Raw genomic sequence first — 52,143 nt, 5'->3', positions numbered from 1 at the left:
CCATGAAGCGTTTAGCTACCTGGCGGATGGAGGTGTTACCTGCCTGATAGGCTGCTACAACTCTTTGCCGCAAATCCAAAGAATGAGTCGGCATTCCTTTCTCTCCTTCCTCTTGAATACCTGTGCCCTATTTTAAATTAAAAGGCTGTATCAGTAGTTGCGGTAAAAATGGGATCCCCGAAGGAGGAGTGTGCGGATGTGGGTTAGGGCTGCTCTGCGCCGTGCTGCGCAACTGATGGCAGCGTTACTGATGGCAGCGTTAATGTTTTGCCTAGTGCTCTCAGTTTCTCTGAAAGGGTGCGGATCAGGGGGAGGATCGTTGCTCCCGCTTTCTCCTTTACCCACCCCGACAGCCACGCCCACCGCAACACCGACAGCGACACCGACTGCAACACCCACACCGACTCCCACGCCCACCGCAACACCGACAGCGACGCCGACTGCAACACCCACGCCGACGCCGACACCTCCTTTAGGAGCCTGTGATCCGAACGCCAACGTGACCCCGATTGGCACTGTCCAAGGCACTGGCTTCGCTTCGCCGCTGGTAGACCAAACTGTTACCGTTTCCGGGATCGTGGTGGGAGACTTTGAGAACGAAGGAGTAGCCAACCAAACCTATCTTCAGGGCTACTACCTGCAGGATGATGGCGACGGCAACCCGGCCACTTCCGATGGCATCTTCGTTTTCAGCGGTACGGCCAACAACGTCAGCCTGGGGGATAGGGTACAGGTGACGGGGAGAGTGGCCGAGTTTCGCCAGCAAACTCAGATCTCCAACGTTACCAACTTCACTATCTGCAGCTCCAACAATCCCCTGCCATCTCCGGTTCAGATCGCTCTGCCGCTAACTCCCGAGCAGCGGGAAGCTCTGGAGGGCATGCTGGTTACCTTCGGCAACCAGCCCCTGTTTGTAACCGACTCTTTCCTGCTGGGACGCCACGGGGAGCTGAGTGTAGCCACAGAGCGGTTGTTCACCCCCACGCAAATTGCGGATCCCAGCCAAGCGGCCGCCCTCCAGGAAGAGAACAACCGCAAACGGATCCGCATCGATGACCGGCTGCTCACCCAAAACCCGGATCCGGTTATCTATCCCACTCCTGGCGGTCTCAGCGCTGCCAACACGGTGCGGGGCGGGGATCGCGTCAGCAACATCGTTGGGATCATGACTCAGTTACAGGGCCGGAACGTCGCTGGCGACGTGGATGCCACCATCGACTACCGCATCCACCCCAACGATCCCAGCAACTTGCCGACGTTTCAGTCCGTCAACCCTCGCCCGCAAACTCCACCCGCGGTAGGCGGATCCCTGAAGGTGGCCAGCTTCAATCTGTTCAACTACTTCAACACCTTCGGCAACATTTGCTTCCCCAACAATTCCGAGTGTCGAGGGGCCAGGAACGCCGCAGAGTTCACCCGCCAGCGGGACAAGATCATCGAGGCGATTCGCCGCATGGACGCCGATATTGTGGGCCTGAACGAGCTGGAAAACGACGGCTATGGCCCGAACAGCTCCATCCAAGATTTGGTGAACGGTCTCAACCAGGTCATGGGGCCGGGAACCTACGCTTTTGTGGATGTAGGGGTAGCCAACCTAGGCGGTGATGCCATTACCAATGGTTTCATCTATAAGCCGGCTACGGTTGAAATTGCGCCTGGCACCAACCCCGCCTTTCTGGATACCGGGGAACTCACCCAAGATCCCTCGCTTCGTCGCCACCGCCCTCCCTTGGCCGTCACCTTCCGGCAGAAGAGCAACAACGCCATCTTCACGGTGGTGGTCAACCACTTGAAGTCGAAGGGATCCCCCTGTGATCCTGTCGACAACGATCCCTTCCAGGGCAATTGCAACGGCAACCGCAGGCGGGCTGCCCAGGAAATCCTGAACTGGTTGTCCACCAACCCCACCGGCTCCACCGATCCGGATGTGCTGATTATCGGGGATCTCAACGCCTACGCCAAGGAAGACCCGATCAAAGTCTTGGAGGAGGGCGGATTTACCAACCTCAACGGCCCCAACAGCTATTCCTTCAGCTTCCAAGGTCAGTGGGGATCCCTGGATCACGCCTTGGCCAACGCCAGCTTGAGGCCGCAAGTGACCGGGTCGGCCAAGTGGCACATCAACGCCGACGAGCCAGTGAGCCTGGACTACACCACGAGCTTCAAGAGCGCCTCACAGCAGAGCCTCTTTTACGCCCCGGATCCCTTCCGTTCTTCCGATCACGACCCGGTGATTGTCGGCTTGAACCTGACGCCGACGCCAACGTCAACCCCGACGCCAACACCCACACCGACCCCAACGCCAACCCCGACCCCGACACCCACGCCGACCCCAACGCCCACGCCAACTCCAACACCAACACCTCCTCCAGTTAACCTGCCTCTAACCGAAGACTTTGACAACTGCAACCCCGCTCCCGCTGGCTGGCAGATTGTGGATGTGGATGGCGACACCACCCGCTCTTGGCGCTGCGTCAATTCCTATGCCGAGGCCAACGCCTTCGGCGGCCAGCAACCGGGTGATGATTGGCTGATTACTCCGCCTCTGAACCTGGCTTCGGCCAACAACCCGGTTCTGACCTTCCGCAATCAGAGTTCCTTTACCGATAGCGGCGTTCCTTTTCCGCAACTAAGCGTTCTTTACTCCACCGATTACAACGGTGCGGGCACTCCGGCGGCGGTGCAGGCAGCCACTTGGACGGCCCTGACGATTCCCAATCCCTCTACAGGCCAATTTGTGGATTCTGGAAACATTTCTCTATCTGGGATCCAACCTCCTGGCCGTGTTTACATTGCCTTCCGCTATCGGTCTTCTGGCACAACTTCTGGCAGAGCCACTCGCTGGCGGGTGGATACGGTTAGGATTGCCGGGAATTAGGACTGGGATCCAAGTGCCAAACTGACTTCGATGGGCAGGAGCTGGGGGAGCGGCTTTGCTTCTCCAGCTTTCTTTTGCTCGCTTTTTTCCCTGAAAAGGGAGCCATATCAGGATTGGGGTAGGGTGGCGGCGTCCTTGTCTCAATCGAGACGACCTGGGATCCCCGCCTGAGCGCAGACCTGGCCCTGGCGATCGAACAGGGTTACCTGCACCGGCAGGGATCGAGCGGCATACTTTTGCACATAGGCTGTCGCCCGCTGGCGGATTTGTCGGGAAAGCTCCTGCAGCACCGGCTCTGCCCAGCCCAGATCCTTCAGATACTGCACCGCTGCCTCTACCGTCCTCAGCTCCAGCACCTGCCGCGCCTGCTCGGCTGTTCCCCCGCAGCGGATGAGGGCTGCCGCCAAGATCTCCAGGCGGGCATCGGCCACATGGCTGGAAGTGGTGAAAATGCCCCCCGCCAGCTTGATCAACTTGCCGTGGTAGCCGATCAAATGAATCGAGTCTGCCCCTCGCAATGCCGCTTCCACCAGCAGCGGCCCGATCCAATTGGCCACCAGTAGAATTTGTTCTGCTGGGATCCCTTGCCGCAAGGCCACCTGCTGCCCATGGCTGCCCACGCAAAAGGCCAGATGCCGGTGGTTGGCCAATTTCTGTTGCAATTCGCGGCGGGCCCGCTCCAGGCTCTCGGCACTGGCAGAAGGCTCCACCTCGGCCCGCGTTCCCAAGAGAGCCAGTCCCTCCAGCACCCCAAACGCCGCATTGGAAGTCCGCTCCGCCAAGAGTTTTCCCTCCGGCAAGATGATGCGCACCCGCAGGCGATACCCATCCGGGATCCCAGGCGAAAGATTGATCTCAAACAGGCGCCGAGCGTAAGCATAGATGGCCGGGCTGCCATCAGCATGCCGCCCCAGCCCCTCTCCCGCTTCCAGGAGCAAAGGCGGAGTGGCGGGATCCCGTTCCTCCAAGCCCACCCAGGCCCAGACCGGCGTGTTGCGGGTGAGATCCAGATGAGGGCCGGGATCCGAACGGGTAATGGCCAAAGCGGTGTTCTCCGAGAGAGCAGCCACCTGCTCCACTGGGATCCGGATGCAAACATCAGGGAACTGGGGCTCCACCTGCACTGCAATGACAGGATGAGCCCCGTCCTGCTCCAAAGGGATCCCCAGAAGGCGGCGGAGAGCGGCTTTAGCAGCAGCCACCGCAAACACGGGCAAGGTATAGCCCTGTTGTGACGAGGGGGGAACCGCATCCTGCATTTTTTGCCTGGAAATAGAGAGGAACCTGCTCTGGAAAAAACTTTGGAGAGAGCCTGTCTCAATTGTGGCCGACGCCAGCCAGCAGGACTGGCTTGATAGGGCAAACTCCTGAAGCCGACTTTAGTGCTCCAACCGCGTAATCGTTAAATGATCTGGGGGAAGAAGGGGAGGAGCGAGAACTTATCTCTTTCAATGAAAGTAAAGAGTCAGAACCGGGGCAGCTATGAGCGAAACCTTGCAGCACTATTTTGAGCGTCTGGAGTTGCAAATTCAGGAGCTGAAAGCTGCCATCGAGCGGATGCCGGAGCAGGTGGCGGCTGCTCTCCTGGCAAAGCAGGAGGCTAAAAAAAATGCCCCCGCCCCCTCCCGTTACAGCGTTCTCACCTCAGACTTGGTGGAAGATGGGAGCCACAACTTTTTGCTGGAGGAGGATCCCCCTGTAGTAAGCAACCGCAGCCCGGCGTATGAACTTGCTCCTGAAGCCCAGATCCAGCGCCTGAGCGCCCAGCTAACCGCTGCCTACAACCGCATTGCTGCTCTAGAAGAACAGCTCTTGGCGCAGCGCCTGCGGCAATGACCTAGCGAGGTTTCGGTGGAGGGGTGGCAAGTGTGCTGTTTTTGCGCTGCACATCTTGCATCTGGAAGCCGTGCTTGCGCAGCTCCTGATCCAACAGCAGCTCGTTTTCCACGTGATCCACAAACAGCACACCGTTGAGGTGATCGATTTCGTGTTGGATAACCCGCGCCAGCAGGTCGTCGGCTTGGAGGGTGCGGGGCCGCCCGGTTTCGTCCTTAAACGAAACCACCACCCCCTGCGGCCGCATGACCTCGCAGAAGACGCCCGGAATGCTAAGGCAGCCTTCCTGGCCGGCTACAACTTCGCCGAGGTACTCGCGGATCTCCGGGTTGATCAGCACCAGCGGTGGCACTTCCGGCTTATCGGGATAGAGATCTACCACAATCAAGCGCTTGGGAATGCCCACCTGGGGAGCTGCCAGGCCAATGCCATCGGCGCTGTACATCGTCTGCAGCATGTCTCGCGCCAACTGGCGGATCTCGTCGTTGACCTGGCTGACGCGCTTGGCCGGCTGCCGCAGCACCTTGTCACCCATGCGATGGATGCGCAGAGGCGGGTTTTTCAGCTTGGCTTTGGGGACAGAAAGGGTGGCCACCATCCGGCAGGTCTCTCAGAATAAACAACAGCAGACATCCCGTCTGGACTTCCATTCTACATTCAGTCCAAGCCGTGCCGAAGCGATGCGTCTGCTGTTCAGCTCCCCTCTGCCTCTGCCAGAGAAGCTGGGAATAGTTGCGTCAGCAGCACGGAGTGCTTGGGCTCGGCAGCGGGTAGGGCCGAAGGACTGGCTCGGGCTTGTTTGCAATCACCAAAACCTTGGCGGCGCAGGCCCCGTCCTCCCCCTTTCCCCCCGTATACGGGAGGATGCAAGGGGGGCTGGGGATCAGCCGCCTTCTATGCCATGTTCGCCAGCCCCACCCCGTTTGGGGAGGGTGCAGCGTTGTCAGTATCTGGGCTTAGGTCCAGGTTGGGGTTATGGCCTCCCCCACAAACATATGGCAGTCTCCCGCCCCTGTAGCTCGCGACAAGCGAGAAAGAATCCGGACTGGGGAGAAGGTCAATACAACTCGGAGCTGTCTTCCTCGACCTCTGGGGATCCCTGTTGGTCAATGGCTTGCTTGAAGCCCAGGGCCACCAGAATGTTGGAGAGGGTGAGGAAAGCCTCTGCTCCCCCATGCAAGGGATCCACATTGGCCAGGGAAGTGCCGTAATGCAGTTGGGCATACAACCCTGCCGGGATGCTGACGGCCACAAACAGTAGCAGCAGCCAAAACCCGATCAAAGCCAGGCGCGGGATCCGGCGGAGCCGCGACAGGAAAAACAAGAAGGCCAAATAGGGAAATAGAGAAAGGGCAAACAAACTGTCCATCGCCTAGCTTGGATCCCTCCTCCCAAGGGACTGATCCGCCTGCTCCGCCCGCCAAATGCGGTAGGCAGCCCAGGCCAGAGTGCAATTGCCCAGAAGTGTCAAGCTCGCCTGGGCAGTTACCACCCAGTTGAGGGCGGGATCGTTGTCAAACCAGTGCCAGGTAATGGCACACATTGCCCCCACCAGAGCAGGCAACATCGCCCAGCTCAAGCCGCGCCACTCTGGCCGGCCCGTTCGCTCCCCAAACTGCCACACGCAAACAATGGCCGCCAGCCATTCCAAGACGCTGGCAATGTGAATCCACCAGGTGGGAAACGAAAGGGCGTGCATCAAACCTCAAGAGAATGGCGCAGCAACTGGCGGTAGGTGGCCTCCTGCAACAGCATTTGCTTGTGCAGCTTGACCAGGATGTCCTTGGCCTGCTCAGGGCTCATGCGAGCTACCAGCGTCTCGAAAGCCCGCTGGCGAAATTCTTGCTCCAGAGAGAGACCTAGCGTTTCCTCCATTGTCGTCACCTTGAGACTCTTAGGGTAGGTGAGAGACTCGCGCTAGGATATCCCAGCGCTGCTCCCAACAAGCACTGCAAGCAGGACAATACATATCTTAACAATCTAGTTTAACAAGTTGCAACAAAACGACAAGGGCCTCCGGATACCGGTCGAGCCAGAGCTGGAGGGGAAACTCAACAAAGGAGCGGGAAAAGTACACGCCCGTAAAGTTTGACAAAAGCACATTTTGGATGGGAAAGTGCGAAGATTTTTGAGCGGCGATCCCTTTACATCCTGTCATGTTGTGCGATTAGGCGGGGCCCCGTGATAAAAGTGAAGTACCTTGAGCTTTGGTTGCCGCTCTTTCCGATTCGCGCCTTGCTTTGCTTGAATTGCCATGACCATTTTTGTGGGAAACCTAAACTATAAAGCCTCAACAGAAGAGCTAGCAGCTTTCTTCCAGCAGAGGTGGAACGTTAAGTCGGTTACAATCCCGATAGACCGAGAAACGGGCCAGACACGGGGCTTCGCGTTTGTGGATTTGGCCACGGAGGCCGAGGAAGAGGAGGCCATCGACGTCGCCAACGGCCAGGAATTTATGGGCCGACCTTTGCGTTTGGATCGAGCCAGGCCGCGCCGACAGGCTTAGCTTCAGCGGGGATTCCTCATCTGACTCCGAGTGGGGTGCCAATCCAAAAGTTGGCAAGGCAGGCAAACGGCGGGCAGGAGTGAGGGCAACGGATGGAAGGGCTTCAAGGCTGCTTGAGATGGTGAAGCTGCTGCATTTTTCCGATATTCATTTGGGCAGTGGCTTGGCCTACGGCTCCATCAACCCAGCTACGGGGCTGAACACGCGTTTGGAGGATTTTGTCGCTTCTTTGCGCCTATGCATTGATCATGCCCTCGATCAGGCTGTGGATCTGGTGCTGTTTGGGGGCGATGCCTTTCCCGACGCGACGCCGCCGCCGCTGCACCAAGAGCTCTTTGCCCAACAATTTCGCCGCCTGGCCGATGCCCGGATCCCGACCGTTCTCTTGGTGGGCAACCACGACCAGTACGGGCAGGGGCAAGAGGGCAACAGCTTGGCCATCTACCGCGCTCTGGGGGTGGCGGGATTCGTTGTGGGGGATCGGCTGCAGACCCATTGGATTGAAACTCGCAGCGGCCCGGTGCAGGTGACCACCTTGCCTTGGCTAAACCGCTCCACCCTGCTTGCCCGCCAGGAGAGCCTGGATCTCAATGCCGAAGTATTCACTCAGCAGCTCCTGCAGCGCCTCGATCTGGCTCTGGAAGGGGAGATCCGCACTTTGCAGCCAGGGATCCCGGCGATTTTGTTGGCCCATGTGATGGTGGATACAGCCCGCTACGGGACGGAGCGGCATCTTTCGGTGGGCAAGGGAGTGACGGTGCCCCTGTCGCTGCTGGCGCGGCCCGCCTACCAATACGTGGCTTTGGGTCATGTGCACCGTCACCAGGTGTTGTGTCGGGATCCCTTGGTAATCTATCCCGGCAGCATTGAGCGAGTCGACTTTGGGGAGGAACAAGAGGAAAAAGGTTGTGTGTTGGCAGAGGTGACGGCCACGGGGGCGAGCTACGAATTTTTGCCCTTGCCCACCCGCACCTTTCACTCCATCCGCCTTGATCTCACCCCCTATCCCCCCCAAGAGGTGCAGGCCAAACTGCTGGAGGCCATTGCCAAGGCCCCTGTACCCGGCTCCATCCTGCGCCTGATCTACCGCCTCCGCCCTGACCAGCTCGATTGCGTTGACGAGCGGACCCTGCACCAGGCCCTCGCCCCTGCCTTCAGCTATACTCTCGTCCCAGACGTGGTCAGCCCCAGCCGCATTCGCCTGCCGGCCCTGGATCCCAGTTGTCTAGAGCCCCTGACGGCCCTGGAGCACTATCTGGCCGACCGCAGCGATCTGGCCCCCTTGCGCAACGAGTTGCTAGCCGCTGCTCGTCAGTTGTTGGCGGAAGCAGCAGATCCCTTGTCAGAGGGAAATGCCAACAGGGAGGAGGCAGATCCTGCAAGCCTTGCTGAAGGGGAAGAGCAGCAATTGCCCTTGTTCTAGGGCTCTGCCTCCATTGCTTTGACCTTTGTCGGTCAGAGGTGGGGAGCAGGGCCGCTTCTAAAGAACCTTTGCCGCGTGATCCGGATCACTTCGGGAGGGGGGGGAAACGGCAGAGACTGGAACTGGGTTGAAGTCGTTGGCAACGACGCTCTCAGCTCACTTCCAGGGAACTAACCTAGGCTGGCAGATCTCACCCTGCCAGTCTTTCCTTTTGTAGAGCTGGGGAGCCGTGGAAAGCAAGGGATCCCTGTAGTTATCATGTCACTGCCAGGATCTGTCTCGACTTCGAAAGAAGCTGGAGGTGGAGTGGATTTGTCTCGAGAAAAGAAGGAGCAAAGGGCATGGAAAGCGTACTAAGGTCTCTAGTGATCGGGGCAATTGCCGGTTGGCTGGCAGGGTCTATCCAGCGCGGCTACGGTTTTGGCCTGATTGGTAACATCATTGTCGGCATTTGCGGAGCAGTTGTGGGAGAATACCTTTTCAACTTGCTCGGCTTATGGGCTACAGGTCTGCTGGGGAACTTGGTGATGGCAACCGTTGGGGCTCTGGTTTTGTTGGCGTTGGTCAACTTTCTTCGCCGGGCTTAACTTCTCCAAGGGGGGTACGTCGCCAGCGGGCAGGGATGGCTGACGTGACGCTGCTTTTTTTGGTTGGCTGTGGATCAAACCCGTGTCTGGTTCAGATTGCCGGGTAAGGAGCACCTCTGCTCAGGCCGGAAGCTGTCATTAGAAAAAGGGGGCCATAGAGCCCACCCCTTCCGTGACCTACTCCCGGCACTGAGTACAGCGCAGGGCTCAGCCACCCCCACCACCCCCACGAGCTAAAGCCGGGATGGCAGAGGGGCAGCTAGCGGTGCAGGTAAGTGTAGGCCCGCAGGTTGTCTTCAAAGTGCTGCTGCAGCGCCCTAGCCTGCTCTAGAGTGATCTGCCCCCTTTGTAGCGCGGCTTCGGTGGCGTGGTGGAGGGTTTCCACCAGGTCTTCGCTGTTGTACTGCACCCAGCTCAGCACTTCGCCGATGGTGTCCCCCTTGATGACTTGGGTGACTTGGTAGCCGCCGGGACGGGTGCGGATGTGCACCGCGTTGGTGTCTCCAAACAGGTTGTGCAGATCCCCCAGGATTTCTTGGTAGGCGCCCCCCAGAAACACCCCCAGCAGGTAGGGCTGCCCGTTGGGATCGTGCAGCGGCAAAACCGAGGTGATCTGCCCGTCTTCGCCAAAGAAGCGGTTGATCTTGCCGTCGCTGTCGCAGGTCAGATCGGCCAGGGTGGCCCACTGGCGCGGCTCCTCGTCCAGACGGTGGATGGGCATGATGGGGAACACCTGGTCGATGGCCCAGCTATCCGGCAGGGATTGGAAGAGGGAGAAGTTGCCGTAGTAGATGCTGGCCAGCATCTCGTCCAGATCCAGGAGATCTACGGCCACCGGCTGCCCCGCCTGGTGCTGCTCGTAGGCCAGCGTGCAGATCTTGTCGGAGCAGTTCCAAAACAGCCGCTCCACCTCGGCCCGCTCCCGCAAGCTGAGGGATCCCTCGGTAAATTGGCGCAGGGCGGCCTCTTTCAGCTCTTGGCAGCGGCGATAGTCGGCCACCAGGGTCTCGGGCCGGATCTCGTAGTAGAGCTGGTTCAGCTTTTGGATCACCTCAGCATCGGAGGTGAGCTGGGTGGGCATGGGGTAGGGGCTGGCGGCGTTGACATCCTGGATGTCGAAGACCAGCACCGACTGGTGGGACATCAGGGCCCGCCCGCTTTCGGTCACCAGCACCGGCGGCTGGATCCCGTGCGGCTGCAGGGCGGTCAGCACCGTCTGCACCACGGTGGCGGCGTAATCTTCCAGGCTGTAGCTCTGGGAAAAGTGGCTGGTGGACTGGGATCCGTCGTAATCGACCCCCAAGCCGCCGCCGACATCCAGATAGCCCATCGGCGCCCCCAGCTTGACCAGCTCGATGTAGATCTGGCTGGCCTCCCGCACGGCCCGCCCATGCACGCTCACCATCGAGATCTGCGAGCCGATGTGGTAGTGCAACAGGCGCAGACAGTGCAGCTTGCCGACTTCCCGCAGCCGCTCCACCACCTGCAACATCTCGGTGGCCGTGAGGCCGAACTTGCCCCGATCCCCAGCCGAGGTGCCCCAGCGGCCACTGCCCTGGGCGGACAGCTTGGCCCGCACCCCCAGCAGGGGATCAATCCCCAGGTGCTCGGCAGCTTGCAGCACCAGCTCCAGCTCTTGCAGCCGTTCCAGGACGATGATGGGGGTGCGCCCCAGCCGCTGGGCCAAGAGGGCCGTTTCCATAAAGTCGCGGTCTTTGTAGCCGTTGCAGATCAACAAAGCCCCAGGTGTATCCAGCAGAGCCAGGGCGATCAACAGCTCCGGCTTGGATCCCGCCTCCAGGCCAAAGTGGTAGGCACGGCCGTGCTTGACCACCTCTTCCACCAGGTGGCGCTGCTGGTTCACCTTGACCGGGTAAACCCCTCGGTAGACGTTGGGGTAGCCAAAGCGCTCGATGGCCTGCTGAAAGCTCTCACAAATCCGCCGCATGCGGTCGGCCACGATCTCGGGAAAGCGAATCAACAAAGGCAACTGCAAACCCCGCGCCACCAGATCCGTTACCAGGTGGTACAGGTCGATGCCCCCTTCCTGCTGCTGTGAGCCCTGTGGGGTTACCTCCACATGACCGGCGGCGTTGATACGGAAGTAGGGATCCCCCCAACCAGAAATGCGATAGAGCTTTTCGCTGTCTCGCAGTGTCCAGGGAGAACGAGTCAAAGTCGGCATAGTAGTCCCCCAGATACCGAGATGTGAACAGCGCAGGATTTCTGCACAGAACCCACAATATATTGCCCTATTCCAAGATATGTCAAGATTTTTCCAAGGCAGGGGGGATCCGGCCCCAAACCGGCTAAGCCTTGCCAGATAAGGCTTTGGCCTGAGGATCCCTCTGCAGTTGCTGCAGAACTCAACTCTCTCGTTCTCTTTTTTTTGCTGTTTTTCTTTGTTTTTCTCGCTCAAGCTTCGTTTTTTACTCTGGATCCAGAAGCGGGGTTGGGATCCCAACTGTTGCCCAAGAGCGCAGCGAATCCTGCAAGGATCGGCGACAAGTTGGTGGAGGGAAGAAGCTGCCTTTTGCGGAAGGTTGTCCCCTCTGGTGCTTCCCAGAGCTCAGGATGGCCACCCTTGACAGGGCTCCGTAGGCAAGACAAGGATCGGGGCGGAGAGCTTGGAGCGCCTCAGCTATGGTGCAACTGCCCCGCCTTCGCCGCCGAGAAATGCTGCTGTCGTTGCTGGCTGCTGCTGGCCTGAGCGCCTGCCAAAGGGGATCCCGTTCTGGGCAGGCTGGCCCTGTTGCCGACAGCCAGCTTGCCGCTGAGACCTTGTTGATCAACGGGGCCGGGGCCACCTTCCCGGCTCCCCTGTATTTGCGCTGGTTTTCCGACTACCGCCAGGTGGATCCCAAAGTCGAAATCAACTTCCAGCCGGTGGGCAGCGCCGCCGGCATCCGCCAATTTATCGACCAGACGGTGGACTTTGCCGCCAGCGACGTGGCCATGACCGATGCCGAAATTGCCGAAGTCAAGCGGGGCGTGGTCATGATCCCGATGACGGCAGGCAGCATTGCCGTCGGCTACAACCTGCCCGGGATCCGCTCCGGCCTCAAACTGTCCCGCTCGGTGTTGGTGCAGATCTTCCGCGGCCAAATTACCCAGTGGCGGGATCCGCAGATTTTGGCCCTCAACCCCGACCTGGAGATCCCCGACCTGCCCATCGCCGTCTGCTACCGCTCCGACGGCAGCGGCACCACCGACACCTTTACCCGCCACCTGGCCGCCATCGACCCCACCTGGGCCTCCGAGATCGGCGTCGGCATGTCCCTGGAGTGGCCGGTGGGCATTGGGGTGAAAGGCAACGAAGGCATGAGCGCCCAGATGCTCCTCAGCGAAGGGGTGATCGGCTATGTGGAATCGGTCTATGCCCGCGACCTGGATCTGTCGGTGGCGGCCCTGGAAAACCGCCGCGGCGAGTTCGTCCTCCCCACCCCGGAAGCCTCGGCCCTGGCCCTGAGCGAAATCGAGCTGCCCGACAACCTGCGGGCTTTTGTGCCCGATCCCGCCGGCGCGGGGGCCTACCCCATCGTCACCTACACCTGGATCCTGGCCTACCGCCAGTATCGGGATCCCGCCATGGCCAACGCCCTGCGGGCAGTGCTGCGCTGGGCCCTCAGCGAGGGACAAGCTCTGGCCGCAGAGATGGGCTACCTGCCCTTGGCCGAAACCGTTGTAGCCCGCAGCCTGGAAGCCCTGCAGCTTATCCAGAGCTAGCCGCCCTTGCCCCAACCGGTCCTGGAAGCAAGGCCGCGGCAGGTACGGAGATCCGTAACTGTTCTGCCTTCCAGTCGCCAGAAATGGGCGGCATTCTCGCCCTGACCCAGATGCCCTGCTGGTTAGGATCGACCTAGGAAACGGCTAAATACCTGCTGAATTTTCACGGATTGGCTGCCCAAGCTACTTCATACAGCCTGGCGGCGGTAGCCGAGGTCACGTCTTGAACAAAAGGAGAACAAGGAGCCGATGGGAAAAGTTGTAGGAATTGACTTGGGCACAACCAACTCGGTTGTCGCCGTAATGGAAGGGGGCGTCCCCACTGTCATTCCCAATGCCGAGGGGAGCCGCACTACACCCTCAGTGGTCGCTTTCACCAAAGATGGGGAGCGCCTGGTGGGCCAGATGGCCCGTCGCCAAGCGGTGCTCAACCCCGAGAACACTTTTTACTCGGTCAAGCGGTTCATCGGGCGCAAGTACGATGAGCTGAACGTCGATGCCAAGCGGGTCTCCTACCAGGTGCGGCGGGATGAGCGGGGCAATGTCAAGTTGTACTCACCCCGCATGAACAAGGAATTTGCCCCCGAAGAGATCTCGGCCATGGTGCTGCGCAAGCTGGTAGAAGACGCCAGCCGCTACCTAGGCCAACCGGTCACCCAAGCCGTCATTACTGTCCCGGCCTACTTTAACGACTCGCAGCGGCAGGCCACCAAAGATGCCGGGAGGATCGCCGGCTTGGAAGTGCTGCGCATCATCAACGAGCCGACGGCGGCTTCCTTGGCCTATGGCTTGGACAAGCGCAACAACGAGACCATCCTCGTCTTCGACTTGGGCGGTGGCACCTTCGACGTCTCCATTCTGGAGGTGGGGGATGGCGTCTTCGAGGTGAAGGCCACCAGCGGCGATACCCAGTTGGGTGGCGACGACTTCGACAAGAAGATCGTCGACTGGATGGCCGAAGAGTTCAAGCGCATGGAAGGGATCGACCTGCGGCAAGACCGGCAGGCCCTGCAGCGGCTGACGGAAGCCGCCGAGAAGGCCAAGATCGAGCTGTCCAGCGTCTCCGAGACTACCATCAACCTGCCCTTCATCACCGCCACGGCCGATGGTCCGAAGCACCTGGAGTTGAAGCTCTCCCGCGCCCAGTTTGAACACCTCTGCGCCGACTTGCTGGAGCGCTGCAAAGGGCCGGTGGAGCAGGCCCTGCGGGATGCCAAGCTCACCAAGGCCGACATCAACGAAGTGGTGCTGGTGGGCGGCTCCACCCGCATCCCGGCGGTGCAGCGGCTGGTGAAGGAGCTGCTGGGCAAAGAACCCAACCAAACTGTCAACCCCGACGAGGTGGTGGCCGTGGGTGCTGCCATCCAAGCTGGCGTGCTGGCGGGCGAGGTCAAAGACGTGCTGTTGCTGGATGTCACCCCCTTGTCTTTGGGGGTGGAAACCCTGGGCGGTATCGCCACCAAGCTGATCCCGCGCAACACCACCATCCCCACCCGCAAGTCGGAGATTTTCTCCACCGCCGAAGATGGGCAGACCTCGGTGGAAATCCACGTGGTGCAAGGGGAGCGGGAGTTGGCTCGCGACAACAAGTCCCTGGGCCGCTTCAAGCTGGACGGGATCCCGCCGGCTCCCCGCGGTGTGCCGCAGATCGAGGTGACCTTCGACATCGACGCCAACGGCATCCTCAAAGTGACGGCCAGAGACAAGGGCAGCGGCAAGGAGCAGAGCATTTCCATTACCGGCGCCTCCACGCTGGATAGCAAAGAGGTGGAGCGGATGATCGCCGAGGCGGAAAAATACGCTGCCGAAGACCGCGCCCGCCGCGAGAAAATCGAGCGCCGCAACAAGGCCGACTCGCTGGCCTACCAGGCTGAGCGGCAGTTGAAGGAGCTGGGAGACAAGGTCTCCGCCAGCAAGCGCAGCCAAATCGAGACCCTGGTGCGAGAGCTGCGGGAGGCCATCCAGCGGGACGACGACAGCGCCATCCAGAGCAAAGAGCGGGAGCTGCAAGAGGCCCTCTACGCCATGAGCAGCGAGCTCTATCAGCAGCCCGGCGCCGCTTCCAGCTCCACCTCTGGGACAACCTCCGGCGGCAGCGACGACGTCATCGACGCCGACTTCACCGAGAGCAAGTAACGACAATGGGATCCCCCTGGGGCCCGCAGGGCGGATCCCGCCTTTGTCTGGAGCATCGATAATGGGGAGGGACGGGATGGGCGATAGCGTCTAGCCCGCCTCTTTCTCTTTTCGTCAACAGGTCAGAGGGAGGGATCCCTTGATGCCTGGCCTCTTGGTTTTCTGACCCTTCTCAGTGACTTGCCTGCGGACGCCTCCATGCAAAATTTCAAGGACTACTACAAGATTTTGGGGGTCAGCCAGACGGCCACCGCCGACGAGATCAAGCAGGCCTATCGGCGCCTGGCCCGAAAATATCACCCGGATGTTAACCCGAACAACAAAGCTGCCGAAGAGAAGTTTAAGGAGATCAACGAAGCCTACGAAGTTCTCTCGGATCCCGGCAAACGCAGGCAATACGACCAATTTGGCCAGTACCACCAGCAGGGCGGGTTCCGCTACCGGCGGGATACCTACAGCCAGCCTTACAGCAGCAGCCCTTTTGGCGACAGCTCCTTCAGCGAAGACTTTGGGGGAAGCGGTTTTGGCAGTGGCGTCGATTTCAGCCAATTTGAGGATTTTCAAGACTTCATCGATCAACTGCTGGGCCGGGTGCGCAACTCAGGTGCGGATCGCAGCAGTAGCTCCGCTGGCAACGCCAACTACGATGCGGAGGCCACCATCCAGCTCACCATTCCCGAAGCTTTTGAAGGGGGCAGACGCCGCCTACGGGTGGGCGGGGATCGCGTGCTCGAGGTCAACATCCCAGCAGGGATGACGCCAGGGAAGCGGATTCGCCTGCGCGGCCAAGGCCACCCCAAACCCAACGGCGGCGCCGGCGACCTGTACCTCAAGATCGAGCTGAAGGAGCACCCCTTCTACCGCCTTGAGGGGTTTGACGTCTACTGCGATTTGCCCATCAGCCCCAGCGAGGCCGTCTTGGGCGCCCAGGTGGAGGTGCCCACCTTGGATGGAGTGGTGAAGCTGCGGATCCCACCCGGCATGCAGCCGGGGCGAAAGTTGCGCTTGGCAGAGAGGGGTTTTCCCAAGGGCAATGGAGAGCGGGGCGATTTCTACGCGGTAGTTCAGATCTATTTGCCCACCCGTGTTTCGGAGGAGGAGCGGGAGCTCTACGAAAAGCTGCAGCGGGTTCAGTCCTATGATCCCCGTGCCGCCCTCAAGCTCTAGCTAGAAGGAGGAGTGGGCGGTCGGAGAGCGCGATCCAGGAGTTCCATCGGGTGATAAATGGGGATCCCGGCCTTGCCTTGCAGACGCAGGTGCTTCTGGAGCTGCAGGCGGCAGCCGATATTGGCGGAGACGATCCCCTGGGCGCCGGTGTTGAGCAGGTTGGCCACCTTCTGGGATCCCAGCTCGTCGGCCACCTCGGGCTGCAGCAGGTTGTAGACGCCGGAGCTGCCGCAGCAGAGGGCGGCATCGACAGGATCCCGCAGCTCCAGCCCGGGAATTTGCCGCAGCAGTTGTCGCGGCTCCTGGCTGAGGCGCTGCCCGTGCAGGATGTGGCAGGCATCCTGATAGGCCAGCACCAAGGGATCCGGCTGCAGGGGGTACAGGGGAGCGGTCAGCCCTACCTGCGCCAGAAACTCCTGGATATCCTTGACTTTGGCCGCAAACTGAGCCCCTTTCTCTTGGTAGTCGGGATCCCTGGCCAAAAGGTGGCCGTACTCCTTGAGGGTGTGGCCGCAGCCGGAGGCAGTCACCAAAATGGCATCCAACTCGTAGCCGGCAAAAGCATCCACCATCTGGCGGGCCAGGGCTTCTGCCTGCTGCAGTTGCCCTTGGTGGTGGGGCAAGGCCGCACAACAGCCCTGGGCGGGCGGGATCACCACCTCACAGCCGTTGTGGGTCAAGACGCGAATGCTGGCCTCATTCACCTGCGGGGCAAACAGGCGCTGCACGCAGCCGAGGAGCAGCCCCACGCGAAAGCGGCGTTCGCCCACCGCCGGGATCCGCTCCGGGTAGCGCTTGGGCAGCAGTTGCCCCACCTCAAGAGGGGGCAAGAGGGATTCCATGGCCGCCAGGCGCGGGGAGACCTTCGCCAGCCCTTGGCGGATCCAGGCGCCGACCCCCATTTTTTGGTAGAGCCAAAGGGGCCAGAGCAGAGGCCGCAGCCGCGCCGGGTAGGGGAAGAGCCAGAAGATGAACTGGCGGTACAGCCAATCCCAAAGGTTGCGGCGGTGGTTGCGCTCGATCTGCGGGCGGGTGGCGGCGATCAGCCGGTCGTAGCGCACCCCCGAAGGACAGGCGGTAACGCAGGCCAGACAGCCCAGGCAGGTATCGAAATGGGAAACCACTGCTGCCGAGAGAGAGATTTGGCCTTGATTGAGGGCGTCCATCTGGTAGATGCGCCCCCGCGGCGAGTCTGTCTCCTTGCCGAGGACGCGGTAGCTGGGGCAGGTGGTCAGGCAAAACCCACAATGCACACAGGCATCGATTAGCTTTGGATCCGGCGGATCCAGGCTGTCAAAACTCGGCCTTTTGGATGAGCTCATCGGCCTCGACCTATCGCGCTTTCAACACTTCATCACCCCCGTAAAGAGAGAATTGGCCGTTCGGGGATCCTGTCCCCTCCTTTTGCTTCCGGGGTTTTTTGCATCTTAATCTGGGAACAGAGCGTCTGAGACTTCTATCCAGATCCAAACGCTCTTTTCGTCCGTACTACCCTAGAGAAGGGACATACCCGGCCGATTTCTCCTCGTCGTTCATTTCCCAATGAAAGTGCAACACCTCTTCACCCCAGCTCTTGTGGGGGCAGCTCTCTCCAGTTTGAGCCTATCTGGAGCGGCTTTTGCCCAGGCCAACCTGCGGGAGCTGCCCCCCGATCTGGCCGAACAGCTCACTACAGAGCAGATCTTGCAAGCCTGCGCCGCCAACCAGGCAGACACCTTGCCCAGCCCCTTCCCAGACGTGGTGCCGACCGATTGGGCCTACAAGGCGGTGCTCACCCTCTACTACTGCGGCGCCTACCGGGGGGCCATTCCCCCGGAGACCTTCCGGCGCTACCTGGAGCAACAGCGGGGATCCCAAACTTAGCTCCCTGTCGGATACATCTCCTGGATGAGGTGGGCGTAGCGCTCGGCCACCGGGTTACGCTTAATTTTCAGCGTCTGGGTCATGAGGCCGTTTTCCACGCTCAGGGGCTCTGGCAAAAAGCGGAAGTCGGCAATTTGCTCGTGGGGCCGGTAGCCAGGACGCTCTTGGATGCGGGCCCGCACCTCCTGCAAAATCAACGTGCGCACCTGCGGGTGGCCCAAGAGCTCGGCCTCCGCAGCCGGGATCCCTTGCTCAGCGGCCCAAGCCTTAAGGGCATCGAGGTTGGGGTAGATGAGGGCGGCCAGTTTCTTTTGGTCTTGCCCGACGATCACGATCTGGCTGATGTAGGGGGATTGCAGGCAGGCATCTTCCAGCGGCTGCGGCTCGACATTTTCGCCGTTAAGCAGCACGATCACGTCCTTGGCCCTGCCGGTGATCACCAGTTGGCCGTCGGGAGTGAGCCAGCCCAGATCCCCGGTTTCAAACCAGCCATCAGAGCTGAGAACTTTAGCGGTGGCTTCTGGATTGTTGTAGTAGCCCATCATCACCTGCGGGCCACGGGCCAGGATCAACCCCTTTTGGCCAGGGGGCAAGGGCTGCCGGGTTTCCGGATCGACAATGCGAAACTCCGTCCCTGGCAGCGGTGGGCCAGCCGTACCGCGCACGTTGTTGTCAGGACGCCGCGCGCACAGCACCGGCGAGGTTTCCGTTAGGCCGTAGCCATTGAGGATGGAAATGCCCACCACCTCGTAAAACAGATCCAGGTAGGCGGGCAGGGATCCGCCGCCGCTGATGGCCTGTTGAAAATTGGGGCCCAAAGCCTGCCGCACCTTGCGGTAGATCAGCGCATCGGCCAGGCGGTGGACAGGCCAGAGCAGCCCCTGTTGCAGGCGGGCCCCCAGGCGCACCCACGGGCTGACGCCGTAGTGTAAAATCGACCGGTTGCCGGCAATCCGCCCGGCGAGCACGTAGCCTTCGCTGGCCGCCATCAAGGTGCGGATCAGCCGCTGCATCAGGGGGCTTTTTTCCTTAAATTGCCGCTGGATCCCTTCGTAAACGGTCTCCCAGATGCGGGGCACCGCCACCAGATAGTGGGGCTGCTCCTGTTGAAAATCTTGCTTGATAAAGCGAGGGTTGGTGTAAACCAACGTGCAGGCCTGGCTGAGGAGAAAATACTCACAGGCCCGCTCGTAGGAGTGCCAGGTGGGCAGAATTGTCAGCACCTTATCCCCAGGCCGGGGCTGCACCACCACATGCAAGTTTTCCACCTGGTGCATCAGGTTGCCGTGGCTGAGCATCACCCCCTTGGGCCGACCGGAAGTGCCAGAAGTGTAGATGATGGTGGCCAACTGGGATCGCTCCAGCCGCGGCGGCTCGTAGCGGCGCTCCCGGCCTTTTTGCAGCCACTGAGAAAAATTCAATACCCCCGGCTCTTCTTCATCGGAAAGCAACAGCAGCCGCTCCAGGCCCAGCTCCTGCACAACCGGCCGCACCCGGCTTAGGGTCTTCGCATCCTGGGCAATCAAAGCGGTGCTGCCGGAATGGCGCAAAATGTAGCCCAGCTCCGCCGGATCCGCCACGGCGCTGCGCGGCACATTGACCGCTCCCGTAAACAGCGTGGCCAGATCTGCCATCAGCCAGCGGGGGGAATTGTCGGCAAAAATGGCCACCCGATCCCCAGGCCGAATGCCCAAAGCCTGCAAACCGGCAGCCAAGATCTGAATGCGGCGAAAGAGCTGCCCGTAAGAAATCTCAAAGACCGGCTGGGCATGGGGATCCCTGAGGGCAGTGTAATCGGCAAACTTTTCGGCCAGGACTTGCCAGATGTCGAGCAGCGTCGTCCCAGCGGGGGTAGCAGCAGCGGAGACAGTAGTCATAAATCTGTACCCTAAATCACATTTACAGTCTAGTAAACTTGGGCTTTTTCCCAAGACACCCCCAGGACAGTTCTCAATCTGTCACCAAATCCAACCCCTTCCCCTTGCGGGGAAAAGGTAGGGATCAACCCTACTCCCGGAAAAGCCTGAACTCATGAGGTTTTCAAGGTGCGCTCGCGAGGAAGTACCGAGACTTCCCGCCACAGATGTTAACCTCGCTTCCCCGAATAAGCGCAACTCAGAAAATTCGCTCTTTTGGGGACGTCATGCTGCATTTTCCCGCCAATCCCGGCAAAAGCTACTAGATCTTATGGCACCCGCAAAAAAAGCTAGCAATGGCTCCCCCCGATGGATCGGCCCCAAAACTTTACAATCTCGGCTAAGCTGAGAACCTCACAAAATAAGGTAGTCCGGCGGCTCGTAGGGGAGAGGCCCGCCGAAGACCTTGGTACGTCGTTTGGCGGTGGCATCCAGAGGGTAGGCCTGCAGGCTATCTTCCTCGAGGTTGAGCAGAGGCAGCCACGACTTTTCCAGCTCGGCAGTGTCCAGGGGGCATTCAACAACGGAGTATTGCGCTCGCTGGCAGCACTGTTCCAGGCGCTTGGCCAACTGTTGTCGGCGCTTATCGTCCACCACGTCGTAGCAAACCAACCATAGCCTCAGCGCAGCTCCATTGCTTCGTACTCTAGGTTGCCGCTCACCAGGCAACGGCCCAGCCAGCGGGCTTGCTCCAGCACGATTTGGCTCAGGGCTAGGCGACGCGATTGCGGAGGGTAAAGCAAAGGCTCGCAGAAGCGGCGCTCCAGCTCACCCAAAAACAGCTTTTTGGCCAGGGCTCCCATGCTCCATCCGGCGACGGCTCGCAGTCTTCCGGGGTGAGCAAGCCGGCCTTGATGAGTTGGCTTACCCAGCATTTCGCTCATCCCTCTCACAAAGGCCTCGGCCTAGATGCCCTTAGATTCGTCGTCAAAGTACCAGTATGCTTTCCTAGAGATCCAACCGAATAACCTTGCTGCCCAAAATTTGCCTAATGCTCTCCAGACTGTCTTTTCTTGCGTTGAACCCAAAGGTATCTCGCTGTGGCTGCTAGCGCAAGCGGGAGTAGGGACGGGGATAGGGTTGGCGCATCTGCCGAGCCAGGTACACCTGAAAGGTTTGCGCCACCGCGCCCGCCCGCCGCAGGGGAACCTCTGCCACTGGCTCAATTTGTTCAAAGTAGGTGCCGTAGACAGCCTGGATCCCTGCTCTTGGCCAAAACAGCTGGGAGGTGACCAGCAGCCCATCTTTGCCCAGCCAGTCTTCAGGTTGGGACCAAAAGGCAAAGCCGCGCAGATCTTCATCCAGGCAGGTGAGGGGCTTCTCCGTCAGCGGCGCCAAGGCCATGCCGATCTGCCCGCCCAAAAAGTAAACGTTGGTGAAGATAAAATCCGCCTCTGCAAGAGCCTGGGCCAAGCGGGGATCCGTCTGAAACTGCCGCCGCAACTGTTCGATGTCAATCAGCTGAGTCGAGGGATCCCGTTCCACCGGCCACAGGCCCAGCCCGCCGGGATCCTGGAGGAGGCCGTAGCGCACATGGGCCAGCCCCACTGCCACCAACAGGCCCACTGCCACCGCCGTCCCCGCCAAGAGCTGCCTTGCTCCTGGCCACCGTTCCCAGCGGGATCCCAACAGCAAGCTCAGCACCCAAAACCCCGGCATGGGCCAGGTGGGGAGGATGGGCCGGTAGCCTCCCATGAAGGTAAAAGCCAACACCAGCGGCAGCCCACAGGCCAAGATTAAAAGCTGTTTCAGCTCCTGATCCGTGAGGCGTCTTCCCTGAACCAGCGCCAGCCCCACCCGCCCACCCTCGGCCAAGCTCAGCCCCAGCAGAGGGATCCCCAAGGTCGGGAAAAGGTACCCCATCTCCTGCAGCACCGTCAGCCCCAGCTCCTGCAGTTGATACCCTGCCTCCGGCACTGCTCGCCCCCCCTGGAAGCGGAAGGAGACCCAATCCTGTTGGGTGTTCCAGATTAAAACGGGGCTGAAGGCCGCCAAAAACCCCACCACCGCCAAGAGCGCCCATCCCGACCGAAGAGCGCAGCGGTGGGCCGGCCTGAGCAGACAAAAGAGCACCAGGCCAAACCCCAGCGCCAGGCCGTGGTATTTGCCCAGGCAGGCCAGCCCCACCAAGAGCCCAATCAGCGCCAGCCGCGGCCCCGGTCGGTAGCGCGCTGCCCCATAGACCCCCAATTTCCCCTCCGCCAAGGGAGCCGGAAAAAACTCCTGGGCAGCCACCCACAGGGTTGCCGCCGTAAACACCATCAGCGGGCTATCCGGCAGGGTCAGCACCCCAAACCCAATCCAGAAAATGGGGGCGATGCTGATGGTTGCCAGGGTGATCAGCCCCGCCTGTGGCGAAAAAAGCCGCGTCGCCGTCAGGTAAAGCAACAGGGAAGAGCCGGTGTAGGCCAGCAGGGATCCCAGTCGAATCGAAAAAGCCGACACCTGCCCCGTCAAAACAGGCCCCAAGCCCGTTGTCCAGGCCACCAGCGGCGGATGGTCAAAATAGCTCCAGTCCAGATGGCGGGTGTAGAGGTAGTAGTAGGCTTCGTCAAAGCCCGGTGGCAACAGAGCAGCCACCAAGCAGCGCAGAAGCAGGCCCAGGCCCAAAATCCACAGAGCAGCTTTCGGCAGCACAGGGGATCCCCTTGAGCGTGTGGACAGGTGTTATTGTCTCAGCTTTGGCCAGACTTGTCCCCAAAAAACCAAGTGGGGGCTCAGAATAAACTGAGCCTAAGACGTTGCCTCCGGCAGCTTTACCGGACACCCCAAAAGCTGGCCCAATTGCTCTGCTTCCGCCCTTGCCTTGCTATCATCAGAACCAAAGCCTAGGTACAATAAAGGCTCTCCCAATGCCAAATTCACCTTCACCGAAAAATAACTATCGCCATCGGAATCTGTTGACCTCTCAACTACAACTTGCTGAACATCTCTGAAGGAATAAGCTTTCCGCCCCCTTATTCCAAAGGGAGTGAGGTGCTCCTCCAAGATCTGGTAGAAGGAGCGGTCAAAGGTCAGCCGACGGCTTCCTAGCTTAGGTATTAGCGATAGACCTACCATTCCTGCTGGGAGAGAAAGTAGAAGTGCAGCAAACAAGTCTCCTGAGTTAAAACTATCGCTGGCCACCAAGAGCTGACTCTCTGCACTCATCCGAAACGATTGGATCTTGGTTGCCAGTTGTCGAGCGTCGCTCTCGCTGGCGGCTGACCAAGCTTTTGTTTCTCCTGCAGGAGTTATGAGAGTAACGTAGTAATAGGTTGTCTCGTCTCCTTCGGAGTCTGTTCGAGTTTCAGTTTTGACTCGGGCTCCTCTTACATCATAATAAAACTCGATCTGTTTTGGTAAAGGCAGCAGTGGTTGAAAGACCACTTCAGAGGTGACTGTATCCTGATCAAGCCGATGGCAAGTGAAACGGCGATCCCCCCTGAAAAAGCCAAATCAGGGAACACAAAGCCAGCGCCACAAAGAAAATAACGCCAGCAGCCACCAGCGGAACCCCAGGCTCTAGACAAACGCGCTTGCTGGGGGTTTGCTCTACACATCTCATCCCTATAGGCTTACCTCCGTCGGGATCCCTGGGCCTTGCCCTCATTATTGCTTGCTGGTGTGATACTTGACCGTTTTCCGGAATACAGAGCTTTGCTCATTTTGAGAGCAGAGTTGGGTTGCGAGATCCAGGGCAAAGCCAGAGAATCCTCTTGCAGATAAGCTGGGCGCTCCAGGACTTGTACTGGCTGGCCGGGACGATAGATGTAGATTCTTCGGCTTTCCGGGTCAATTAGCCAGCCCAGTTGGGCGCCGTTGTCGAGGTACTTCTGCAGCGTGGCTTGCAAAGCAACCAGATCGTCCACAGAGGAGCGTAATCCGAGCCTAGGAAGGCAAAGCGATGGCGCTCCTCGGAGGTAAGCTGTTCCGCTACGCAACGCTAAACAAAAACGAACTTTTGTAAGGACTTCGTCCCGCTTACGCGATCATAGATAGTAAGCAAAACCTTGAGGCTTTGCCTCAAGGAACTATCTAGAGGCATCTTGACAGCGCCTTTGCGAGTTCGTTTTTGAACTGCGTCAAAATCCCCCGCCTTTAGGCGGTGGGAGTGTCAAGTTCGTGGTTGCTGATAGCCATCGGTTAAGGGCTGGTGGAAAAAGAGGGCAGCTCGGGGCAGATTATTCCCAAACTAAGCTGAGATCGGCAACAAAGCCAGGGAGGGCGGGATCCCCTTCTAGGTAAGCTGGGCGCTCCAGAACTTGGACGAGCTGGCCGGGGCGATAGACGTAAACTCGCTGGCTTTCCGGGTCGATCAGCCAGCCCAGTTGGGATCCGTTCTCGAGGTACTCCTGCAGCTTGGCCTGCAAAGCAGCCAGGTCGTCGGAAGGGGATCGCAATTCCAGGACAAAATCCGGACACAGGGGGGCAAAGCGGCGGCGCTGCTCTGGAGTAAGCTGCTGCCAGCGCTCCTTGGCAATCCAGGCGGCATCGGGAGAGCGAATAGCCCCGTTGGGCAGGGCAAAACCCGTGGAGGAGTCGAAGACAAGTCCTAAGCTCGTGCGGCGGTTCCACTGCCAGAGCTGGCCCAGCAGGTCGGCATTGCGAAGTCCGCTCTCACTGCTGACAGGGGCCATGGCCACTAGCTCCCCTTTGGCGGTGCGCTCCAGGCGCAGCTCAGGGTTCTGCCGGCAGAGCTGTTCAAAGATTTCATCGGTCAACTCCAGGCTGGGCCGTAGGTTAAGCGCGATCATAGGCAAGTTCCCTGGGAACTATTCCCAGACTAGGGTGAGATCGGCAACAAAGCCAGGGAGGACGGGATCCCCTTCTAGGTAAGCTGGGCGCTCCAGAACTTGGACGGGCTGGCCGGGGCGATAGACGTAAACTCGCTGGCTTTCCGGGTCGATCAGCCAGCCCAGTTGGGATCCGTTCTCGAGGTACTCCTGCAGCTTGGCCTGCAAAGCAGCCAGGTCGTCGGAAGGGGATCGCAATTCCAGGACAAAATCCGGACACAGGGGGGCAAAGCGGCGGCGCTGCTCTGGAGTAAGCTGCTGCCAGCGCTCCTTGGCAATCCAGGCGGCATCGGGAGAGCGAATAGCCCCGTTGGGCAGGGCAAAGCCGGCAGAAGCATCAAAGGCCACGCCAAGCTGGGTTTGGCGGTTCCATTGCCAGAGTTGGGCGCTGAGGCTCAAGTTTTGGCGGCTGCTTTCGCTGCCGACAGGGGCCATGGCCACTAGCTCCCCTTTGGCGGTGCGCTCCAGGCGCAGCTCAGGGTTCTGCCGGCAGAGCTGTTCAAAGATTTCATCGGTCAACTCCAGGCTGGGCCGTAAGTTGAGGGAGATCACGGCCTTAGGGATCCCGTTTAGAGGATTTGAGGATGGGCTGGCGCTATTGTAGTCTTTTGGATCCCTCACCCCCAGCCCCTCTCCCACAGCCAGAGGGGAGGAAGTTGACACTCCCACCGCCTAAAGGCGGGGGATTCTTACGCAGTCCACAAAAGAACCCGTAACGGCGTTGTCAAAGCGCCTCTGGACAGTTCCTGAAGGCAAAGCCCCAAGGTTCTGCTGACTTTCTTAATCCGCCGGTTTCCGTAGTTCGGTCAAGCTTTTGCAACCAAAACCCCTGCGGCTTGTGAGTCTTGAGCCTAGCCAGCTCCTTGTTGTACCCCTGGTTAAAGGACTTGACTTTGCGGCCATCAATGATGAAGCTATGTCCTAAGTTGCTAACGCACGTGAGCCAGTTGTTGACTCCGTGGTCAATTGCTAGAGCTTTTCTCGGATCCAGCGATTGGGGTCGAGCAGGCTTGGCATAGACCCACTCCAGCTACAGACTTACAGGCCTGTTGCGCGGCGGAAACATACATTGCGATGAAGTGCTTGCTTTGGGTTCTCCCCATCTCAGCGCAAAGCTCACCATAGCTTGCCCATCGCTTCGTTTTGAAATAGACTTGTCTCGCATAGTACAAAGCACAGTTGTACACCTTATTAGACTGTTGACACAAGTACTCTAATAGGGGGACTAGCTCCCTGTTCCTGACTCGAACCTGCTGACAGCCGCACTCCATCATTGTTGGCAAGCGGCATGACAACCGCAGTCTGACATGGGCAAGCGATAATGCGAGAGGAAAGTCAACGGTACAATCACTACAACCATGCTGTGGGGCTAGCGGTTGTTTATCTTATTTTTTGGCCAAAGAGTAAGGAAAGAGGTCTTGGTGGGAGAAGTCAGGAAGAGGTTGTTTGAGCTATGAAACTATATCAACGACCCCCATCATGGGTAAGCGACTAAAGTGGCTAGCGGGCTTTTCCGCCCCGCACTCAAGTGCGGGGCTACCAAGCTATCCTTTTGTGTGCAAAGTCAGCCAAGGAAGGGCTTGTTCAGGCAAAGATCGCCTGTACTCCCAGGTTGACCGCCTCGGATTTCACAAGCCACGGCTTGCTTTCCCCTCTTCTACTGCCCCAGGGACTGCAGCCAGCCGATGAGAGTAGTGCCAGACAAGGCTTCAAACAGGATCAGGGCAACAAAACCGATCATCGCCAAACGCCCGTTCAAGCGCTCTGCATAGTCGGTGAAGCCCACCCGCGGAACGGTGTCCACGTACATCTCCGGCTCGATGGCGTAGTTGTTGAGGCGGCCACCTTCTTCGACTACGACGGAGCGATATCTGCTCATAGGATTCTCCTTGCTTTTTCTCTACTAGCGTAGCGCGCTCTACATAGGACTGTAAAGTTTTGTTTACAACTTTGTTCACCCCCGCAACAAGCCGACACTGACTAGGCTAGGAAGAGTTTGTAGGCCGGATTGTGGCTTTCGTCCCAGTAGCGATAGTTCAGGGTATCCAGAAAGCGCTGCCAGGCGGGCATTTCCGAGGTGGGCACTTGCATGCCGATGAGGACGCGACCGTAGTCGGCGCCGTTGTTGCGGTAGTGAAAGAGGCTGATGTTCCAGTTGGGGCTCATGCAAGACAAGAACTGCATCAGGGCCCCGGGCCGCTCCGGGAACTCGAAGCGGTAGAGCAGCTCGTTCTCGGCCAGGGGGGAGCGCCCCCCCACCATGTGGCGTAGATGCAGCTTGGCCAGCTCGTCGTCGGTGAGATCCAAGGTCTTAAAGCCAGCCCGCTCCAGATCCAGGGCCGCTGCCTGGGCATCGGCCCGATCCCGCACCTGTAGGCCGACAAAGATGTGAGCTTCGTGGGTATCGGCAATGCGGTAGTTGAACTCGGTGAGGTTGCGCTGGCCGATGTGGGCGCAGAACCGACGCAGGCTGCCCCGCTCTTCGGGGATGGTGACGGCGAAAATGGCCTCCCGCTGTTCGCCGATCTCGGCTCGCTCGGCCACAAAGCGCAGGCGGTCGAAGTTCATATTGGCCCCGCTGGCCACCGCCACCAGGGTCTGTCCCTGGATGCCGGTGCGTCTGACGTAGGCTTTGAGGCCGGCAATGGCCAAGGCGCCGGCGGGCTCCAAAATAGAGCGGGTATCTTCAAAGACATCCTTGATGGCGGCACAGGTGTCGTCGGTGCTCACCAAGAGGATCTCGTCCACGTACTGCTGACAGAGGCGGAAGGTTTCTTCCCCCACCTCTCGCACCGCCACCCCATCAGCAAACAGGCCTACCTGAGAGAGGCCCACCCTTCGGCCAGCTCGTAGGGAGCGGTACATGGCGTCGGCGTCCAGCGGTTCTACCCCAATGATTTTGATCTCCGGGCGCAGGCGCTTGACGTAGGCGGCAATGCCCGAGATCAGGCCGCCCCCGCCGACGGCGACGAAGATGGCGTGGATGGGCTGTTGAGACTGGCGCAGGATCTCCATGCCGATGGTGCCCTGGCCAGCGATCACCAGGGGATCGTCGAACGGATGGATGAAGGTCAAACCTTTCTCGGCTTCCAGTTGCCGCGCGTGAGCATAGGCATCGTCAAAGGTGTCGCCGTGCAAGACCACCTGGGCCCCCCGCGCCCGCACCGCGTCTATCTTCACCTGGGGGGTGGTGACGGGCATCACGATGACCGCGTGGGTGCCCAGCCGCTGCGCTGCCAGGGCTACCCCTTGGGCGTGGTTGCCCGCAGAGGCCGCGATCACCCCTTGCGCCAGTTGCTCCGGAGGCAGGTGGGCCATCTTGTTGTAGGCCCCCCGCAGCTTAAAGGAGAAAACCGGCTGCAGATCTTCCCGCTTGAGCCAGACCTGGTTGTTCAGGCGGCGGGAGAGGTTAAAAGCCGGCTCCAGGGGGGTTTCTTGGGCGACGTCGTAAACGCGAGCCGTGAGGATCTGAACAAGATAGTCACAATACATCGGGATGTATCGACGTCGATAGGGTTGAAAAATGTCGAAAAACGTTGCTCCCGGTGGTGCGGGCTGCTCAAACGGGCAATGGATATTATCCCAGGGATCCAACCCTTCTCAAACGAGGGGGGCTTGGGGATAATAGCAGGGGCAATGGGAGAAAAAGCGATGTCGGCGCAGGAAAAGTTGAAGGCGCTGCTGGAGGGCCAGCCGGTGGCCAGCTTGGCGGTGCTGGATCACGGATCCCCGGCGGTATCGTTGGTGCCCTTCGTGGTGCAGTGGGATCCCTTGCGCTTTGCCATTGTCATCAGCGACCTTTCTTCCCACACCCAGGCTTTGCGGGCGGATCCGCGAGCCAGCCTGCTCATCCACGAGCCGCCCACGCCGGGGGATCCCCGCAGCAACCACGCTTTGCCGCGGGTGATGGTGAGCGGAAAAGCCCAGTTCCTCAGCCGCAAGGAAGCGCAAGCCCAGGGGTTCGAGGCTCTTTATCGCGCCAAGTACGAGATTGCCGAGATGATCCTGGGCCTAGCGGACTTCCACTTCTGCCAGATCACCCCCACCGGCGGCAGCTTCATTCAGGGGTTTGGCCAGGCCTTCCGGCTGAGCGGCCCCAACCTGGATCAACTGGAGCACCTCGGTCGCTCTTAGGCGGGAGAACCCAGACCTTCCTCCTCGCGGGAGTTGCTAGGGGATCCCGAGCTCAGGTTTTCGGGTGGGATCCCGGATCCAAGCCAGCAGCAGCGGGTTGACCAGCTCCGGGGCCTCGTCTTGGGGGCAGTGGCCAACTCCCGGCAGGGGGATGAACCCCACCACGCAGGGGAACTCGGCCAAGGCCCGCCCCAAAGCAATGGGCTCCCAGGGATCCACCTCTCCCCAGAGGATGAGGACGGGGCAGGTGACCTGCGGCAGGAGATCCTCGGCCAAGGGCCCCTGGGAGTAGCGCACAAAGGCCAAGAACACCTCTGCCGCTCCCGGATCGAGGGCCGGTCGCAGCAAAAGCTGCACCAGGTCTTCCGTAACCGCTTCCTTGCGCCCATACGCTTGGAGGAGGATGTTGCGAATGGCCCAGGGCTGGGCTATCTGGGCAAAGAAAAACCGGCCGAAGGGGGGCCACCCCAGCAAGGACTGGATGAGGGGGGTGGTTCGGCGGCGCAGCCAAGAGATCTGGCGACGCTTGCGCTCGTGCAACAGCCGCAGTGAGGGATCCAACATCGCCACCCCCAAGGCCTGGCCTGGCTCGAAAACAGCCGCCTGCAAGGCCACAATGCAACCAATGGAGTTGCCCACCAGATAAGCTGGCTCCCCCACCACCTCCCGCCCAAAATCGGCCACCTGGGCGCCCCAGGTTTCAAAGGTGTAGGGGAAAGGGGATCCCGGCAAGGGCTTGGCGGATCCCCCAAATCCCAGGAGGTCAAGGGCGTACACGCGGCAGTGCCGCCCCAGCTCCGGCAAATTTTTCCGCCAGTGGTCGCTGCTGGCCCCAAAACCGTGGATAAGCACCACCGCCGGGCCGGCGGATCCCGCCTGTTGGTAGCGGATGGACTGGCCCTGCCAGAGCCAGCGCCCCTCGCGGGGGGCCAAGACGCTTGTAGAAGGCTGTTCAGAGAGCATGGAATCCCTATCTCACCCCGAAGGATAGCGCTCTTTTTTGTTGGCACAATCTGGATTGGGAAGCAAGTTCTCTCCCTAGGCCCGTGGCAATGTCGTTGGTAACCTACTCCCTTTTGGGCGTCAACCTGCACCTTACCCTGCCGGAAACCCATCTGCAGAGCTATACCGCCTGGATTGAAGCCCGCATCAGCCAGGGCCTGGGTGCTCAGGTAGTCACCTGCAATCCGGAGATGATCATGCAGGCGCAGCGGGATCCGGCCTTTGCCCAAGTGCTGCAGGAGGCTGAGCTGGTGATCCCAGATGGGGCGGGGGTGGTGTGGGCTTTGCGGCGGCAGGGGATCCGTGTCCAGCGGGTGCCGGGGATCGAGCTGGCCGAAGCTTTGATCTCGCGGGCAGCAGAACGGGGGTGGCGCTTGGCCTTGGTGGGAGGAAGGCCGGCAGTCAACCGGGCAGCGGTTCAGCAGTGGCAAGCTCACTTTCCCTCTCTGTCCATTTGGGGCCATCACGGCTACTTCTCTGGCGCCGAAGAGGAAAAACTTCTGCAAGCTCTCCAGAAAATCCAACCCCAACTGGTGTGGGTGGGGCTGGGATCCCCGCGGCAGGAGCTGTGGATCCAGAGATGGCGCAGCCTCTTGCCCCAGGCCATCTGGATGGGGGTGGGGGGCAGCTTCGACATTTGGGCCGGCCAAAAACGGCGAGCCCCCCGCTGGTGGCGTGACCATCACCTGGAATGGTTGTATCGTCTCTATCAGGAACCTTGGCGCTGGCGACGCATGTTGGCTTTGCCCAGGTTTGCCTGGCGGGTGCTGTGGGATCGCTGATACATTTACGCTGAACACTGCTGAACATCACTGTTCAACTATGCAGCGATAGCATTCTGCTTGTTTCCATTCGCGTTAGCGGGACGGAGTCCAAACAGAATGGCGGTATCCCGCAAAGCTTTGAGTAGAATACCCAAAGCGCAGTTTCCGTGTCGTCTTACTACCAATTTTCTGCTTTGCTTTGGCTACCATGTTGGCAGACTCGAAAGTAAACAGAAAGATCAACTGGTAGTAATCCGTACTGAACATATTATACATTATTTTCAGTATAGTTGAGCTTATTATTGACTAGAGTCATGCTCTTCTCCCTCGCGCTCCTAGCCTGGCAGCTCCACTCGTTCCCTTCTCTCTAGGCGCTTTACCACGATGCTTGGTCAGCACATCGGCTACGCTCCCCGCCTTCACCCTTGGGCTGGTACAGCCCCAAACCCCTCCCTCCTCGTCCCAACCGACCCAGAAACCACCTTGGGCCTCTACCGCAAGCCCCAGACCGGATCCCTGCCAGCCCTAGGTAGCGCTGAGAGCATGGTGTCGCTGCGGGGGGTGAGCAAGGTCTTTCCCAACGGCAACTGGGTTTTCCGAGATGTGAACTTGGAGGTGCGCCGCGGCGAGTTTGTGTTCGTAACCGGGGTGTCGGGGGCGGGCAAGTCCACCCTGCTACGGCTGCTCTACGGGGCCGAACAGGCCACCGAGGGCACGGTGATAGTGGATGGGGTGTGTCTGTTTTCTTCGGAAGGTCGGCGGCGGCCCTACCGCATCCCGCCCCGCCCCCTAGCAATGTTGCGGCGGCGCTTGGGGGTGGTTTTTCAAGACTATCGCCTCTTGGCCAATCGCACCCTGGCGGAAAATGTGGCCTTTGTGCTGCGCGCCCAGGGACTTTCCCCAGCAGAGATTCGCCGCCGCCTGGGGCCGACTTTGAAGATGGTGGGGCTGACCGAGAAGCGGGATTGCTTCCCGGACGAGCTTTCGGGAGGGGAGCAACAGCGCCTCAGCTTGGCCCGCGCCATTGTCAACATGCCCGTCTTGTTGCTGGCCGACGAGCCGACGGGAAATCTGGATCGGGAAAACTCCCTATTGGTGCTCCAAATCCTGGAGCGGCTCAATTCTTTTGGCGTGACGATCCTCATGACTAGCCACGACCCCTATCTGGTGGAGCGGGCGGGTCACCGGGTGGTGCGCCTGGAGGGAGGACATCTGTACGATATGCGCTGAGGGGCTCCCGCCAGAGCGGCGCAGCCCCATCTTCCTCTCCACAACTGCGACGCTAAAGCTTAGAGCGGGCAAACTCTTGGACGGTAGGCAGCATGCACTCTCTCTCCCGATTTCTCAACAAAATCCGCTACCTCCTGCAGGAAACTTTTTTGGGGTTGCGGCGAGGAGGCTGGCTAAACTGGGCGGCGGTGAGCACCCTGTTGGTGTTGCTGTTTCTGGTGGGGATCGGCGTGGAGCTGTCTCGGGGGGTGGATGCAACGGTCCAGTCGCTGGGGGGGCAACTGGAGATCTCCGTCTATCTGGAGCCGGAACGCCGGGGGGTGGATTTGCAGCCCCAAGTGGCCCAACTGCCTCATGTGGCGGAGGTGAGGGTGATCACCAAAGAGCAAGCTTGGCGCGACCTTTTGCTGGAGATGGGGATCCAGGATGAGGCGGCCCTGGAGACCCAGTTGGGGGATAACCCTTTGGTGGATGCCCTGCGAGTCAAGGCCGATTCTGCCGAGATCCTAGGTCAAGTGGCCGAGCAGATCCGCCAACTGGAGGGGGTAGACGAGGTGTACTACGGCGACCGCATTGTGGAGCAACTGGCCCAAATCCAGGAGGTGCTACGTCTGGGATCCCTGAGCATCACCGGGGTGTTGGCCCTGACGGCAGTGGCGGTGATCACTACCACCATTCGCCTGGTTGTCATGGCGCGGCGGCGGGAGATTGAGGTGATGCAACTGGTGGGTGCGACGGCGACCTGGATTTACTTGCCCTTTATTTTGCAGGGCTGCCTGTTCGGGGTAGTCAGTGCGCTGGGGGCTTGGGGCTTGGTTCTGGGATCCCAACAGTTACTGCAGGAGGCGCTGGAGCAGTTGATTGCGCTGCCCTTCCTCAAGGTGATGCAGGCCGATCCCGGCCAGGCGGAGTTTTGGTTTCTGCCGCTGCTGTTGCTGGGGATGGGGGTTTTTCTGGGCACCAGCAGCAGCTTGATTGCAGTGCGCAAGTCGGCGGGGCGTTGGTTTTGATCGGGGATCCCTCGCCCTGGGCCGGGCTGACGCCCTTATGAGCTGCGAGAGGTTTGCTAAGATAAAAGGCTACCTGGTAACAAGACGCCGACCATGACCTTGCGTAACCCTCACTTGGGCATCGACAACGACGAGCTGATGCGTCGGGTAGAGGCGTTAATTAACGCTTCCAAAAACCGCTATCGCATCACAGTGCAGGTGGCCAATCGGGCCAAGCGTCGCCGCTACGATGACCCCAACGATGTGGAAGAGGGCTGGATGAAGCCCATTCGCCGCGCCATCATCGAAATGTCCGATGAGCTGACCGAGCCGGAAATCATCGGCGACGAGTAGCCGCCTGGCCCCCTTGGAGCTGCGATGGCCAGCTAGGGAGGAAGTTGGCCGGCTCGCTCCTCAGAAATGGGATCGGGGTTGCTCAGGCGTGACTCCATTGGGTGCAAAAGGCGGTGGGTTTCTTCCGGGCTGAGGCCCTGGATGCGCATCTCCAGTGGGCTGCGGAACCAGAGGGCTTGTTGCGGAAACGGGATCTGGATCCCGGCTTGGTCGAAGGCATGCTTGAGGCGACGGCGGTATTCCCGCGTCACCCGCCACTGCTGCAGCGGTTGCACCTTGATCCAGATGCGCAATGTAATCCCCCGCTCCCCCAGGTCATCGACGCCGTGCATCTCGGGGGGCTCGCGGATCTTGTCCCGCCAGGCCGGCTCCCGATACATCTGTAGAGCCACCTGCTCGGTAATGCGGATGGCCTGTTCCAGGTCGTTTTCGTAGGCGATCACGATCCCCAGATCCACCCGCGACCAGCCGTTGGAGAGGTTCTCCACCACCCGAATGGCGCTGTTGGGAATGGAGCGGGCCCGCTGCGACACCGGCGGCAGGCTGCCGGGATCCCCCTGTGGCGCGGCGACCAAGAACAGCCGCCGCCCATCCAGTGTCACGGCCTCCGTTTGGATGGAAGCGGTGGGCAGGCTGAGCGCTTGCCGCAGCTCTTCCAGAGCATCCAAGCGGCTGAGCAAAGGCACGTTGGAGGCGGTGCCGTGGTTTTGAGAAGTTTCCTGCCCCCAGGCAGGCTCGATGGCCGGAGATAGGGCGAGGGACGCGCCGAAAAGGAGCGGCCACAGCAGGGATCCCATTTTCCCCGACTTATCTACCGGTCGCAGCTGGCGCAACATGAATCGTTTGCGTCCGCGGTGTGGAGTACTTGAACAACCTCACTCCAAAAAGAAAAAAGCAATGCCGAGAATGGCATAGGTGGCCAAGAGCAACAGCCCCTCCAGCCAGTTGGAGCGACCGTCGCTGCTGACGGAGTTGACCAGCAACACCGAGACGGCAATGGCCACCAGCTCCACTGTGCCGAAGTTAAAGTTCATCGGCTGGCCCAGCACGTTCCCGGCCAGCACCAACAGAGGCGCCACGAACAGGGCAATTTGCATCGTCGAGCCCAGAGATACTGAGAAGGAGAGATCCATCTTGTCTTTCATGGCCACCGTGATTGCCGTCGCATGTTCGGCCGCATTGCCGATGATCGGCAGCAAAATCACCCCCATGAACAGCGAGGTAATGTGCAAGTGCTCCAGAGTATGCTCCAGGGTGCTCACCAACAGTTCCGACTCCAGCGCCACCAACACCGTCAACCCCAAGAGGGCCAACAGCCAAAACCCCAAACCGGCCCGCTCGGGCGGGGCCGTCAACACTTGGGGAATGGATCCCTCTGCCTGCAAAACCGGATTGGGGGCGAGACGGGCAGCGGCTTCATGTTCTGCCGCCTCTGCCTCGTGAATGGTGTAAAGGTAGCTGTGGGTTTTGAGGGAAAACAGCAAGGTAAGGCCATAAACCCCGATCAGCACCAAAGCCACCGCTGTAGAGAGCTCTTGGATGGAGAGCGCGCCCAAGTTGGCGTCGGCATAGGTGACCACGCTGGGCAAGATCAGGGCCACCACCGCCAGGTTCATTACCGAGGCGTTCATACGCGCCACTTCGGGCCGAAAGCTCTGCTCGCGAAACTTAATGCCGCCCAAAAACATGGCCAGCCCGGCCACCAGCAGCAGGTTGCTGATGATCGAGCCGGTGATGGAGGCTTTCACCACCTCCACCAGTCCCGCCTGCAGCGCCACCAGGCCAATGATTAGCTCGGTGGCGTTGCCAAAGGTGGCGTTGATCAGTCCCCCGATCGTCGGCCCGGTCAAGGCAGCGATCTCCTCGGTGGCTTGACCCATAAACTTCGCCAAGGCCACCACCGCCAAGGCCGCACAAAGGAAGACCAGATTGGGATCCCAGCCCTGCAAGTGGCCTGTCCACGAGAGGGGAACCCCCAGCAGCAGCAGGAACATCAAGCCGTTCAGCGCTCTCTGCCAGCCTGCTGCAGGGCGAACTGAGGAAACCAGAGAATTTGCATCGGCCAGAGTCATAGTTCCGGGGAATAGAGGCTGATAGATAGTTTCAGAAGTGTGGCGGCGGCAGCAGCGGCCTTCCAAAGCAGTCTAGCTGCTGCCAGGGAGGCTTGAGTAGGTACTGCCATTAGAGGGAGATGACTCGATGGCGCTGCAGCAGGCGGAGGAGCTCGGCTCCCAGTTGATCCACCAGGTGCTGCGGATCGCCGATTTTCAAAAAGCTGCTGCCTTCCACCTCAAAGGGAAAGGATCCCTCGATGCCGTGGCGGGGCAGTTGCACCAGCAGCAGTTGCTCGGGGCGCTTCGATTGCAGGGCATAGCCCAGCTCCAGACAGACCTGTGGGCTGGGCAGAGGCCGCCCCCGGCCATTGACCTGCACAGGGGTGACATCGGCCACCACCAGCAACGCCTGCTTGAGCTTGCGAATCAGCGCTGCGTCGATGAGGGGTGTCTCTGGGGATCCCTGCAGTTGTAGCGGAAGAACCGGCTGATGATGGCGGTTAATGGCCTCCACCACCGTCTGCAACGCCTGGTGCAGCGTGGCGCTGGAGTCGGGGTAATCTGATTGGCCACAGAAGTAGATGGCCGGCTCCGTGATGCTTAGGGCAGCCCGCTTATTGAAGTAGATCTCGCGGCTGATTAAATCGAGGTTGGAGATGCTGTAGGCGCCGCTGCCCTCGATGTAAAACTCCACCAGCTCCCCTTCCAAGTAGCGCTGCCACCAGACAGAGGCCTTCACCTGCTCCACATCGTCGAGGAAATCGGCTCGCATCGCCGTTTTCAGGAGGCCGGTACGGCTTAGGCGCAAGTCAGGGGCTCGCTGTTGCACTTGGGAGGCAGACAACACCGAATCCAAATACCAGGCTCTCAAGACAATGATCGCCATCGGATCCCTCTGCGCTTAGCCTCAAAGGTACCTGATTTTGGCCGGCTATCCAAGTCAGCCCAGGCGCAGGGCCAGATCCAGCAGCCGGTGAGCCAGGGTCGATTTGGTGGCCAACGGGAGCAGTTCCGGGTTGCCCTGCCGCGGGATCCAGTAGCCTTGGTTGTGGCTGCTGCCAAAGCCGCTCTCCGGCTGGTCGATGGGGTTGGCCACAATGGCGTCCAGCCCTTTCTGCTGCAGCTTCTCCTTGGCCGGGGGGAGAGGATCCCCGCTCTGGGCAGCAAAGCCGATAAGAAGCTGGCCGGGACGTCGGTGACGGGCTAGGGCTGCCACCAAATCGGGGACAGGCTCCAAGGGCAGCAGCAGGGGCAGCTCGGCCTTGGCCAGCTTGCCCGCATAGGTCTGCGTGGGCCGCACATCCCCCACTGCCGCTGCCATCCAGAGCACGTCCACCTGGGGAAACTCCGCCCGCAAAACCTGCTCCAGTTGGGCTGCTGTCTCCACCGGGATGGCCCGAATGGCGAAGGGTGCTGGATCAAAGGGGATCCCCAGCGGCCCATGCACCAGCGTGACTTCGGCCCCCCGACAGGCGGCGGCCACCGCCAGCGCCACCCCCATCCGCCCACTGGCCGGGTTGCCGATAAAGCGCACCGCGTCGATGGGCTCGCGGGTGCCTCCTGCCGTCACCAACACCCGCTTCCCTTGCCAGTCTTTTTGCCCCCCTGTCCAGAGCAGAGCCCGCACATACTCCTGCAGCGCCTCTGGCTCCAGCAGGCGCCCTTCCCCCACCGCATCGCAGGCCAGGCGGCCCCTGGCCGTGGGCAAGGCCCAGAAGCGGGGATCCCGTTGCAGCCGCTGCCAATTCTCGGCCACTGCTTCAGCCTTCCACATGTGGGTATTCATGGCCGGCGCCAAGGCCACCGGACAGTGGGAGGCCAAAACCACGTTGGTGAGCAAATTGTCCGCCAGCCCCTGGGCCAGCTTGCCCAAGGTGTTGGCCGAAAGCGGCGCAATCAGGAGAGCCTCGGCCCATTCCCCCAGCTCGATGTGCAGCGGCCGTCCCCGCGCAGCTTGCCAGAACTCGGCATCTGTAAAAGCCGGCTGACGGGACACAGTGGCAAACGTCAGCGGGGAGATAAACTGTTGTGCAGCTTGCGTCAAAACCACCCTCACCTCTGCCCCCTGCTGGGCCAGAGCAGACACCAAAACCGCAGTTTTGTAGGCAGCAATTCCCCCGCTCACCCCAACCAGCAGACGCCGCCCCGACCAAAAGGGATCCATATCAGCGAATACTCAAACAGCCCTGTTTCCAGTTTCCCTGCCTTTGCCAGCAACACAACAGGAATCCCTCGCCCAAAGTGCTAGGGCTCAGGCCGCCGATCCCGCCGAGAAGAGCACTTGCGAGCCTAGGGCTTGCCTGGGGAGAACCCCTCTTTCGCAAGTCCGACCTCGACTCTACAGGTTCTGTCCCGCAGGGGGAATTCGCTACTGCTGTTTTGCGCACTCGCCTCTTCAGATCCCATTCCGCTTGCCGAACTTGTCTCCTCTAATAAGAAAGAGTTGAAGGCAACTTATTGCAATCGCTATTTGTTTTTGGCTACACTAACTGTTGTCCTTGAGCCATCTTGATATGACTACGACCGGTAAACCAAAACCACTCACTGGCCAAGAGCTCCTCGACAAGGTAACTTCGATGGGAAATGCGGATCGCAAGGAAAAAGCTCGCGCCTGTGGCTACGTCACCTATACCAAGAATGGTCAGGAGCGAGTGAATCTGATGCAGTTCAACAATGCCTTGCTGAAGGCAGTCGGTGTGGATCTCGATGCTAGTGATGAGAACGGTTCCCGCGGTCGGGCTCCGACTTACCGGGTTTCGGTTCACAAGAATGGCAACCTCCTCATCGGAGCTGCCTACACCAAGAAGATGGGCCTCAAGCCGGGGGATCAGTTCGAGATCAAGTTGGGCCACCACAACATCAAGCTAGAGCGCATCGACTGATTTCCTGTCGCCTGCCTTGTCGAGGTTCTCTCTGCTGATAACAGCGTTTCAGCTTGGGTAAAGCCCTCGATGGTTAGGGAAGAGCGAGATGCTTCTTTCCCTCCATCGTCACCCTGTTTTTAGGCGGACAAGGGATCCTCGTATTCGTTGAGGATCCCTATCTGTCTGTATCATCTGTATCAATAGGTATCAATTGATGGCTGAAGCGCAGAGGGCTTCGTTATTCTGACAAAAGTTAAAGTTCATGAGGGCGGCGGCAATGTACACTCCAACTGCACAGAACCTGGCCCGTCGGTGGCGACGCTGGCGAATTTGGGTGGGGCTGGTGGTGTTGGCAGTGGTGTTCTGGGCCGTTCAGCCTCATCTGCAGGTTGAGTCGCAATCGAATGCGCCGCTGCAGTGGGTCTCCTCTCAGCCAGCCCCCGAGCAGCAGGATGTTTTTGTGGACGGGGTTCTACGGCTGCAATTCGATCGGCCGCTGGATCCCAATCTACAACGGCTGGCGGTTCAGTTGGAGCCGCCGGCAGCGGTCATTTTCGACGTGCAGGGAGACGAGTTGTTGCTTAAACCTCGGGATCCCTTGCGCTTTAGCACCGACTACACCCTCACGATCGCGCCGCAGGAGGGGCTGCCGCTGGAGCAGACCATGCAACTGCGCTTTCGCACCGAGCCGCAGTTTACCTACGAGCGGGACATCAAGCCGTTGCTGGAGGCCAGTTGTGTCGGCTGCCACCAGCCGGCAGGGCGACAGCGCACCCAGTTGCTGGACAGCTACGAGGCGGTTCTGGCCTACGTCAAGCCAGGGGATCCCAACAGCGAGTTGATCGATCCCCGCTGGACGCGCCGCCACGCCACCATCCTCAACGCCAACAACCCCAACCGCCCTCAGGCCCGCGGCGGATCCCCGGAGATCGCCTACCTCCAGGCCCGCGGGCTGCCCCTCTCTCGTCTGGGCTTTTGGACGCCGGAGGAGGTGGAGATCGTCCGCACTTGGATCGTCCAAGATGGGGCCCCCCGCAGCAGCGCCCGCGCTCAGGCGGGCAACTAGTCTCACCGCCATGACCGCTCCCCAACCGCTAGCCACCGTCATCCAGGGATCCCTGAGTCGGGGCTTGGAAGCTCGCCTCAACCCCGGTGTCTCGGTAGAAGACCTGCGGGTGGGCAAGTTTGTGGTGATCCAGGGGGAGCGCCACCGCTTCTTCGGCCTGCTCACCGACGTTACCTTAGCAACCAGCAACCCGCAGATCTTGGTCAATCCCCCCCGCCCGGAAGAGACCCTGCTGCAGGAGGTGCTGGCGGGTACCGGCACCTACGGGGTTATCGCCCTCACGCCCATGCTGATGCTGGTGCCGCGGCAGACGGAAGCAGAGAGGCTGTATCCCCTCATCGATCCCAAGCGGCCAGACGACTGCGGCTCAGCCCCTCCTGCTGCCGAGGCGATGGAGCTGTTGCCGGTGAAAACGGTGCCGGCCCACTTTTCCCAGGTGTACGAGGCGCGGGAGCTGGACTTTCGCACCGTCTTCGGCTGGGAAGACGACCCCACTCGGCGCAACTTCGCCATCGGCCAACCCTTGGACATGGCGGTGCCCATTTGTCTGGATCTGGATCGCTGGGTGGAGCGCAGCAACGGCATCTTCGGCAAGTCCGGTACCGGCAAATCCTTTTTGGCCCGCCTGATCCTGGCGGGCATCATCCGCAAACGGGCGGCGGTAAACCTGGTTTTTGATATGCACTCTGAGTATGGCTGGGAGGCGGCCAGCGAGGATAGGCAGGCCACCACCGTCAAGGGGCTGCGGCAGCTCTTCCCCGGCCAGGTGCAAATCTATACCTTGGATCCCGATTCCACGCGGCGGCGAGGGGTGCGGGATGCCCGCGAGCTGTTTATTGCCTACAACCAGATCGAGGTGGAGGATCTGGCGCTGTTGGCAGAGGAGCTCAACCTCTCCGAGGCCAGTCTGGAAAACGCCATTATCCTGCGCAACGAGTTTGGCCGCGACTGGATCAGCCGTCTTTTGAGCCTTTCCAACGCCGAGATTCAGGAGTTTTGCGAGCAAAAAATGGGCAACAAGGCCTCGATCCTGGCCCTGCAGCGCAAGCTCACCCGTCTCGACGACCTCAAGTACATCCGCAACAGCCTGCCCCACAACTACATCGGCGAGATCCTGGAGGCCCTCAGCCGCGGCATTCACGTGGTCATCGAGTTCGGATCCCAGTCCAACCTGCTCTCCTACATGTTGGCGGCCAACGTCATCACCCGCCGCATTCACCAGGCCTATGTGCAGCAGACGGAGCGGTACTTGCAGTCCAAAAATCCCCTCGACCGGCCCCGGCAACTGTGCATCACCATCGAGGAAGCGCACCGCTTTCTGGATCCGCGGGCGGCCAAGCAGACCATTTTCGGCACCATCGCCCGCGAGATGCGCAAGTACTTTGTGACGCTGCTGGTGGTGGATCAGCGCCCTTCCAGTCTCGACCGCGAGGTGATGTCGCAGTTGGGCACCCGCATCACGGCCCTTCTCAACGATGACCAAGATATCGAGGCTGTGTTCACGGGTGTAGCCGGCAGCCAGAACTTGAAAACGGTGCTGGCCAAGCTGGATTCCAAACAGCAGGCCCTGGTTCTCGGCCATGCCGTGCCCATGCCGGTGGTGGTGCAAACCCGCTCCTACGACCAGAGGTTCTACGCCGAGATCGCCGATCCCGATTGGTCAGAGGCCGCCGATGCGGAGGTGCTTTGGGCAGCTCAGAAGGCCAAGGAGGAACTGGGGCTGTAGGGAGGGCTGCCCCACAGCCCGGTCATCAGGCGCAGCAAAAAGCGCCGCAGCGGCGGAAAGCGTATCATCCCTATCAAAACCAAGCGCCGCAAGACCACCAGGGGCCAGTAGGAGTTGGAGAAAGTGCGGGTGAGGAGATCCGTAAAGAGCAACACCACCCAGTTTTCCCAGCGGCGACGGCGACCGTAGCGCCGCAGGACTTGGACCTCTCCCAAATCCTCCTGTCGTCTCCAGGCGTCCAGCAACACTTGGGCCAAGGCAGCGGCATCGCGGATGCCGAGGTTCAGCCCTTGGCCAGCTACGGGATGACAGTGGTGAGCGGCGTCCCCCACCAAAGCCAGGCGGTGCTGATAGTAGCGGCGGCTCTGGCGCAGGCGGGCCGGGAAGACTTGGGGCGGGTTCAGCAAGGTAAGGTAGCCGCCCTGGTCGCCGTAGTAGCGCTGCATCTCGGCCAAGAAGTCGGCCTGGGAAAGGGCCAGCGTGGCCTTGGCCTGCTCGTGGGGCAGGATCCAGACCACCTGGCAGCGGTTGCCGGGCAGGGGCAGGATGGCGAAGGGGCCGGCAGGCCAAAAGCGCTCGTAGGCGACGTTTTGGTGGTCTTGGGCAGGGGCCACCAGGGCGGTGATACACGACTGCCAGTAGTCCCAGCCGTCGCTCGGGATCCCTGCCCGCTGGCGCACTTGGGAGCGCAGGCCATCGGCGGCTACCACCAGGGAGGCGGCCAGCCGGCGGCGGCCTTGGGTCGTTTCCAGCTCTACCTCAGCCGCAGCCTCCCCGTAGGTTACGCTCTCCACCCTGGCTTCGTAGTAGCAGGTGATCTGGGGATCGGCAGCCACCCGCTCCTGGAGCACCTGCTGCAGCCGAGCATGTTCGCCGCAGTAGAAAACTGCCGTTTCCCCCACATCCTCCGGCCTAAACGTCACCCGCTGGGGAGCGTCGGCGTCGGTCAGAATCACCTGGGCAAAGGGTGTGATGTGGGGAGCCAGCGCCTCCCACACCCCGATGGCCCGAAAGATGCGGATCGACAACGGCGAAAGGGCATAGGCCAAGGGGCGCTGCCTGACTGCCTCAGCCGACTGGGCCTCAATGAGGGCCAAGCGCAGGCCGGATCCCTGCAGGGCACAAGCTAGGGTCAAGCCCGCAATGCCGCCGCCGACGATGATCACGTCGTAAACGGCTGCCAAGGTAGTCGGAGTGGGAGCAAGGGTTGTCATTTCTAGTGCTGAGTGCTGTGGGCAACTACTTCTGGGCGGGCGGAGTTTGCCGGCGTGGCGGCCCGCACCGCTCGGAACATGCCAAAGCGGCAGAGGCCAGTGCCGAAGGCCAGGCGCATGAGCAAGAAAGTGGGCACCTCCCGCAGCGACTTGATCAAGCCCACCAAGCCAAACTTCAGCAACCCTTCGGGACGGACAACCCCCTGCCAGATGGAATCCAGCCAAGAAGGAAGAGTTTCTTGCGTCCAGTCGGCAGTTTGCACCTGTCCTTCCACCAGGCCCGTGGCTTGCAACTGTTCGGCAAACCCCTCGATGCTGGAAAAGGCGGGGTGCGACCACTGATCCAACAACTGCCGCATCACCAGCCGCTCCCAGAAGTTGAGGGGCTTTTGACGGTCGTCGCGCTGGTTCCAGTCCGCCACCACCAAGATGCCGCCTGGCTTGAGCACCCGCAGCATCTCGCTGGCGTAGCGAGCCTTGTCCGGCATGTGGGGCCCCGCCTCGATGGACCAGACCACATCAAAGCTGGCGTCGGGGAAGGGCAGGTTGAGGGCGTCGGCCACCTGAAACCGGACGGGCAGATCGGGGGGGGTGAGCTCCTGGGCCCGCTGCACCTGCTGCGGGCTGATGGTGATGCCGGTCACCACAAAGCCATAGTCGCGGGCCAAGATGCGACAACTACCGCCAATGCCGCAGCCCACATCCAACACCGTCGTCCCCGGCGGCAGCCGATCCAGCCCGCCCCAGCGCACCATCTCGTGGACAAAGTCGTGCTTGGCCTGGATGAAGTTCTTCCGCCGCGGCGGGGATCCGTAGTGGCCCAGGTGAATATGCTCGCCCCAGTAGAACTCCAGGATCCCGTCTCGCGTCCATTCGTCGTAGGCGCGGGCTACCGATTCAGGAGAGCGGTACTTGCGGGCGGTCAACAGGTAGGCTCCCAATCCTATAGCTAGGAGCAGGACTAGGCCCCAAAAAACCCAGAGTGTTGGATTCATTAGAACTACCTTGAGATGGCTAGAGATGGCAATTGATGATTGTTGCTGCGGTGGCAACAGACACAGCGGGGATCCCTTCTGGCCTCCGTTGATCCAGCGGAGCAAAGCCCCACTCTCATCTTGCCCTATTTGCCAGCCGCAAGGCGGCCTAGGAGTGTCGTAGCCGCACGGTTGCCCGCGGAGGAGACGCTGGCCTGAGCAACCTTGCCGGGGGCTAGGTGGCCTGGAGCTCCTCCCTTAGACGCTGAGTGGCTGCCACCATGTTTTTCAGGGCAGGGATCACTTCCTCCCAGCGGCGGGTTTTTAGGCCGCAGTCGGGGTTGACCCAGGTTTGCTCTAGCGGCAAGTGGGCCACTCCCAGGCGCAGTTGCCGGAGAATCTGCTCGGTGTCGGGCACCGCCGGGCTGTGAACGTCGTAAACGCCGTTGCCTACCTGGTGGCGATAGCCGGCTTGGGCAATCTGCAGCAAGGTTTTGTTGCTGCTGCGGCTGTTTTCGATGGAGAGGACGTCGGCATCCAGACGCTCGATGTGCTCGATGATGTCCCCGAACTCCGAGTAGCACATGTGGGTGTGGATCTGGGTTTCGGGCTTGGCGCCAGCGGTAGTCAGGCGGAAGGCCTCCACCGCCCAACTTAAGTATTCTGGCCAGCGCTCTTTTTTCAAGGGCAGCCCCTCTCGCAGCGCTGGCTCGTCCACCTGCACCATCGCGGCTCCGGCAGCTTCCAAGTCGGCTACCTCTGCCCGCAGGGCCAGGGCAATTTGCAGGGCCTGCTCGCGACGGGAAACGTCAACGCGGGGGAAGGACCAGTTGAGCATGGTTACCGGCCCTGTCAGCATCCCCTTGACCGGCTTTTGAGTCAGAGATTGGGCCACCTTGAACTCCCGCACCGTCATGGGGCGAGGGCGAGACACGTCGCCGTAGAGAATGGGGGGACGCACGCAGCGGCTGCCATAGCTCTGCACCCAGCCGTGCTCGGTAAAGGCAAAGCCCTGCAGTTGTTGGGCGAAGTATTCCACCATGTCGGTGCGCTCGAACTCACCATGCACCAGCACATCCAGGCCAATTTCTTCTTGGATGCGGATGCACTTGGCAATTTCGGCGTCGATGGCAGCTTCGTATTCGGCCTGGGAGATCTCGCCCTTTTTGTACTTGACCCGCCACTGCCGGACTTCGGGGGTTTGGGGAAAAGAGCCGATGGTGGTGGTCGGCAGCGGTGGCAGCTTGACCTGCCGGCCTATACGCTGCTCGTAGGGAAGGGAGCGCTGGAAGTCCTGCGCCGTCAGGTTGGCCAAGGCCTGGCGCACTGTAGAGTTGGGGGGATTGAAGTCCTGGAAGGCCTGCCACTGCTGCTCCAGCTCCTGCTGCTGGGCGGCGGTGTCTTCGCCGTTGAGGGTGCGGGCCAGCAGAACCACCTCGGCCAGCTTCTGCTCGGCAAAGCTGAGAACATTGCGCAAAGGCTCTGGCAGGTGGGTTTCCAGAGCAGCGTCGTGGGGCACAAATTGGAGCGAGCAAGAAGGCTGCACCCGCAGGTTGGGGGCTAGGGCTTGCAGCTCTTGCAGAGTGGCCAGAACGGCTTTGGGCTGGATCTGCCAGACGTTGCGCCCGTCCACTACCCCCGCCCCCAGGATCTTGTCGGCGGGGAAGCCGTGGGCTCTGACCAGTTCCAGGTTGTGGCCGCGGGTGAAGTCGAGGCTGAGGCCAGCTACCGGAAGCTCCACCGCCCAGGGGTAAGTCTCCCCCAAGTCGTCAAAGTAGGTAACCAGGTGGAGAGGGATCCCCACGCTTGCAAGCCAGCGGTAGGTCTGCTCCACCGCTTCCTGAAGACTTTTGCCTTCGCTGGTCACCAAGATGGGCTCATGGACTTGCACTTCCCGGATCCCCAGGCGCTGCAGCTCCTGCAAGAGTTCTCTGTAGAGAGGAAGCAGCTTCTCCAGATCCCCCCGCAACTCGCCAGAGCGCTGGCTTAGAGCAAGAAGGGTAACCGGACTGAGGAGGACGGGGCTGGTGCGGTTTCCTAGGATCCCTTGCGCCCGTCGCACCGTGGCCAGGAAGTCGTCGAAATGGGCCTGAGGGATCGCGTCGGCCTCAATTTCCGGCACCAGGTAGTGGTAGTTGGTGTCAAACCACTTGGTCATTTCCAAGGCCGGCAGCCCCTCCTGCCCCCGCGCCATGGCAAAGTAGCGCTCCAGGCCTGATAAGCTCTGAAACCGGGAGGGAATCAGCCCCAGCCAGGTGGCCCAGTCCAAAACGTGGTCGTAGAGGGTTTGATCTCCTACGGCAATGTGGTCGAGGTTGGCCTGTCGCTGGGTTCGCCAGGCCTGACTCTCCAGATCCTGCAGCGTCGCCAACAAGGCTTCCGCCTCCAGGGTGCCGCCCCAAAAGGCCTCCAGGGCTTTCTTCAGCTCGCGGCGCTTGCCCATGCGGGCATAGCCTAGGGTTTGAGTTTCAATGGCCATAAGGTACCTTGTCCTGAATCGAATTCGGTAATTGAGGTTGCCGCCAGTTGTCATCCAACCTAGGCAGCAAGAGATGGCCGCCGACATGCCTATCGGTGGCATCCCGGCAGAAGGTTTTCCCTAGGCCAGGAAACCTGCCGGAGCTGTCAAGGCGTTCCTTCACCCTGGCGGCTTGCCCACTCTGCACAGGGGGATGCCCAGAGGACTCTTTTGTGCAACCAAAGCGAGCAACCGTCCTCCTAGCTGCCCCTGAGCTAACTGCTCAGCTCTCTTGTCCGCGCTTTTGACTGAGTGCCTACGATCCGAGAGCGTCGAAAATCCGTAAGCAGGCCGATGAAAAAACTTCGAGACGGGAACGGGCTAACGTCAAAATGGGGAGCATATCTGTACCTCGCAGATATGGTGAACTGTGGAAAAACCGCCGGCGGGCATTCTGACTTGCTCAGTTTTGGAGGGGCTGGCTTGCGTCTCAAGGCCTCTTGCAACAACGAACTAGGGATCCCAAGTCCAAAACCGGCTCACAGCTGCGGGACAGCGGCAGATTCTCACTGCACTTTCCCCGTTGCCTCTGACGGCTGATCCCCGTCAGAACCGACAGTAGACTTTATCCTATCACTGGTTTTAGCGGGACTGGGCGGATTTGAACCGCCGACCTAGCGCTTAGGAGGCGCTTGCTCTATCCAGGCTGAGCTACAGCCCCAGGTCAGGTACCTCACTGATACTAGCAGAGAGGCTAGGGGGTATCGCCGCAAGGCTGCCGAGCAATAGCGTTCTTATGGAATTGCTGGAACAAAGGCTTTGCTTTCTGACACAAAACCCAACGCGGCGGCTCACCCCAGTAGTACTCTTTTTTCCAAATGGGCAAGCGCTCCTTGATTGCATCAATGATGTAACGTGCTCCAGCAAAAGCGGCGCCGCGATGTTCAGCTGTAGCACCAACCCAAACCGCAATATCACCAATTGCAAGATGACCCTGGCGGTGACAGGCAACAGCACCGCAGAGGCCAAACTTGGCGTGGGCTTCTCGGAGGATCTTCTCGCCCTCCTTCTGGGCAAGGATCTCGTAGACTTCGTACTCCAAGCTGAGAACAGGTTTGCCCTGGCTGTGGTTGCGTACCCAGCCCTCGAAGGTTACTAAGGCACCCGCTGTGTTATTGACGAGCAAACGACTGAGTTCAGCTGGCTGGATGGTGCTATCCACAATTAGAAAACGCAGCATTTAGCCCCCACAAACTGGTGGAATGAAAACTACCAAGGCACCTTCATCTATCGGCCTAGTCAAGTCACAGAACTCATGATTGACAGCAACCTTAACGTCCTCCGCTGCTAGCGAAAATCCATACTTTGCTTGCAGCTGCTGATAGAGCTCTAGGTAGTTTGCTGCACTGGTTTGCAGCACTTCGCTGCTCCGCTGAGCCTGTTCCCGCAGCACTGCTACATATTGAATTGTTACGGTCTTACTTAGGACAGATTGAGTTACCATGGCTGCAACTACCCCAAACTGATTGGAAAGTGGCATACTCCTCGGCGGTATTGACGTTCATGAGCTCGACCTCATGGTTGGGGGTAACTAGGGTGCAGGGCTGCCTGCTGAGGATTTCCACAGGGCAGTACACCCCTTCCGCGTAAGCCCTTTCTAGTACCGCTGCAGCTTGAGGAGTATAGATGGCGCAAAGAGCTTCCGGGAAGCCGCGCTCGGGGTTAACATAGCAAGTTGCGATTGTTTCGGCTTGGTAGTGATCCAGCAGCTTTTGGATTGTTTCTGACCGAAGGTTCAGTAGATCACAGGCAACAACCAACCAGTTAGCTTCAGGATGAGTATTCAAGGCAGTCAATAGGCCACTGATCGGGCCAACGCTTTCTACTAGATCTGGTAGTGTGGGCAAGAGCTCTAGAGCTGTGCCCGACCACTGACCGGCACGCGCTGACAAGTAAACCTGCTGGCAGTAGGGCTGCAGCAGTTCATAGAGATAGGCGGCGTGGGGTTTGCCAAAAGGGTTCAGCAGCGCTTTATCGCGACCCATGCGCTTGCTACGTCCCCCTGTGAGCACCAAGCCATAGAGGGGACGTTCCAGGAGGGCGTTTTTGCCGCCGGACTTAGTTACTAGGCGGATCTCCTGGATGCAGATATGGGGCGACACCGACTTGCACATGTCATAGATTGTCAGCGCTGCTGTTGCCGCACCACAGAGAGCTTCCATTTCAACCCCTGTCTTAGCGCTGGTCTTGACAGTGCAGTGGATGGTTACAAGCAAGTGATCATCAATTGTGATATCAAAGGTGCAGTCTTCAACAGGGATCTGATGACAAAAGGGGATCAGTTGGTCAGTTCTTTTAACAGCCATTGTACCGGCAATGGTTGCTGTCTGAAATACCGGTCCTTTTTTCAGGTGGATATCTTGGCCAACAACATAGGATCTGAGAGCAGGTGGCAGTTGAACTCTTGCCCGTGCTGTGGCCGTTCGCAAAGACACCGATTTGTGGCTAATATCTACCATATGCGGATGGCCTTGAGCATTAAGATGGGCCCATGTACGATCAGCTTTGTCCATAGAGCTAGCCCCCTAAGCCGTACATTGGGTGTGAGACCTGCTCAACCCGGCGCAGTGGTTTCATCCCCAAAAGCTGCTGGTAAATTTGCTGACGTTGGCCTGGTGTTTTGTCTCGAACCGAGAGACCCTCCTCACTAAATAGGCAGGCAAAGAGACGACCATCAGCTGTCAAGCGCCACCGGGAACAGCTGCTGCAGAAGGGCTGAGACTCAGAGGCAATAAATCCAACTTTAACATTCTCGTCGATTGTAAAGTAAAACGCTGTCGAATCAGGTGCCGCTGGAAGGGGGGTTAGAGTATAGCGTTCTTGCAGACGGGCAATGCACTCTTGTGCTGAAACGTAGTGTTCTTCATAGAGAGAGTTGGCATAGCCGACCCGCATCAGCTCCAGAAAGCGAACTGTCACGCCTGTCTTGCGGGCAAACTCAACGAAATCAAATAGCTCGCAATCGTTGATCCCCCGCATTACAACCGTATTGACTTTGAGGCTAAATCCCCGGGCAATACCCTCCTGGATATTACGGAGAATATCCGCCAGGCAGTCGCGACGGGCAATTGCAGCTTGGGTGGAGGGCTGTAGGCTATCGAGGCTAACATTAAGGTTGAGAACGTTGGCAGCCTTGAGAACGTCCCAGTAGCGGTGGAGCAGCAGGCCATTGGTTGTTAGGCTGAGGGACGGGATCTTCAGCTTGGCAAGTTCCTGAATGACTTCATCAAAGTCTTGCCGAACCAGAGGCTCACCACCTGTAATGCGAACTTCTTCAATGCCATAGTCCAGCAACTCGCCAATAATTTCTTTGTATTGCTGCGGAGTTAAGTAGCTACTTTTGTCCAGAAATTCTGGATGCAAAGGCATGCAGTAGCGGCAGCGAAGGTTGCATTGATCGGTTAGAGAAACCCTTAGCTTGCGAATGCGACGATTCCATTGATCCACTAGCTGCATCTTAGTACCACGGATAGAATTGGATGCTTTGCTCGGGGCTGAGGATAGTTTGAGCCGGGGGTAACTCTACAAAGCCATCGCTGTCTGTTAGAGCGATGAAGTCTCCGGAGTTGTTAGGCATAATCGGTGTAAAGACTCGGTTGGCGCTCATCTTAACGGGCACAAAAAGAGTGAGATTGGGTTTGAAGGTAATGACTTCACTTAGGTGCCCAGAGTCAGTGTTACGGTTGAGGAGATAACGATGCAAACATACAAGAGCTGAGATGGGGTTGCCTGGGAGGCCCCAAACTATAGTATTGGCCTGATGGTCGATGCCAAACCACATTGGCTTGCCTGGCTTTTGCGCCACGCCGTGGATGTAGGCAGTAACACCACAGCTTTGCCAGATGGCCGGCAAGTAGTCACACTTTCCCCTTGAAACACCCCCAGAGTAAATCAAGAGGTCGTAGTTTGGGGTATTGGCTTGGTAGTGGGTGGCAATGGCAGCAGGATCGTCCGGAAGGTGATCGGTCTCAACCTCGGTATACCCGTAGGCAAGAAGAGCCGCTCGGAGGGCCTCAGCGTTGGAGCGCCGCAGTTGGTAGGGTGCAGGGGTTTGCTCAATGGGAATCAATTCGCTGCCAGTTGCCACAACTTTGATGCGAGGAGTCCTCTCAACTTGGATGCGGCTGTAGCCAAAGGAGGCCAAGATCCCGACGTGGATGCTCTTGAGGGTAATGCCGGGGCGGAGAACCAGCGCTCCTGCAGAACAATCGCTACCTTGGGGATGAACAAAATCACCCCTGTTGCGTTCGACTTCCTGGATGATGGTGGCAATTCCTCCCTCGATACGAATTTGCTCGTAGGGAATGACGAGATCACTACCCAGCGGCAGGGCACAGCCAGTCATCACTTCCAAGCACTGCTGCGGATCGGGCAGGGTGGCAGGGCTTGTCCCCGCAGGGGCTATGCCTGCAACAGCAAAGCTTCGCTGCCCAGCAGCATAAGCGGCATAGTTGATGGCGATACCGTCCATCAGGACCCGGTTAATTGGCGGGTAGTCCCGATCGGCGTAGATCGGCTCTGCCAAAACCCGGCCCACACAGCTTGCAATCGGGATCGACTCGGTTTTGGCTGGCAGCCAGTGGTCTTTAATAATGGCTTCAGCTTCCTGGACAGTGACCATAGGTGTGGGGTGCGGAAAATTCCTGAAAGGCGGGTAGGAAATTGCGGTTTTCGTGGCCAGGGCGACTGAGCTTAATGAGGGCAAAGCGCTGCAACGGGGTCAGCTTTTGCCATAGCTCAAGAGTCAGCACGACCCCCTTGGCTGCCGCCTGCTCAAGAACGCAGTCAGGGATGGTGGTAGCGTCTTCCCAGGCAGGGTTTGGATCAACAGTTACCTCAGCGGCCTGCTCTTGGCAGACACTTTCGATAAGGTGAATTAGGTAGGCGCGGTAGGCAGCTCGGTTGTCAGCAGTATCCGTTGGCAGGTCAACCAAACTTTGGCGCTGCTGGTAACTAAAACGCAGCCACTGATGTAACTTGAGCTTGATGCCGCACTGATCGAGCTTTAAGCGCACGATCATGGGAATGCAGCGAAGGCTGTCGGCAAAGTCTTGCTCAAACTTAAAGATCATTTTGGTGGCCGCTCGATGCGACTAAGCTTGACGGCACAGGCTTTGAGTTCAGGTTGCTTTGAGCTGGGGCAGGCAACCGGGTGGGTGAGAGCGTTACAGCTTGTATCATTGCCCCACAATGCCCCCCAGTGCATGGGCATGAACACTGTGCCAGGGCTGATGGCGCAGGTAATTTTAACCGGCAGGGTAGCCTTGCCGCGCCGTGATTCAATCCTCACCCAGTCACCCTCAGTTAGCCCTACCTTGCTGGCATCGCGGGGATGGATTTCGAGAAAGGGTTGGGGGTGCATTGCTCGGATTTTGGCGACATGTCCAGTGCGGGTTTGGGTGTGCCAATGGCCATAGAGACGTCCTGTGGTGAGGATGTAGGGATATTCAGGGTCGGGCGGCTCGGCAAGGCCGCGGGAATGGCTGGGGATAAAGCGGGCACGACCTGTGGGCGTTGGGAAACGGTGATCGGTATAGAGGTTGCGGGTCTCCACTGAACCTGTGCGCGGATATGGCCATTGCTGAGGCCCCTGGCGCAGGAGCTCATGGCTGAGGCCAGACTGATCGCAGAGACGCCCGGCAGTTAGACCCACATATTCGGCAAAGACCTCAGCGCTATCGGCAAAGTCAAATGCCTTGGCAAAGCCCAGGCGGCGGCCTACTTCCGCCCAAATTTCCCAATCAGCCCGCGCTTCACCAGGAGGGTTACGCCAAGCTGGACAGAGGGTAACGCGGCGCTCCGAATTGGTCATGGTGCCTGTCTTTTCGCCCCACTGGGCAGCAGGGAGTACCAGATGGGCATAGGCAGTGCTTTCGGTGGGGAAGTAGGCGTCTTGGACAATCGTAAAGGGCGACCGCGCCAGAGCTGCTTCTACCCGACGTAGATCAGGCAGGCTCACCAGGGGATTGGTGGCGGCAATCCACAAAATATCGAGGGCATCGGCTTCGAGGGCACGGATCATCCCCAGCGCATCAAGGCCAGGTTCAGGGTTAATTGGGCCAAGCTGCCAGTGCTGCTCCACTGCTGCCCGATCCTCTGGATTCGTAACCTTGCGGTAGCCGGGCAATAGATGTGCCAAGCCGCCCGCTTCTCGACCGCCCATAGCATTGGGCTGACCTGTTAGCGAAAAGGGCCCTGCCCCTGCAAACCCTATCTGGCCGGTGAGCAAATGGAGATTGATGAGGCTGGTCACCTTGGCCGTGCCTTCGCTGGACTGGTTAAGCCCCATCGACCACATGGAAAGCGTTTTCTGCGACTGCTGCCACAGTCGCGCAACAGCAAGTACCTGATACATTTACGCTGAACACTGCTGAGCATTACTGCTCAGCGGTGAAGCGATAGCATTCTGTCCGTTTCCGTTGTCACTACGCGACGCTGACG

The 52,143-nt window shown here is 59.8% G+C and carries 50 protein-coding genes, 1 tRNA gene, 3 pseudogenes and 1 riboswitch; of the genes and pseudogenes, 19 read left to right on the top strand and 35 right to left on the bottom strand.

All coding sequences use genetic code 11. From position 1 onward, the window contains the following. A pseudogene (locus ACVW0R_RS08665) lies at nt 1–94 on the bottom strand (IS630 family transposase); the annotation flags it as partial. A gap of 203 nt (nt 95–297) precedes the next feature. On the opposite strand from ACVW0R_RS08665, the gene ACVW0R_RS08660 reads away from it, so the two are divergent. Next, complete coding sequence (locus tag ACVW0R_RS08660; protein ID WP_414347108.1) at nt 298–486, top strand: hypothetical protein; 189 nt, start codon at nt 298–300, stop codon at nt 484–486. Between the two features lie 13 nt (nt 487–499). Beyond that, nucleotides 500–2,878, top strand: a complete 2,379-nt coding sequence (locus ACVW0R_RS08655; protein ID WP_457501921.1) for an ExeM/NucH family extracellular endonuclease — start codon at nt 500–502, stop codon at nt 2,876–2,878. A gap of 140 nt (nt 2,879–3,018) precedes the next feature. Here ACVW0R_RS08655 and cbiD read toward each other — a convergent pair whose 3' ends face one another. Next, nucleotides 3,019–4,137, bottom strand: a complete 1,119-nt coding sequence (cbiD, locus tag ACVW0R_RS08650) for a cobalt-precorrin-5B (C(1))-methyltransferase CbiD (RefSeq protein WP_011429040.1) — start codon at nt 4,135–4,137, stop codon at nt 3,019–3,021. Between the two features lie 223 nt (nt 4,138–4,360). Here cbiD and ACVW0R_RS08645 point away from each other — a divergent pair, with 223 nt between their 5' ends. Beyond that, entirely contained in the window at nt 4,361–4,714 is a 354-nt protein-coding gene (locus ACVW0R_RS08645) for a hypothetical protein (RefSeq protein WP_011429041.1), read from the top strand. 1 nt (nt 4,715) lies between these two features. Here the strand turns inward: ACVW0R_RS08645 and def are convergent, their stop codons facing one another. From def to ACVW0R_RS08625, 4 genes are all read right to left on the bottom strand, one after another. Beyond that, nucleotides 4,716–5,312, bottom strand: coding sequence for a peptide deformylase (gene def / locus ACVW0R_RS08640; protein ID WP_099812609.1), 597 nt, complete (start codon nt 5,310–5,312; stop codon nt 4,716–4,718). Between the two features lie 459 nt (nt 5,313–5,771). Beyond that, on the bottom strand, nt 5,772–6,083 hold the full coding sequence (locus tag ACVW0R_RS08635; protein WP_011429043.1) for a DUF3593 domain-containing protein: 312 nt from the start codon (nt 6,081–6,083) through the stop codon (nt 5,772–5,774). A 3-nt stretch (nt 6,084–6,086) separates the two neighbouring features. Next, nucleotides 6,087–6,413 carry a DUF2499 domain-containing protein gene (locus ACVW0R_RS08630; RefSeq protein WP_011429044.1) on the bottom strand — a complete coding sequence of 109 codons (327 nt, stop codon included), beginning with the start codon at nt 6,411–6,413 and terminating at the stop codon, nt 6,087–6,089. After that, nucleotides 6,413–6,589, bottom strand: coding sequence for an NblA/ycf18 family protein (locus ACVW0R_RS08625; protein WP_011429045.1), 177 nt, complete (start codon nt 6,587–6,589; stop codon nt 6,413–6,415). The genes ACVW0R_RS08630 and ACVW0R_RS08625 overlap by 1 nt, the downstream gene beginning before the upstream one ends. Before the next feature lie 379 nt (nt 6,590–6,968). Here ACVW0R_RS08625 and ACVW0R_RS08620 point away from each other — a divergent pair, with 379 nt between their 5' ends. From ACVW0R_RS08620 to ACVW0R_RS08610, 3 genes are all read left to right on the top strand, one after another. Then, a complete protein-coding gene (locus tag ACVW0R_RS08620; protein WP_011429047.1) occupies nt 6,969–7,220 on the top strand; it encodes an RNA recognition motif domain-containing protein in 252 nt (83 codons plus the stop codon). 118 nt (nt 7,221–7,338) lie between these two features. Further along, a complete protein-coding gene (locus ACVW0R_RS08615) occupies nt 7,339–8,643 on the top strand; it encodes a metallophosphoesterase family protein (protein WP_011429048.1) in 1,305 nt (434 codons plus the stop codon). Nucleotides 8,644–8,984: 341 nt separating this feature from the next. Further along, entirely contained in the window at nt 8,985–9,230 is a 246-nt protein-coding gene (locus ACVW0R_RS08610) for a GlsB/YeaQ/YmgE family stress response membrane protein (RefSeq protein ID WP_011429049.1), read from the top strand. Between the two features lie 259 nt (nt 9,231–9,489). Here ACVW0R_RS08610 and speA read toward each other — a convergent pair whose 3' ends face one another. Further along, complete coding sequence (gene speA / locus ACVW0R_RS08605) at nt 9,490–11,415, bottom strand: biosynthetic arginine decarboxylase (protein ID WP_011429050.1); 1,926 nt, start codon at nt 11,413–11,415, stop codon at nt 9,490–9,492. A gap of 458 nt (nt 11,416–11,873) precedes the next feature. Here speA and pstS point away from each other — a divergent pair, with 458 nt between their 5' ends. The 3 genes from pstS to ACVW0R_RS08590 all read left to right on the top strand — a co-directional run bounded on the left by pstS (nt 11,874) and on the right by ACVW0R_RS08590 (nt 16,259). Beyond that, nucleotides 11,874–12,956 carry a phosphate ABC transporter substrate-binding protein PstS gene (gene pstS, locus ACVW0R_RS08600; RefSeq protein ID WP_168173322.1) on the top strand — a complete coding sequence of 361 codons (1,083 nt, stop codon included), beginning with the start codon at nt 11,874–11,876 and terminating at the stop codon, nt 12,954–12,956. A 249-nt stretch (nt 12,957–13,205) separates the two neighbouring features. After that, nucleotides 13,206–15,092: a molecular chaperone DnaK gene (gene dnaK, locus ACVW0R_RS08595; RefSeq protein WP_011429052.1), complete on the top strand. Its 1,887-nt coding sequence runs from the start codon at nt 13,206–13,208 to the stop codon at nt 15,090–15,092. Nucleotides 15,093–15,290: 198 nt separating this feature from the next. Next, nucleotides 15,291–16,259 carry a DnaJ C-terminal domain-containing protein gene (locus ACVW0R_RS08590; RefSeq protein ID WP_011429053.1) on the top strand — a complete coding sequence of 323 codons (969 nt, stop codon included), beginning with the start codon at nt 15,291–15,293 and terminating at the stop codon, nt 16,257–16,259. On the opposite strand, the gene ACVW0R_RS08585 is transcribed toward ACVW0R_RS08590, so the two are convergent. Next, nucleotides 16,256–17,581: a (Fe-S)-binding protein gene (locus ACVW0R_RS08585; protein ID WP_457501920.1), complete on the bottom strand. Its 1,326-nt coding sequence runs from the start codon at nt 17,579–17,581 to the stop codon at nt 16,256–16,258. The genes ACVW0R_RS08590 and ACVW0R_RS08585 overlap by 4 nt on opposite strands. Before the next feature lie 220 nt (nt 17,582–17,801). On the opposite strand from ACVW0R_RS08585, the gene ACVW0R_RS08580 reads away from it, so the two are divergent. Then, entirely contained in the window at nt 17,802–18,122 is a 321-nt protein-coding gene (locus tag ACVW0R_RS08580) for a hypothetical protein (RefSeq protein WP_011429055.1), read from the top strand. On the opposite strand, the gene ACVW0R_RS08575 is transcribed toward ACVW0R_RS08580, so the two are convergent. The 9 genes from ACVW0R_RS08575 to ACVW0R_RS08535 form a co-directional block, all read right to left on the bottom strand. Further along, nucleotides 18,119–19,999 carry an AMP-dependent synthetase/ligase gene (locus ACVW0R_RS08575; RefSeq protein ID WP_457501919.1) on the bottom strand — a complete coding sequence of 627 codons (1,881 nt, stop codon included), beginning with the start codon at nt 19,997–19,999 and terminating at the stop codon, nt 18,119–18,121. The two genes, ACVW0R_RS08580 and ACVW0R_RS08575, sit on opposite strands and share 4 nt — an antisense overlap. A gap of 393 nt (nt 20,000–20,392) precedes the next feature. After that, a complete protein-coding gene (cas2, locus tag ACVW0R_RS08570; RefSeq protein WP_041438748.1) occupies nt 20,393–20,662 on the bottom strand; it encodes a CRISPR-associated endonuclease Cas2 in 270 nt (89 codons plus the stop codon). Further along, complete coding sequence (locus ACVW0R_RS08565; protein ID WP_457501918.1) at nt 20,659–20,841, bottom strand: hypothetical protein; 183 nt, start codon at nt 20,839–20,841, stop codon at nt 20,659–20,661. Before ACVW0R_RS08565 ends, cas2 begins: the two co-directional genes overlap by 4 nt. A 244-nt stretch (nt 20,842–21,085) precedes the next feature. Beyond that, nucleotides 21,086–22,675, bottom strand: a complete 1,590-nt coding sequence (locus ACVW0R_RS08560) for an ArnT family glycosyltransferase (protein WP_457501917.1) — start codon at nt 22,673–22,675, stop codon at nt 21,086–21,088. 96 nt (nt 22,676–22,771) lie between these two features. Beyond that, a complete protein-coding gene (locus ACVW0R_RS08555) occupies nt 22,772–23,407 on the bottom strand; it encodes a hypothetical protein (RefSeq protein ID WP_143596989.1) in 636 nt (211 codons plus the stop codon). Nucleotides 23,408–23,595: 188 nt separating this feature from the next. Further along, nucleotides 23,596–23,889: a Uma2 family endonuclease gene (locus ACVW0R_RS08550; protein ID WP_011429059.1), complete on the bottom strand. Its 294-nt coding sequence runs from the start codon at nt 23,887–23,889 to the stop codon at nt 23,596–23,598. A gap of 312 nt (nt 23,890–24,201) precedes the next feature. Further along, nucleotides 24,202–24,774 carry a Uma2 family endonuclease gene (locus ACVW0R_RS08545; RefSeq protein WP_011429060.1) on the bottom strand — a complete coding sequence of 191 codons (573 nt, stop codon included), beginning with the start codon at nt 24,772–24,774 and terminating at the stop codon, nt 24,202–24,204. 18 nt (nt 24,775–24,792) lie between these two features. Next, the gene (locus ACVW0R_RS08540; protein WP_414516194.1) at nt 24,793–25,365 is read right to left on the bottom strand and encodes a Uma2 family endonuclease; all 573 of its coding nucleotides are present in this window, start codon (nt 25,363–25,365) and stop codon (nt 24,793–24,795) included. A gap of 172 nt (nt 25,366–25,537) precedes the next feature. Continuing rightward, nucleotides 25,538–25,780 carry a transposase gene (locus tag ACVW0R_RS08535; protein WP_240527388.1) on the bottom strand — a complete coding sequence of 81 codons (243 nt, stop codon included), beginning with the start codon at nt 25,778–25,780 and terminating at the stop codon, nt 25,538–25,540. Between the two features lie 354 nt (nt 25,781–26,134). On the opposite strand from ACVW0R_RS08535, the pseudogene ACVW0R_RS08530 reads away from it, so the two are divergent. Continuing rightward, nucleotides 26,135–26,267, top strand: a pseudogene (locus ACVW0R_RS08530) (IS200/IS605 family transposase); the annotation flags it as partial. Between the two features lie 203 nt (nt 26,268–26,470). On the opposite strand, the gene ACVW0R_RS08525 reads toward ACVW0R_RS08530, so the two are convergent. Further along, complete coding sequence (locus ACVW0R_RS08525) at nt 26,471–26,692, bottom strand: high light inducible protein (RefSeq protein ID WP_011429062.1); 222 nt, start codon at nt 26,690–26,692, stop codon at nt 26,471–26,473. A gap of 101 nt (nt 26,693–26,793) precedes the next feature. Further along, the gene (gene ilvA, locus ACVW0R_RS08520) at nt 26,794–28,305 is read right to left on the bottom strand and encodes a threonine ammonia-lyase, biosynthetic (RefSeq protein ID WP_457501916.1); all 1,512 of its coding nucleotides are present in this window, start codon (nt 28,303–28,305) and stop codon (nt 26,794–26,796) included. 159 nt (nt 28,306–28,464) lie between these two features. On the opposite strand from ilvA, the gene ACVW0R_RS08515 reads away from it, so the two are divergent. After that, complete coding sequence (locus ACVW0R_RS08515) at nt 28,465–28,947, top strand: pyridoxamine 5'-phosphate oxidase family protein (protein ID WP_011429064.1); 483 nt, start codon at nt 28,465–28,467, stop codon at nt 28,945–28,947. A 36-nt stretch (nt 28,948–28,983) separates the two neighbouring features. Here the strand turns inward: ACVW0R_RS08515 and ACVW0R_RS08510 are convergent, their stop codons facing one another. Beyond that, nucleotides 28,984–29,910: an alpha/beta fold hydrolase gene (locus ACVW0R_RS08510; RefSeq protein ID WP_099812602.1), complete on the bottom strand. Its 927-nt coding sequence runs from the start codon at nt 29,908–29,910 to the stop codon at nt 28,984–28,986. An 89-nt stretch (nt 29,911–29,999) separates the two neighbouring features. Between ACVW0R_RS08510 and ACVW0R_RS08505 the strand changes: the two genes are divergently transcribed. The 4 genes from ACVW0R_RS08505 to ACVW0R_RS08490 all read left to right on the top strand — a co-directional run bounded on the left by ACVW0R_RS08505 (nt 30,000) and on the right by ACVW0R_RS08490 (nt 33,286). Further along, on the top strand, nt 30,000–30,731 hold the full coding sequence (locus ACVW0R_RS08505; RefSeq protein WP_011429066.1) for a WecB/TagA/CpsF family glycosyltransferase: 732 nt from the start codon (nt 30,000–30,002) through the stop codon (nt 30,729–30,731). 525 nt (nt 30,732–31,256) lie between these two features. Further along, nucleotides 31,257–31,943: an ATP-binding cassette domain-containing protein gene (locus ACVW0R_RS08500; protein ID WP_099813283.1), complete on the top strand. Its 687-nt coding sequence runs from the start codon at nt 31,257–31,259 to the stop codon at nt 31,941–31,943. 92 nt (nt 31,944–32,035) lie between these two features. Beyond that, nucleotides 32,036–32,953: a cell division protein FtsX gene (locus tag ACVW0R_RS08495; RefSeq protein ID WP_457393193.1), complete on the top strand. Its 918-nt coding sequence runs from the start codon at nt 32,036–32,038 to the stop codon at nt 32,951–32,953. Between the two features lie 93 nt (nt 32,954–33,046). Further along, complete coding sequence (locus ACVW0R_RS08490) at nt 33,047–33,286, top strand: DNA-directed RNA polymerase subunit omega (protein WP_011429075.1); 240 nt, start codon at nt 33,047–33,049, stop codon at nt 33,284–33,286. A 32-nt stretch (nt 33,287–33,318) separates the two neighbouring features. On the opposite strand, the gene ACVW0R_RS08485 is transcribed toward ACVW0R_RS08490, so the two are convergent. The 4 genes from ACVW0R_RS08485 to coaBC form a co-directional block, all read right to left on the bottom strand. Beyond that, entirely contained in the window at nt 33,319–34,122 is an 804-nt protein-coding gene (locus tag ACVW0R_RS08485) for a mechanosensitive ion channel family protein (protein ID WP_099812601.1), read from the bottom strand. 39 nt (nt 34,123–34,161) lie between these two features. Further along, nucleotides 34,162–35,280 (bottom strand): calcium/proton exchanger, encoded by a 1,119-nt coding sequence (cax, locus tag ACVW0R_RS08480; protein ID WP_011429079.1) that lies wholly within the window; start codon nt 35,278–35,280, stop codon nt 34,162–34,164. Between the two features lie 187 nt (nt 35,281–35,467). After that, complete coding sequence (locus ACVW0R_RS08475; protein ID WP_011429080.1) at nt 35,468–36,226, bottom strand: hypothetical protein; 759 nt, start codon at nt 36,224–36,226, stop codon at nt 35,468–35,470. 54 nt (nt 36,227–36,280) lie between these two features. Then, complete coding sequence (gene coaBC, locus ACVW0R_RS08470; RefSeq protein WP_099812599.1) at nt 36,281–37,504, bottom strand: bifunctional phosphopantothenoylcysteine decarboxylase/phosphopantothenate--cysteine ligase CoaBC; 1,224 nt, start codon at nt 37,502–37,504, stop codon at nt 36,281–36,283. 349 nt (nt 37,505–37,853) lie between these two features. Between coaBC and ACVW0R_RS08465 the strand changes: the two genes are divergently transcribed. From ACVW0R_RS08465 to ACVW0R_RS08455, 3 genes are all read left to right on the top strand, one after another. Next, nucleotides 37,854–38,222: an AbrB family transcriptional regulator gene (locus ACVW0R_RS08465; RefSeq protein ID WP_011429082.1), complete on the top strand. Its 369-nt coding sequence runs from the start codon at nt 37,854–37,856 to the stop codon at nt 38,220–38,222. 259 nt (nt 38,223–38,481) lie between these two features. Continuing rightward, complete coding sequence (locus ACVW0R_RS08460) at nt 38,482–39,270, top strand: Ig-like domain-containing protein (protein ID WP_457391796.1); 789 nt, start codon at nt 38,482–38,484, stop codon at nt 39,268–39,270. Between the two features lie 10 nt (nt 39,271–39,280). Further along, on the top strand, nt 39,281–40,996 hold the full coding sequence (locus ACVW0R_RS08455) for a helicase HerA domain-containing protein (RefSeq protein WP_041438042.1): 1,716 nt from the start codon (nt 39,281–39,283) through the stop codon (nt 40,994–40,996). On the opposite strand, the gene ACVW0R_RS08450 is transcribed toward ACVW0R_RS08455, so the two are convergent. The 11 genes and pseudogenes from ACVW0R_RS08450 to ACVW0R_RS08400 all read right to left on the bottom strand — a co-directional run. After that, on the bottom strand, nt 40,966–42,210 hold the full coding sequence (locus tag ACVW0R_RS08450) for an FAD-dependent hydroxylase (protein ID WP_099812597.1): 1,245 nt from the start codon (nt 42,208–42,210) through the stop codon (nt 40,966–40,968). The two genes, ACVW0R_RS08455 and ACVW0R_RS08450, sit on opposite strands and share 31 nt — an antisense overlap. A gap of 2 nt (nt 42,211–42,212) precedes the next feature. Beyond that, nucleotides 42,213–43,205: a methyltransferase domain-containing protein gene (locus tag ACVW0R_RS08445; RefSeq protein ID WP_011429086.1), complete on the bottom strand. Its 993-nt coding sequence runs from the start codon at nt 43,203–43,205 to the stop codon at nt 42,213–42,215. Between the two features lie 214 nt (nt 43,206–43,419). Next, nucleotides 43,420–45,663, bottom strand: a complete 2,244-nt coding sequence (gene metE / locus ACVW0R_RS08440) for a 5-methyltetrahydropteroyltriglutamate--homocysteine S-methyltransferase (RefSeq protein ID WP_099812596.1) — start codon at nt 45,661–45,663, stop codon at nt 43,420–43,422. Between the two features lie 406 nt (nt 45,664–46,069). Then, nucleotides 46,070–46,274: riboswitch (cobalamin riboswitch) on the bottom strand. Between the two features lie 14 nt (nt 46,275–46,288). Beyond that, nucleotides 46,289–46,363 (bottom strand) — tRNA-Arg (locus ACVW0R_RS08435). A 33-nt stretch (nt 46,364–46,396) separates the two neighbouring features. Next, the gene (locus ACVW0R_RS08430) at nt 46,397–46,882 is read right to left on the bottom strand and encodes a molybdopterin synthase catalytic subunit (RefSeq protein ID WP_011429088.1); all 486 of its coding nucleotides are present in this window, start codon (nt 46,880–46,882) and stop codon (nt 46,397–46,399) included. Continuing rightward, nucleotides 46,883–47,146 carry a MoaD/ThiS family protein gene (locus ACVW0R_RS08425; protein ID WP_011429089.1) on the bottom strand — a complete coding sequence of 88 codons (264 nt, stop codon included), beginning with the start codon at nt 47,144–47,146 and terminating at the stop codon, nt 46,883–46,885. Then, entirely contained in the window at nt 47,121–48,215 is a 1,095-nt protein-coding gene (gene moaC / locus ACVW0R_RS08420; RefSeq protein WP_099812595.1) for a cyclic pyranopterin monophosphate synthase MoaC, read from the bottom strand. The genes ACVW0R_RS08425 and moaC overlap by 26 nt, the downstream gene beginning before the upstream one ends. Nucleotides 48,216–48,219: 4 nt before the next feature. Further along, a complete protein-coding gene (moaA, locus tag ACVW0R_RS08415) occupies nt 48,220–49,158 on the bottom strand; it encodes a GTP 3',8-cyclase MoaA (RefSeq protein ID WP_011429091.1) in 939 nt (312 codons plus the stop codon). 1 nt (nt 49,159) lies between these two features. After that, nucleotides 49,160–50,323 (bottom strand): molybdopterin molybdotransferase MoeA, encoded by a 1,164-nt coding sequence (locus ACVW0R_RS08410; protein WP_099812594.1) that lies wholly within the window; start codon nt 50,321–50,323, stop codon nt 49,160–49,162. Continuing rightward, nucleotides 50,301–50,774: a nitrate reductase associated protein gene (locus ACVW0R_RS08405; RefSeq protein WP_011429093.1), complete on the bottom strand. Its 474-nt coding sequence runs from the start codon at nt 50,772–50,774 to the stop codon at nt 50,301–50,303. The genes ACVW0R_RS08410 and ACVW0R_RS08405 overlap by 23 nt, the downstream gene beginning before the upstream one ends. Then, nucleotides 50,771–52,036: pseudogene (locus tag ACVW0R_RS08400) on the bottom strand (molybdopterin oxidoreductase family protein); the annotation flags it as partial. The gene ACVW0R_RS08405 and the pseudogene ACVW0R_RS08400, both read right to left, overlap by 4 nt. Nucleotides 52,037–52,143 lie beyond the last annotated feature (107 nt).

Source organism: Thermostichus sp. MS-CIW-15, assembly GCF_054060575.1.
This window is presented reverse-complemented; position numbering and strand designations above follow the sequence as displayed.

Coding starts and splice junctions, on each gene's coding strand:
- cbiD (WP_011429040.1), bottom strand. CDS start 4,137: ATGCAGGATGCGGTTCCCCCCTCGTCACAACAGGGCTATACCTTGCCC.
- ACVW0R_RS08645 (WP_011429041.1), top strand. CDS start 4,361: ATGAGCGAAACCTTGCAGCACTATTTTGAGCGTCTGGAGTTGCAAATT.
- def (WP_099812609.1), bottom strand. CDS start 5,312: ATGGTGGCCACCCTTTCTGTCCCCAAAGCCAAGCTGAAAAACCCGCCT.
- ACVW0R_RS08635 (WP_011429043.1), bottom strand. CDS start 6,083: ATGGACAGTTTGTTTGCCCTTTCTCTATTTCCCTATTTGGCCTTCTTG.
- ACVW0R_RS08630 (WP_011429044.1), bottom strand. CDS start 6,413: ATGCACGCCCTTTCGTTTCCCACCTGGTGGATTCACATTGCCAGCGTC.
- ACVW0R_RS08625 (WP_011429045.1), bottom strand. CDS start 6,589: ATGGAGGAAACGCTAGGTCTCTCTCTGGAGCAAGAATTTCGCCAGCGG.
- ACVW0R_RS08620 (WP_011429047.1), top strand. CDS start 6,969: ATGACCATTTTTGTGGGAAACCTAAACTATAAAGCCTCAACAGAAGAG.
- ACVW0R_RS08615 (WP_011429048.1), top strand. CDS start 7,339: ATGGTGAAGCTGCTGCATTTTTCCGATATTCATTTGGGCAGTGGCTTG.
- ACVW0R_RS08610 (WP_011429049.1), top strand. CDS start 8,985: ATGGAAAGCGTACTAAGGTCTCTAGTGATCGGGGCAATTGCCGGTTGG.
- speA (WP_011429050.1), bottom strand. CDS start 11,415: ATGCCGACTTTGACTCGTTCTCCCTGGACACTGCGAGACAGCGAAAAG.
- pstS (WP_168173322.1), top strand. CDS start 11,874: ATGGTGCAACTGCCCCGCCTTCGCCGCCGAGAAATGCTGCTGTCGTTG.
- dnaK (WP_011429052.1), top strand. CDS start 13,206: ATGGGAAAAGTTGTAGGAATTGACTTGGGCACAACCAACTCGGTTGTC.
- ACVW0R_RS08590 (WP_011429053.1), top strand. CDS start 15,291: ATGCAAAATTTCAAGGACTACTACAAGATTTTGGGGGTCAGCCAGACG.
- ACVW0R_RS08585 (WP_457501920.1), bottom strand. CDS start 17,581: ATGAGCTCATCCAAAAGGCCGAGTTTTGACAGCCTGGATCCGCCGGAT.
- ACVW0R_RS08580 (WP_011429055.1), top strand. CDS start 17,802: ATGAAAGTGCAACACCTCTTCACCCCAGCTCTTGTGGGGGCAGCTCTC.
- ACVW0R_RS08575 (WP_457501919.1), bottom strand. CDS start 19,999: ATGACTACTGTCTCCGCTGCTGCTACCCCCGCTGGGACGACGCTGCTC.
- ACVW0R_RS08565 (WP_457501918.1), bottom strand. CDS start 20,841: ATGGGAGCCCTGGCCAAAAAGCTGTTTTTGGGTGAGCTGGAGCGCCGC.
- ACVW0R_RS08545 (WP_011429060.1), bottom strand. CDS start 24,774: ATGATCGCGCTTAACCTACGGCCCAGCCTGGAGTTGACCGATGAAATC.
- ACVW0R_RS08525 (WP_011429062.1), bottom strand. CDS start 26,692: ATGAGCAGATATCGCTCCGTCGTAGTCGAAGAAGGTGGCCGCCTCAAC.
- ilvA (WP_457501916.1), bottom strand. CDS start 28,305: ATGTATTGTGACTATCTTGTTCAGATCCTCACGGCTCGCGTTTACGAC.
- ACVW0R_RS08515 (WP_011429064.1), top strand. CDS start 28,465: ATGTCGGCGCAGGAAAAGTTGAAGGCGCTGCTGGAGGGCCAGCCGGTG.
- ACVW0R_RS08510 (WP_099812602.1), bottom strand. CDS start 29,910: ATGCTCTCTGAACAGCCTTCTACAAGCGTCTTGGCCCCCCGCGAGGGG.
- ACVW0R_RS08505 (WP_011429066.1), top strand. CDS start 30,000: ATGTCGTTGGTAACCTACTCCCTTTTGGGCGTCAACCTGCACCTTACC.
- ACVW0R_RS08500 (WP_099813283.1), top strand. CDS start 31,257: ATGGTGTCGCTGCGGGGGGTGAGCAAGGTCTTTCCCAACGGCAACTGG.
- ACVW0R_RS08495 (WP_457393193.1), top strand. CDS start 32,036: ATGCACTCTCTCTCCCGATTTCTCAACAAAATCCGCTACCTCCTGCAG.
- ACVW0R_RS08490 (WP_011429075.1), top strand. CDS start 33,047: ATGACCTTGCGTAACCCTCACTTGGGCATCGACAACGACGAGCTGATG.
- ACVW0R_RS08485 (WP_099812601.1), bottom strand. CDS start 34,122: ATGTTGCGCCAGCTGCGACCGGTAGATAAGTCGGGGAAAATGGGATCC.
- cax (WP_011429079.1), bottom strand. CDS start 35,280: ATGTTCCTGCTGCTGCTGGGGGTTCCCCTCTCGTGGACAGGCCACTTG.
- ACVW0R_RS08475 (WP_011429080.1), bottom strand. CDS start 36,226: ATGGCGATCATTGTCTTGAGAGCCTGGTATTTGGATTCGGTGTTGTCT.
- coaBC (WP_099812599.1), bottom strand. CDS start 37,504: ATGGATCCCTTTTGGTCGGGGCGGCGTCTGCTGGTTGGGGTGAGCGGG.
- ACVW0R_RS08465 (WP_011429082.1), top strand. CDS start 37,854: ATGACTACGACCGGTAAACCAAAACCACTCACTGGCCAAGAGCTCCTC.
- ACVW0R_RS08460 (WP_457391796.1), top strand. CDS start 38,482: ATGTACACTCCAACTGCACAGAACCTGGCCCGTCGGTGGCGACGCTGG.
- ACVW0R_RS08455 (WP_041438042.1), top strand. CDS start 39,281: ATGACCGCTCCCCAACCGCTAGCCACCGTCATCCAGGGATCCCTGAGT.
- ACVW0R_RS08450 (WP_099812597.1), bottom strand. CDS start 42,210: ATGACAACCCTTGCTCCCACTCCGACTACCTTGGCAGCCGTTTACGAC.
- ACVW0R_RS08445 (WP_011429086.1), bottom strand. CDS start 43,205: ATGAATCCAACACTCTGGGTTTTTTGGGGCCTAGTCCTGCTCCTAGCT.
- metE (WP_099812596.1), bottom strand. CDS start 45,663: ATGGCCATTGAAACTCAAACCCTAGGCTATGCCCGCATGGGCAAGCGC.
- ACVW0R_RS08430 (WP_011429088.1), bottom strand. CDS start 46,882: ATGCTGCGTTTTCTAATTGTGGATAGCACCATCCAGCCAGCTGAACTC.
- ACVW0R_RS08425 (WP_011429089.1), bottom strand. CDS start 47,146: ATGGTAACTCAATCTGTCCTAAGTAAGACCGTAACAATTCAATATGTA.
- moaC (WP_099812595.1), bottom strand. CDS start 48,215: ATGGACAAAGCTGATCGTACATGGGCCCATCTTAATGCTCAAGGCCAT.
- moaA (WP_011429091.1), bottom strand. CDS start 49,158: ATGCAGCTAGTGGATCAATGGAATCGTCGCATTCGCAAGCTAAGGGTT.
- ACVW0R_RS08410 (WP_099812594.1), bottom strand. CDS start 50,323: ATGGTCACTGTCCAGGAAGCTGAAGCCATTATTAAAGACCACTGGCTG.
- ACVW0R_RS08405 (WP_011429093.1), bottom strand. CDS start 50,774: ATGATCTTTAAGTTTGAGCAAGACTTTGCCGACAGCCTTCGCTGCATT.